The sequence below is a fragment of the Gordonia jinghuaiqii genome, from assembly GCF_014041935.1.
Lineage (GTDB): Bacteria > Actinomycetota > Actinomycetes > Mycobacteriales > Mycobacteriaceae > Gordonia > Gordonia jinghuaiqii.
The window spans coordinates 749,730-806,254 of record NZ_CP059491.1 but is presented as its reverse complement, the minus strand read 5'-3'; the positions used below and the strand labels follow the sequence as shown (position 1 = coordinate 806,254).

The following is a 56,525-nucleotide window of genomic DNA, read 5'->3' as shown; positions in this document are numbered from 1 at the left end:
AGCATCTCGGTGATGACCATGGTGCTGTTCATGATCGCCTTCTTCGGCGCGGCACTGCTGTTCCCGCAGTACTTCATCGGCGTGCGGGGCGAGTCGACCCTGATGGCAGGCCTGCTGCTGGCACCGCAGGGCCTCGGCGCCATGCTGACCATGCCGATCGCCGGGCGTCTCACCGACAAGATGGGACCGGGCAAGTTCGTACTGGCCGGCATCGTCCTGATCGTGCTCGGGCTGGGCACGTTCATGTTCCTCGGCGCCGACACCTCCTACTGGCTCATCTGCGGCTCGCTGTTCGTCCAGGGCCTCGGCATGGGCATGACGATGATGCCGATCATGTCGTCGGCGCTGGCCACCCTGAACAACAAACAGGTGCCCGACGGTTCGACGCTGCTCAACGTGATCCAGCAGTCGGCCACCTCGATCGGCACCGCCGTGATCTCGGTGATCCTGGCCAGCAGCCTGGCCAGCCACCCGCAGGCCGGCCTCGCGATCATGGCCAACACCTCCGACGGCCCGCTGCCCGAGGGTGTCCCGGATCCCCTGCCGGAGTCGTTCTTCGAGACCGCCGCGGACGTGTTCTCCAGCACCTTCACCATCTCGGTGGTCCTGATCGTGCTCACGCTCATTCCGGCGTTCTTCCTGCCGCGCAAGAGGATCGCCCCGGCGCTCACCGAAGAGGACGCGGACCGCGGTCCGATCATGATGCACTGACCGGTTCGACGAACAAGCCCCACCGACCCTCGAGTCGGTGGGGCTTTTTCGGTGTACTCAGCTCTCGAGCGCGCCCGACTGCTGCAGGATCCACGCGATCTCGAAGGCGACCTCTTCCCACTGCTTGTACCGGCCGCTGACTCCGCCGTGGCCTGCCGTCATCTCCGTCTTCAGCAGGATCGGATTGTCCGACGTCGACTTCTCCTGCAGCCGGGCAACCCATTTGGCGGCCTCGGTGTACAGCACGCGGGTGTCGTTGAGCGAGGTGAGCGCCAGGATCGGCGGGTACGGTTTCGCCTCGACGTTCTCATAGGGCGTGTAGGTCTTCATGTACTCGTAGACCTTCGGGTCGTGGAGCGGATCGCCCCACTCGTCCCACTCGATCACCGTGAGCGGCAGCGACGGATCGAGGATCGAGTTCAGCGCATCCACGAACGGCACCGACGCCAGGATGCCGTTGAACAGCTCCGGCGCGAGGTTGGCGACCGCACCCACCAGGAGGCCGCCCGCCGAACCACCTTCGGCGACCATCTGCTGCGGTGTGGTCCACCCTGATTCGACGAGATACCGGCCGGCGGCGACGAAGTCGGTGAAGGTGTTCTTCTTGCTGAGTTCTTTACCGTTCTCGTACCAGTACCGGCCCATCTCGCCACCGCCACGGATGTGGGCGAGGACGAAGACCATGCCGCGGTCGAGCATCGACAGCCGCGCCACCGAGAAGTACGGGTCGATGCTGGCCTCGTAGGAGCCGTACCCGTACAGCAGGAGCGGAGCAGGCTTGGCGGCGTCGGTCTCCTTGCGCCGCACCACCGACAGCGGGATCCGGGTGCCGTCGTCGGCGGTCGCCCATTCGCGGGACTGGACGTAATCGGCCGGGTCGTAGCCGCCGAGCACGGGCTGACGCTTGAGCAGCGTGCGTTCACCGGTGGCGACGTCGAGTTCGAACAACTCGGCCGGTTCGATGAAGCTGCCGTAACCGATCCGCAGCTTCGGCGCACTCCACTCCGGGTTGGCCGCGAGGCCCGCCGAGCTGAGCTCCTGGGTGAAGGCAACCTCGCGGAAGTCCGACTCGACCGGGAGGCCGTCGATCTGACGGAGGTCGGCGATGGCCAGGCGCGGCAAGGCATCTCGCCGATATGACAGCACCAGGTAGTCGGCGAAGGCATCGAGGTCCTCGACACGACGTTGCGGGTCGTGCGCGATGAGCTCCGTGCGGGCGGTCGGGTCGTCGACCGGGGCGAGATCGATGGCGAAGTTCTCCGCCTTCACCCCGTCGCGGACCTCGTTGTGCACGATGACGAGGTAGTCCTCGCCACCGATGACCGCATGTTCGACGCTGTACTCCACACCGTCGACCCGTGGTGCGACACTCCGGAATTCACCGGTCGGATCGTCGGCGGCGAGCAGGTAGCTCTCCGAGGTGATCTTCGATCCGACACCGATCACGAGGTACTTGTCGCTGCGGGTGGTCCCCATGCCGACCCAGAACCGTTCGTCGGGCTCGTGGAAGACCTTGACGTCGTCGGTCCCGGCGCCGATGTCGTGGCGCCACACGGTGTCCGGACGCCACGCGGCGTCGACCGTCGAGTAGAAGACATGTCGGGCGTCGGACGACCACACCGCGCTGCCCGAGGTGTCGGCGACCTCCTCGGCGAGGACGTCGCCCGTGCGAAGGTCCTTGATGCGCAACGTGTATCGCTCGTCGCCGACGAGGTCGGTGCTGTAGGCGAGCCAGTTTCCGTCGTCGCTGACGGTCAGTGCGCCCAGGCTGAAGAAGTCGTGCCCCTCCGCCTCCACATTGGCGTCGAGCAGGATCTCCTCCCCCGGTAACGCATCGTCGCCGACCTCCGGTGGGGTCCAGTCGTCGTCGGAGCGGATGGGGCACCGGCAGGACGTCGCGTACTGCTTGCCCTCGTGGGTGCGCCCGTAGTACCAGTACTTGCCGCGCCGGTTGGGCACCGACATGTCGGTTTCCTTGGTGCGGCTCTTGATCTCGTCGAAGATCTGCTTGCGCAGGTCGGCCAGCTGTTCGGTGTGCGACTCGGTGAAGGCGTTCTGCGCCTCGAGGTAGGCGATCACGTCGGGATCGTTCTTGTCGCGCAACCATTCATAGTCGTCGACGAAGGTGTCGCCGTGATGGGTGCGTTCGGTGGGCACCTTTTTGGCCACCGGCGGGGTCACGGTCTGGGGGGTCACGGGCATCTGCTCGTCGTTCACGGTCGAACCTCCGCATCGGGCCAGTCGGCAAAGGACTTCTGCGAAATCCATTCGTACGCGTCGATGTAGCGCTGTCGGGTACGCGTGACGACGTCGTCGGGCAGTGACGGCGGGGCGACATCCGACGCCCGGTCCCACCCGGATTCGGGACCGGTGAGCCAGTTCCGGACGATCTGCTTGTCGAAACTGGGCTGTACCTTGCCAGGTTCGTAGGCGGCGGCGTCCCAGTACCGCGACGAGTCCGGGGTCAGCACCTCGTCGGCGAGCACCAGCTCTCCATCGACTCCGCGGCCGAACTCGAACTTGGTGTCGGCGAGGATGATCCCGCGTTCTGCCGCCACCGCCGCGCCGCGTGCGTAGATGTCGAGAGTCGCCGAACGCAACGCCTCGGCGAGCTCGGCGCCCTCGGTCTCCACCACCCGCTCGAAGCTGATGTTCTCGTCGTGCTCACCCTGCTCGGCCTTGGTGGCCGGGGTGAAGATGGGCTCGGGCAGCTTGCTCGCCTCGGACAGTCCCGCCGGGAGTTCGACGCCGCACACCGCGCCGGTCGCCTGATAGTCCAGCAGCCCCGACCCGGTCAGATAACCGCGGGCGACGCATTCGACCTGAACCATCGGCAGGCGCCGCACGACCATCGACCGGCCGACCACCTCGGCCGGGATACGTGCGTCGGTGGGGCCGCCGGCGAGGTGGTTGGGAACGCCGAGCTCGTCGAACCAGAAGAAGCTCATCGCCGTCAGGATGCGTCCCTTGTCGGGGATCGCGGGGGTCAGGATGTGGTCGTAGGCGGAGATCCGATCCGTCGCCACCAACAGGAGGGTGTCGGCGTCGATCTCGTAGATCTCGCGGACCTTCCCCGACGCCAGATGTCGGTAGGACTGCAGTTCAGGACGCATGGACTCGACCCTAGAGGTTCGGCGGGCGACGGGGGACGGCAGGCTCTGACATTCTTGACCGATGACCGCACCCCACATCACCATCACCTACTGCACGCAGTGCAACTGGTTGCTGCGGGCGTCGTGGATGGCGTCGGAGCTGCTGAACACCTTCGGCACCGAGATCGGCTCGGTGACACTGGTCCCCGGCACCGGCGGGGTCTTCCACATCGACGTCGACGGCACCCAGATCTGGGAACGCAAGCGCGACGGCGGTTTCCCCGGCGCCCCCGAACTCAAGAGGCTGGTCCGCGACGTCGCGCTACCCGACTGGAACCTGGGGCACGCGGACGCCACGACACCTGAGTGACCTCGATACGCGGCGTCCTCGCTACTCGGCCGACGCTACTCGGCCAGCGGAGATGCACCCGCCCCCACGCTGGTTGAGTAGGCGAGGAGCCTGCGACGAGCCGTATCGAAACCAGCCGCTACAGGATCGGTGCCGGCGTGTAGGCCGCTGCCTCCGGATACTGGCCGATGATCTTCTCCGCGGCCGCGATCACATCGGCGACCTGCTGCTCGGCGGCGCCGACGAACACCGACTTGTCGGCGAGGAGCTCGTCGAGCTGTGCCCGGTCGAGCGGGATACGGTCGTCGGCGGCGAGGCGGTCGAGCAGGTCGGGTTCGCGGCCCTCCTCGCGCATGGCCAGGGCCACGGCGACGGCGTTCTCCTTGATCGCCTCGTGGGCGGTCTCGCGACCGACACCCGCACGGACCGCCGCCATCAGCACCTTCGTCGTGGCCAGGAACGGCAGGTAGCGGTCGAGTTCGTTGGCGATGACCGCCGGGTAGGCACCGAATTCGGCGAGGACGGTCAGGAAGGTCTCCATCAGGCCGTCGATCGCGAAGAATGCGTCCGGCAGCGCGACGCGTCGGACGACCGAGCAGAACACGTCGCCCTCGTTCCACTGTGCGCCGGCGAGTTCGGCGACCATGGAACCGTAGCCACGAAGCACCACCGCGAGACCGTTCACACGTTCACAGCTTCGGGTGTTCATCTTGTGCGGCATCGCCGAGCTGCCGACCTGGCCGGGCTGGAAACCCTCGGTCACCAGTTCGTGGCCGGCCATCAGGCGGATGGTGTGCGCCAACGACGACGGCGCGGCGGCGAGCTGGACGAGGGCGGACACGACGTCGTGGTCCAGCGATCGCGGGTAGATCTGGCCGACCGAGGTGAACGAACGGGCGAAACCGAGATGGTCGGCGACACGTGACTCGAGGTCGGCGAGCTTGACCGCATCTCCGCCGAGGAGGTCGAGCATGTCCTGCGAGGTACCCATCGGCCCCTTGATGCCACGGAGCGGGTAGCGGTCGATGAGCTCGCGCAGCCGGGTCAGCGCGATCATCAGCTCGTCGGCGGCCGAGGCGAAACGCTTGCCTAAGGTGGTGGCCTGCGCGGCGACGTTGTGGCTGCGGCCGGCCATGACGATCGACGAATAGTCGGCGGCACGGGAGACGATCCGCGCCAGCACCGCGACGCCGTGGGCGTGCACATGCTCCAGCGAACGCAGGACCTGCAACTGCTCCACGTTCTCGGTCAGGTCGCGGCTGGTCATGCCCTTGTGGATCTGCTCGTGCCCGGCGAGCGCGTTGAACTCCTCGATGCGGGCCTTCACGTCGTGGCGGGTGACGCGCTCACGCTCGGCGATGGAGGCGAGGTCGACCTGGTCGACGACCCGCTCGTAGTCGGCGATCGCATCCTCAGGGACGTCGATTCCGAGATCGCGCTGGGCTTTGAGGACTGCGATCCACAGCCGCCGTTCGAGTTCGATCTTGGTGCTCGCCGACCACAACTCGGCGAGGTCGGCGGAGGCATAGCGGCTGGCCAGGACGTTGGCAATGGCGGGCTTCGACACCCGCTCAGTGTAGGTCGACGCCGATCGGATACCGAAACCTCGTCCGATGCCCGGCGGCGGAGACCCGGCGCGGGTCAGAACGCCAGGCAGGCCCCGTTGGAACCGTATCCCTGCCGGACGCGCACCAGGGTGGGCGCGGAGACCTTCCCGTTCTGCACCGCATACAGGTATTTGTCGCCGATCCGGCGCGGCACCCACGTCGTCGACGCCAAGGCGCCCGACGGCAGGTCACGGCCGACGAAGCGCGGCGGAAGACCTGCCTTCACCTCGTAGAACTCCACCCAGCCGGAGGAGTTCACCGCAACCGTGAGCGGATAGGTGCAGCCGGTGCCGTACACGGCCGAGGACAGCGGCACCGACGCGTCGACCCGACCGGCGGGCGCCGCATGAGCCGACGGCGAGGCGAGGGTCGCAGCGCCCATCAGCACGGCCATGACCATCGCCGCGAGTCCGGAAATCACCATCGACCGACCAGACCTGCGTGGACGTTCCCCGCCGTGCGATTGCCCCACCGACATCCGATCCCCTTCCCCCGAACCCTTGACCTGACGTCCCATCGTGTCATCGACCCGTCATCGGCGCGGGAGGTTCGGCGCAGTCACTCCTTGGGGGCCAGCACGTCGACGACCTCGAGGAGGGCCTCGCGCACGGCGTCCACCGGGTGCACCGCGTTCTTCCCGAGGGCACCGACGATGGCACCGTCTTCGATACAGATCAGCTGAGCGATGTGGACCGGGTCGGCGATCCGGTGGGACCTGTCCAGGACGTCGAGGTGGCGCAGTGCGAGTGACTGCCAGCGCGCTCCCACCACCTCGCGCAGCTGCGGGTAGCGCGCCGAGAGCGCGATCATCTCGTAGCGCGCCGACAGTTGCTGGATCGTCGTGTCGGGTCCGACGAAGACTTCGGCGAGCGCGCTCGCGGTCGCGCTCCGGCCGCGTCGCCGACGCGGGAGCGCGTTGCAGCGCGCGCCGACCTCGGCTTCGTCGTGCCCGCACAGGCTGGCGGCGGCCTCGGCCATCAGGTCGTCGAGCGAGCCGAAATAGTAGGTCGTCGAGGCCAGCGGGAGCTGCGCGCGCTCGGCCACCGCGCGATGACGTACGGCGTCGAAGCCGCCTTCGAGCAGCAGCTCGCCGGCAGCCTCTATCAACAGAGACCGCCGTCGCGCACCCTTCGGTGTCGCCGCCGACGTCATCATTCTGTTCATGCTGCCAAAGTGATCCGTACCACCGGGTTGCTTTTGACCAAAGCAATACACGCCCAGTCGGATTCCCGTATAAGCACGCGTGACCTGGGGCGGGCGTCTCGCGGGGGACGACGTCGGTCGGATCGGACACGAGCTCGGCGCGGCCGCGCCCCCGGTCGACGTGCACCGTCATCACGGCCGGGTCAGCAGGACTGTCGTCTGGACGAACCTCCCGGTGGGATCAAGAGTGAGACAGATCTCTCAGGACGCGGCGCGTCTGCAGATCTGACGTTGCGGCGGGGAGGGGGTCGGCCACTACCCTGTTGAGTCGATGAGCAGTATGCGTTTTCCCTCCGATGCAACCGACCGCGATCTACCGCGGGTCGGCCGTCGCGCTGTGCTCGCGGCAGGCCTGGGTGCAGCCGCGCTGACCGTCGCGGCCTGCTCGGACTCGGTGCCGCCGACGTCGGTGGCACCACGGAACCTCGAAGGTCGCGCCGCCGACGACGAGCTCCCCGTCGAGGCGTCGCCGCCGCCGGTCACCGGCGGTCCGCCACTGGTCACCGGCAGCTTCAAGTCCGCCCGGATGGGTGGGCGGGACACGCGCTGGGCCGTCGCCCGCCCCACCGGGGTGACCGGCAAGTTGCCGGTCGTCGTCGTGCTGCACGCCCTGAACACCAACGAGAAGACGATCTTCGCGCCGAAGCTCGAGATGCAGACGGTGATGCAGGAGTACGTGGACGCCGGGAATGCGCCGTTCGCGCTCGCGGCAGCCGACGTCGGCCGCAACTACTATCACCGCCGCGCCGACGGCACCGACGGCGGCGCGATGATTCTGGACGAGTTCCTGCCGATGCTGGCCGGCAACGCCGATCTGAATCTGTCCACCGACCGCATCGGCCTGTTCGGCTGGTCGATGGGCGGATACGGTGCGCTTCGCCTGGCATCGATGCTCGGCGCCCCGCGCGTGGCCGCGGTCGCGGTGAGCTCACCCGCGATGTGGGCCGATCCGCGGAACTTCCCGCCGCGCGCCTTCGACGACCTCGCCGACTATCAGGCCAACTCGCTGTTCGGGGCGCAGCCCTCGTTCGCGAAGATCCCGCTGCTGATCAACATCGGTTCGAGCGACCAGTTCTACACCTACACCCGCCAGTGGGCCGCGGGCCTTCGCCCGCCCGCCGCCTTCGGGACCGCCGCGGGCGGTCACACCAACCGCTACTGGCGCAGCGTGCTGCCCGAGCAGATCGAGTTCCTGGGCCGCAACCTCGCGGTCTGATACGCCGTCCGAGAGTTCCACTCGCGGATCTTCCCGCTCACCCATTCCGTTCCCGCTCACCGAACTCTGGTGAGCGGGAACGGAATACGTGAGCGCTTCCGGGCCGGCCTCAGATGGTGATCCGGCCCTCGAGGGCGTTGCGGCCGATGTCGGTGCGGAAGTGCGAGCCGGGGAGCTTGATCTTCTCGATGCGCGCGTACGCCTGCGCCCGCGCCTCGGCGAGGTCGGCTCCGGTACCGACGACGGAGAGCACCCGGCCACCCGCGGAAACCACGGCTCCGTCGGCGTTGCGGGCGGTTCCGGCATGCAGCACGCCGTCGGCGTCGGCGCCGGTGATGACGTCGCCGGTGCGCGGCTTGGCCGGGTAGTACTCGGCGGCGACGACGACAACAACTGCCGCACCGTCGCGCCATTCGAGAGGCGGCAGGTCGGCGAGAGTGCCGGTGGCGGTGGCGTAGAGCGCCTGCCCGAGAGGAGATTTGAGCAACGCGAGCACCGCCTGCGTCTCGGGATCACCGAAGCGGCAGTTGAATTCGACGACGGCCGGGCCGTCCGCGCCGATCGCCAGACCTGCGTACAGCAGCCCGGAGAACGGGGTTCCTCGTCGAACCATCTCGGCGGCAACAGGTTTGCAGACCTCGTCGACGATCCTCGCGGTCATCTCGGCGGGCAACCACGGCAGCGGGGTGTAGGCACCCATGCCACCGGTGTTGGGGCCGGCGTCGTTGTCACCCACCCGCTTGTGGTCCTGCGCGGGCAGCAGCGGCACGACCGTCTCACCGTCGACGAGACAGAACAGCGACACCTCGGGGCCCTCGAGGAAGCTCTCCAGCAGCACCGGATGCCCGCTCTCCAGGCATTCGGCGGCGTGGACGCGTGCGGCGTCGCGATCGGTGGTGACGACGACGCCCTTGCCTGCGGCGAGGCCGTCGTCCTTGACCACCCAGGTGGGGCCGAAGCGGTCGAGTGCGGCATCGAGGCGGGCGGGGCTGTCGACCATCTCGGCATGCGCGGTCTTCACACCCGCGGCTGCCATCACATCCTTGGCGAACGCCTTCGACCCCTCGATCTGCGCGGCCGCCGCACTCGGACCGAAGGTCGCGACACCCGCCTCGCGCAGCGCGTCGGCGACACCGAGGACCAGCGGAACCTCGGGGCCGATGACGACGAGATCGGCCTCGAGCCTGCGCGCCAGCGCCACCACGGCCTCGCCGGACACGACGTCGACGGCGTGGTTGGTGGCAATCGTCGAGGTCCCCGCGTTGCCGGGGGCGACATGTAGGTCGGTGACCGTCGGATCGTTCTTGAGGCCGATGAGAAGGGCATGTTCGCGGCCGCCCGAGCCGATCACCAGTACGCGCACGCCCATGACTCTAAACCGTCGGCGCACGCCTTTCCGCAGACGGTCCGGGCCGGACCGGACGCGATCAGCAGCGGGTATGCCCCACCGGCACCCCGGTGAGCAGTGCCCCGGTTCGTCGGCTGGGTCAGGTCGTCCAGGGTCACCCCGGCGGCCGTGTCGGCGGCGGCCACTAGATTGGGGCGCATGGCCTCGACCCTCGCCCCGGACCAGCTGACCGCCGCCAACCGCGTCATCACCAGCCTGGCCGGTGAGGGTGCCGAGCTGCGTGAGGATCAGCTCCGGGCGGTGACCGCCCTGGCCGGCGACGCCGGGGCACGCGTGCTCGTGGTGCAGGCGACGGGGTGGGGCAAGTCGGCGGTCTACTGGTCGGCGACGGCCATCATCCGTGCCGCCGGCGGCGGCCCGACGCTGATCGTGTCGCCGTTGCTGTCGCTGATGAGAGACCAGGTCGCGGCCGCGGCGCGCGGCGGACTCGCCGCGGCCACCCTCAACTCGTCGAACGTCGACGAGTGGTCGACCATCGAGGCGCAGTTGCGGTCCGGCGAGCTCGACGTCCTGCTCGTGTCGCCGGAGCGGCTGGCCAACCCCGGTTTCGGTCGCCGAGTGCTCGACGCCCTCGCGGGCAACCTCGGCCTGCTGGTCATCGACGAGGCACACGCCGTCTCCGACTGGGGTCATGATTTCCGGCCCGACTACCGCCGCGTCGCCGATGTGCTGCGCACGGTCAACCCCACCACGCCGGTCCTGGCCACCACCGCGACCGCCAACGCCCGGGTCACCGACGACGTCGCCGCACAGCTCGATGCCGGCTCGAACGGCGGACCCACCCTCGTCCTCCGCGGGCCACTCGCTCGAAAGTCATTGCACCTCAACGTTCTCGACGGCCTGTCGCCGGTGCAGCGGTACGGCTGGGTGGCCCAGTCACTGCCCCGGCTCCCGGGATCGGGCATCGTCTACGTGCTGACCGTCGCCGACGCCGACCGTCTCGTCGAGGCCATCCGCGCGGTGCACGGCGACACGATCCCGGTCGCGTCCTACACCGGAGCGCTCGACGCCGACCGCCGACACGAGCTCGAGGATGCGTTGCTGCGCAACGAGGTCAAGGCGCTGGTCGCGACGTCGGCGCTGGGCATGGGCTACGACAAACCCGACCTCGGCTTCGTCGTGCATGTGGGGTCGCCGCCGTCACCGGTCTCCTACTACCAGCAGGTCGGTCGTGCCGGCCGCGCGCTCGACGACGCCGTCGTGATGCTGCTGGCCTCGCGGACCGACGACCGCATCTGGGACCACTTCGCCACCGCCACCATCCCCGACCCGGACAAGATGCGAGATCTGCTGGCCGCCCTCGACGCGGCAGGCGAACCCCAATCGGTCATCCAACTCGAAGCCGCAACACGGTTCCGCCGCAGCCGGATCGAGCTGATGCTCAAGCAGCTCGCCGTCGACGGTGTCACCGATCGCACCCCCGACGGCTGGGTCGCCACCGGCACCCCCTGGACCTACGACGCGGAACACTACGACGGCGTCCTGGCCGTCCGTCGCCGCGAGGCCGACATCATGCGTGCCTACATCGCGGGACGCACATGCCTGATGCGGCTGCTCACCGAGTCGCTCGACGACCCCGAAGCCCAGGACTGCGGACGCTGCTCGGTCTGCCGAGGCACGCTGAGCGAAGGGCTCACCGACACCGTCGACGACGAGATCGTGCGCACCGTGACGTCGACACTTCGACGCACGGCGCAGACCCTGGAGCCCCGCAAGATGTGGCCGGGCGGTGACTTCGGCCGTCGCGGCAGGATCCCGGCTGACCTACTCGCCGCACCCGGTCGGGTCCTCGCCCACGCCGACGCCCCCGAATGGGTGGAGGTGCTGGCCTCGGCCCGCAACGGTGACGAGCGCGCGCTGGCCGAGCTCGGCGACGCCGCGGTGGCCACGCTGTCGGCCTGGGTGCGCGAGACGGGTGTACGCGCCGACCTCATCGTGTCGCTGCGCCTGACCGGCACCACCCTGGCCGAAACGCTCGCCGAGCATCTGCGCGCCGTCGGAAAACGCGAGGGCGGGGTCTTCCCGGTCCATCTGGGCGATCCGCCGACCGACGCGCCGGGTGCGGTCGAGGCGGCCTACTGGCGTGACCACCTCGGTGACCCGCCCGAGGTCGCCGGCCGAAACGTCATGCTGGTCGTCGACGCCAACGGTTCCGGCTGGCCGATCACGCTCGCCGCCGCGGCACTACGCGAAGCGGGCGCGAACGCCGTTCTGCCGCTGCTCATCCACCGGACGGTGTGAGGTGACGAGAGGTCAGTCCGCGACGTACTCGCCGTAGCCCAGCGACCGCAGGCTGCCGCGGATCTTCTCGGCCGCGGCGTCGAGCTCCTCGGGACCGGCGTTCTTGTTCGCGTTGGCGAGGTCGAAGGTCTCCATCGACAGTGCCGGGAAGACGTGCAGGTGCACATGAGGCACCTCGAGTCCGGCGATGAGCAGGCCCATGCGCGGCGCGTCGAAGGCGTCCTTGACCGCGCGGCCGATGTTCTGTGCCACCGACGTCAGGTGCCCGAACGCCGCGCTGTCCATCTGCTCCCAGTGGTCGACCTCAGCGCGCGGCACCACCAGCACGTGGCCGGGGGTGACCGGCTCGATGGTCAGGAAGGCGACGGCCGACCCGTCCTTCCAGACGAACCGACCGGGGATGTCGCCGTTGATGATCATGCTGAAGACCGATGCCATGCGCCCGAGTCTAGATGTTGACCCCTTCCACAGAGTGATGCCGCACACCCGCGCGGTGTCGGCGCAGGAGCCGGCCGTGTTGTCCCGAGAGCTGTCGGGGGTCCATGAGACTCTTTTCGGTGTGAGTGGGCCAGAATCATCCCGACCGGGACGCAGCGTTCGACCCGCTGTCGGATCCAGCGACGTCCTCGCCCGCGCACAGCGCTTTCCGCGGCTGCGGTACATGGGGTCCAAGTACCGCCTCCTCCCCCACCTCGAACGCACCTTCGCCGACATCGGCGGGTCCACCGCGGTCGATGCGTTCTCCGGCTCGGGGGTCGTGTCGTACCTGCTGAAGGCCCAGGGCTTCGAGGTCCTCAGCAACGACTTCCTGAACTTCCCGCACATCATCACCCGTGCGTCGGTGGCCAATTCCAGTGTCCGGCTCGAACCCGACCTCATCGAAGAGATCTGCGGCCCGCCCGCCGACGACCGCGACTACATCGCGCGCACCTTCGACGGCCTGTACTTCACCGCCGAGGACCGCGAATTCCTCGATTCGGCGTGGTCGCACATCGACGCGCTGCGCGGCTACCGCCGCGACCTCGCGATCTCGGCGCTGGTGCTGTCCGCGGCGCGCAAACAGCCGCGCGGGGTGTTCACGTTCACCGACTCCACCCGCTACGCCGACGGCCGCCGGGATCTGACCATGTCGTTGCGCGACCACTTCCGGCTACGGGCCGCCGCGGACTACAACTCGACGGTCTTCAGCAATACCCGCAACAGCCGCAGCACGCAGGGCGACATCTTCGATCTCGAGATCCCGTGGGCGGCGCCTCCCGACCTCGTCTACCTCGATCCTCCGTACGCACCACCCACGGACGACAACGACTACATCAAGCGCTACCACTTCCTCGAGGGGCTGTCCGCCTACTGGCGCGGGATGACCATCATGGAGAACACCAAGACCAAGAAACTGCCCAAACGGTTCACCCCGTTCGCCTACAAGCGGACCATCGAGGACGCATTGCTGCGGACGTTCGAGCACTTCGAGGATGCGGGGGCCATCGTGCTGTCGTACTCGTCGAATGCGTTGCCCGGCAAGGACCGCATCGTCGATCTGCTCGGCAAGGTGAAGCCGTCGGTCGAGGTGATCGCGATCGACCACAAGTACAGCTTCGGCACGCACGCCGCCGCCACCCGCCGCGACGTCAGCGAGTTCCTGTTCATCGGCCGGGACTGACACGGGCGGGACACGACAGACACATGAGCACCGCAGTTGACTTCGACGATTACCTGAAGTCGTTGGGACGGTTGTCCTCTCACGTCGACCCGACAGCGTCGACGCCGGAGGCAGAACGCATCGTCGAGGCCACCGCCCGCCTCGGCGGACTCCTCGACACCGACATCACCGGCCTGGCCGCCTGGGTCCGCGACAACCCCGCCGACGTCCCGGTCCTCGGCCTCGCGGTCGGACTGTCCCAGGAGAAGCTGAAGAACGCACTTCGCGACAGATTCGACACCAGCGGCTGGCAGAGCCTGGCGCGCACTCAGCCCGTCGAGCTGGTGACCTGGCTCGACACCGAATTCGACCTCGTCCGGATGCTGCGCACCCAGCTGAGCCGAACCTTCACCTTCGCCGACATCCTGGTGGCGCGCGCCGGGACCCGGGCCACCGCGACGCGGGCGGGGGCGTCGGGCCGCCGCATCGAGGACGAGATCGAGGACATCGCGCGCGACATCGGACTCGACTACGTCACGCGCTCACGCTTCGTCGGCCGCAACGGCCGCACCGCACCCGCCGACCTGATCGTCGGCGATCCGGGAACCGCCGACATCGTCGTCGCGGCAAAAGGTTTCGATTCGACCGGGTCCAAGCTCACCGACGCGGTGCGTGAGATCGAGGAAATGGCCGAGGTCCGACTCCCCACCCAGCTCGTACTCGCGGTCATCGACGGGATCGGCTGGAAATCACGCCAGGCCGACCTTCGCCGCATCCACCAACTCTGGGTCACGCGCCAGATCGACGGCATGTACACACTCGTCGGTCTGGACCGTTTCCGCGCGGATGTCACCGAGTTCGCGAAGTTGCGGCGGCTCATCGACTGACACCTGGTGGCGGGTGCGCCAGGTCACCGGTGGTGTCGACGGCTCGATGAGCGGAGATAGCGCTCAACCCGCGCCGGGGTCCGCCAGCGGCAGACGGACCCAGAAGGTGGCGCCCGCACCGGGACTCGTGTCGACGCCGACGCGCCCGCCGTGGGCAGCCACCAGTGCCGCCACGATCGACAAGCCGAGTCCGTTGCCGCCACCGGCGCCCCGATGACGTGACTTCTCACCGCGGTAGAACCGTTCGAAGACGTGCTCGGCATCCTCGGGAGTCAGCCCGGGACCGGTGTCGGCGACGGTCAGCACCACCTCGCCCCGGTCGCCGGGGCCGTCCTCGACGGCCACGCCGACGGTGATCGACGCGTCGTCGGGCGTATGGTTCACCGCATTCCCGATGAGGTTGCGCAGGACCTGCACCAGACGTGGCGCGTCACCGGAGACGACCGGCGGACGCTCACCGGCGACCACCTCGAGCCGGATGTCGCGGCCGGGTGCGGTCACGCGTGCATCGCTGACGGCGTCGGCGGCAAGACCGAGCATGTCGACCGGTGCGGTGCCGAGGGGACGCTGGGCGTCGAGACGCGCGAGCATCAACAGGTCCTCGACCAGCAGATTCATCCGGTTGGCCTCCTCGTTGATGCGGCGCATGGCATCGGCGACGTCGGAAACCCCTCCCTGCGAATACAATTCGGCGAAACCCTTGATCGAGGTCAACGGAGTGCGCAGTTCGTGGCCGGCGTCGGCGACCAAGCGTCGCATCCTCTCCTCGGAGGCCCGCGCCTGTTGTTCGGAGGCAGCGGTGGAGGCGAATGCCTGCTGGATCTGGCCGAGCATCCGGTTCAGCGAGTTCGACAGACTCCCCACCTCGGTGTTCGGCGGGGCAGGCGGAACGCGTCTCGTGAGATTGCCGTCGGCGATGGCGTGCGCCGTCTCCTCGACCCTGCGCAGCGGGCGCAGGCTGTTGCGCACCAGCAGATAACTGAGCACACCGATGAGCAGCACCACGATCGCGCCGATCGCGAGCTGCAGCCGGATCAGCCGGCTGACCGTGTCGTCGATGTCGGACATCGGCGTGGCCACCACCGTTTGGCCGGAACTGTTGCTGCGCTTGATGACCCGCCATGACGGCCCGCCGGACTCGACGGATGACACCGTCACCGGGCCGACGTCGTCCCCGGTGAGTCCGTCGAGGTCGGGCGTATCGTCGAACTGGTTGTAGACGTAGTACGTGGACACCCCGCCGGGCCCGTCGAGCACCGACTCCACGTAGTAGGGCGACGGCGGGCGGCGTGGTCCGGGCGGCCCCGGACGCGACTCGTCGGCGAGCCCGCGCGGCTCGGCCCAGGTGCGTGCCGCGTCGATCAGGCCCTCGTCGGTACGGGAGATCAGGTCCTGCCGCATCGACGAGGTGACGGCCACCCCGGAGGCGAGCAAACCGAGGACCACCAGCAACACTGTCAGCAGGACCAGCGAGATCCGTAGCGGGACACCACGTGTACGAGCGTTCGGCCGGGGACGGTCCACCGCGGTGTCGTCGTGGTCAGTCACGCGGCTCACGCATCACGTAGCCGACCCCCCGCAGAGTGTGGATCAGGCGTTTTTCGCCGGTGTCGATCTTTCGCCGCAGGTAGGACACATACGATTCGACGACGTTCACGTCGCCGCCGAAGTCGTAGTTCCAGACATGGTCGAGGATGCGGGGTTTGGACAGGACCGTGCCGGCGTTGACCATGAAGTAGCGCAGGAGGGTGAACTCGGTGGGCGAAAGAGGCACCAGCTTGCCGGCCTTGAACACCTCATGGGTCTCGTCGTCGAGTTCGATGTCGGCGAAGGTGATCCGTGACGACGTCCGTTCCTTCTCACCGAAACCACTGCGCCGCAACAATGCCTGTATTCGGGCGACCACCTCTTCGAGACTGAACGGTTTGGTGACGTAGTCGTCACCGCCGATGGTGAGGCCGTTGACCTTGTCCTCCACCGAGTCGCGCGCGGTGAGGAACAGCGCGGGCGCCTCGACCCCGTCGGCACGCAACCGGCGGAGCAATCCGAAACCGTCCATGCCCGGCATCATCACGTCGAGGACCAGGACATCGGGTTTGAAGCTGCGACACCGGTCGATGGCCGCGGGGCCGTCGGCGGCGGTCTCGACCTCGTAGCCCTGGAACTTCAACGACACCGACAGCAGCTGACGGATGTTCTCCTCGTCGTCGACCACCAGGACCTTCGCCCCGCGTGTGCCGTTCTGATTCGCCGGTTCACTCACCCCACCATGTTCCCAGGGCGACCTGGTATGTGTCTGGCATCTGGCTGGGGGATTCCTGTGAAGTCTGACCTGCGGGGATTCCAGCTGCGGTCACCATGCCGGATCTCCGTAGGCAGCGGCGATCGTCTCCGAGTCGCGCCAGCCGGAGTAGGTCGGGCGTTGTGGCCAGCCCTCGGGCGAGTCCTGCCACTCCTCCTGACGCCCGTAGGGCAGTGCGTCGAGCAACCCGAAGGTGAACCCGAGCTGTTCGACGCCGCGGCCGGTCGTGTGCCAGGTCCGGTAGGCCGTATCGCCGTCGCGAAGGAAGACGTTGACCGCGAAGCCCTCGCCCGGTGCGGCGTCGACGTCCGCGGAGAACGTCGTCCCCGCCGAGGAGTACCAGTCCATGCGGTTGCCGACGCGGCGCCGGTAGGCCAGCGCCTCCTCGATGGGGCCGGGCGTGACGACGACGAAGCGGGCGTCGTAGTCGCCGAGGTAGTCCAGCCGGCTGAACTGGGTGGTGAATCCGGTGCAGCCGGGACATTGGAACTGCGCACCGTCGGTCCACATGTGGTTGTAGACGATCAGCTGCCGGTGGCCGTCGAAGATGTCGACGAAGCGGATGGGGCCGTCGGGTCCGGTGAGTACATGGCCCTCCAGCTCGACCATCGGCAACCGACGGCGCTGCGCGGCGACGGCGTCGAGCTCCCGGGTCGCCGCCTTCTCTCTGGTGCGCAGTTCGGCCAGGGCGGCCGCCCAGGTCTGCGAATCGACGACGGGTGGTTTCGGTTGGCTCATGACGGGCCCTCTCCTGGCGGTGACATGGCTGGCGCGGGCATGGCAGTTCCCTGAAGAGTCAGACCGCGCCCGGGCCCCGAAGTCATCGCCCGTGGAGAGTCCCCCGCGCATACGGAGCCGGGTACCCGGTCTTCAGCGGCTCGTCGCCGAGCCAGCCGGCGAGCTCCTCGGCCCGGGCGTCGAGCGCCCGGCGGGCGTCGCGGGGCAGGCTTTCGAGCGGGTGCACGGTGACCGACCCGTCGGCACGGCGGTACCACCCGCCGACGATCCGGCCGTCCCACCACGCGGTCTGACCTCCGTTTCCCGTGGTGTCGAACACCTGCGGGCCGTGACCGCCCAGATAGAAGTCGCGTTGTTTGTAGCCCATCGTGACCGGGTCGAGTTCGGGCAGCAGCGCCGCCTGCGCCTCGCGCGGCGCGGTGTCGTCGGCGTCGCCGGGAAGGTCGTCGGGCAGCACATAGCCGACGCCACCGCCGTCGAGGTCCACCGCGACCGCCTCGAGGCCGGCAAGGGCTGCTCGTACCGCGGTCTTGGTGGAGCCGAGCCACCACACCAGGTCGGTCTCGGTTCCCGGGCCGTAGGTGCGCAGCCAACGCCCGATCAGGGCCCGGTGCCCGTCGGCGACGGTCATCGGGGGCAACGACTCACCGAGCCATCGCGGCATCGACGTCCACGCGGGCCGGGACAGGTGCCAGGCGAGCCGGTTGGGTCCGCGGACGATCTCACCCGCGGCGTCGAGCATGTTCAGCACGCGCGGTCCGATCGGGGCGCGACCGGCCCACGCCGTGCCTTCGCCGTGGGTGAAGTATCCGTCGAGTGCCGGCAGCCGCTGCCGCAGTTCGGTGGACGTCAGGGAGTCGCCGTTGGCGAGTTCGGCGAGGACGGCGGCGCGGGCGGTCTCGATCCAGCCCTCCGGGTCGTCGAAGTCGGGGCTGCGCCGCAGATCGCGGAGCATGTTGGTGCGTTCCGACGCCGAGATCCGGGGGCCCAGCGCCCCGACCGCCTCGGCGAGGATGTCCCGGGGGAACGCGAACAGCGTCCGACGCATCGCGAGGTGTTTGACGAGGGACCGATCGTCGTAGAGAGCGGCGTCGAGATCCGTGCGCTCGAACCCCGTCCCCGAACCGACGCGTGCCCATGCGGACAGGTAGACGGTCGAGGGGGTGGTGGAGTGCAATCCGACCAGTGTCGAGGCGACCTCGACGGCCGAGGCCGCACGGAAGCCTGCGTCGAGGTGTGTGCGGCGCATGAGCCGGGACCGGCGCTCGGCGTCGGTGATGGCGGGTCGTGGGGTCACCGCGCCAATTGTGGATGACGTCATGCGTTTCGCCGGTCGCGTCACCGGAAACCCAGAACCTCCTCGCCCCACGCCTCCCACAGATCACCGTCGAGGTTCTCCACCACGCGATCCTCGGCATCGATGAGGAGCACCGGGCGGTTGCCGGTGTCATACGTGGGCCACCGGTCACCGAGCGAACCGGCGTCGGGCCCCTGGCCGTGCGCGAAGGCGGTCCACCGACGCATCATCCGCTCCGACACCACTTCTCCGTGTTTGCGTCCGCCGAGCAGGAACGTGATGTCGCGGGACCCCGACCCGAGATTGCCCCACACGTAGGGCACCTCGGTGGCGTGCGCGGCGCCGAGTCCCAGAAGACGGAACATCCGCGTGGTCCAGTCGTATCGGTAGACGTAGACCGGCGCATGCCGTGCCTGCGCCTGCGCGAGCCACAGGGTCGGCATCCGGAAGGCGACATCGCGCGCCACCCCGAGTCCGGTGACCTTGGGACGCAGACCCGAGTACGCCGAGAGCACCTGCGCGCGTTCCGGAATCTTCACCTCGGGATACTCCTTGGCCATACCGGCGAACATGCGCTCGATGTCGGAGGTGGTGATCGGCATCAGCGGGGACTTCATGTACTTGAAGAGGTTCGCCTCGTCGCGGTTGGTCCCGATGATCAACGGCACCGGCAGCGCACGGCCTTCGCGGTAGACGTCGAGGGGGTACTCGGGTAGCAGATCTCCGTCGACGACCGGCGCGAAAGCTATGGTTCCCGGTGTCTCGGTGGGGATTTCGGCGAACAGAGTCGACGTCAACGTGGCACATGTTGCGGCATCGAGGGATTCGAGACCACGCACGGCATCGGCCCGGTGGATGCCCGCGGCCGCGAGGAGTCGCTCGGCCACCCGGGCGGCGCGGTCGGCGCCGTACATCGAGGTCACCGGCGAGCTCTGCGCGATCGCGCGGCCGAAGAGCCCCTCCGCGACCGGCATCGTCAGCAGCGCGGTCACCAGCCCGGCACCCGCCGACTCCCCGAACACCGTGACCCGCTCGGGCGCGCCGCCGAATGCGGCGATGTGATCGCGCACCCAGCGCAGGGCGGCGAGCACATCGCTGAGTCCCACGTTCGACTCGAAGCGGGGATCGATCGAGGAGAGATCGGCGAAACCGAGCACACCGAGCCGGTAGTTGAGCGTCACGACGACCACATCGCCGGTCGCGGCGAGGTTCTCGCCGTCGTAGAACGGCTGGCACCCGGACCCGAGCACGTACGCGCCGCCGTGCAACCACACCATGACCGGCAGACCGACGGCGTCTCTGGCGTGTTCGGATGCCCCGGGCGGTGTCCACACGTTGAGGAACAGGCAGTCCTCGTCCATCACGGCATCGGGACCGAGCTTGATCGCGGGGTTGAGTTCCTGCGGGCACACCGGACCGAACGTCAGGGCGTCGACGATCCCGTCGCCGCCCCGGACATCGTCGGCCGCGGGCACGGGGACCGCCCGGCGCCAGCGCAGATCACCGACCGGAGCCTGCGCGTACCGGATGCCGCGCCAGACATCGGCACGTTCGCCCGCGGTGCCGCGAAAGGTGCCGACGGCCGTACGGGCGAGGGGGCCCCCGACTTCGACGGTCGGGGTACCGGGTTCGAGGATCGGGGCGTCGGGTTCGTTCTGGTCCACCCGCCCATCCTCCCACCGCCGGCGCGGTGTCGGTCGGCTCCTTCGGGCGCGTCACATGGGTAAGCTCTGCGCCATGGAAGTACTACGCAACGTCGTAATCCTGCTGCACATCGTCGGCTTCGCCGTGACCTTCGGCGCCTGGGTGACCCAACTGGTCGCACGCGAGTTCCGCTTCACCCGCGTGATGGACTACGGCATCCTGCTGTCGTTCCTGACCGGACTCGCCCTCGCCGCGCCGTGGCCGGCCGGGATCGACCTCAACTACCCGAAGATCGGGATCAAGCTGGTCATCCTCGTGGCCATCGGCGCGATGCTGGGAATCGGCAGTGCGCGTCAGAAGCGCACCGGCGAACCCGTCCCCCGCCCCCTGTTCTGGGCGGTGGGTGCGTTGTCGCTGCTGGCCGCGGGTCTCGCGGTCATCTGGTGACGCCGACGGCCGGGTCGCGAGCGACCCGGCCGTCGAGGTGGAGCCCCCTGTCAGGATTGAACTGACGACCGCTCGCTTACAAGGCGAGTGCTCTACCACTGAGCTAAGGAGGCGTGCGTGCGCGAGTATATCGACCGCGCACTCGGCTACCGGCCGCCGGGTCAGGCGGGAACCGCCGCCACCGCCTCGATCTCCACGAGCTGGTCGTCGTAGGCCAGCACCGAGACCCCCAGCAGACTCCCGGCGGGCCGGTGGTCGCCGAAGAACTCGGTCACCACATCCCAGGCGACCACCAGATCGGCCTGCAGATGTTCGGCGACGAACACCGTGACCTTGGCGACGTCGGCCAGCGAAGCGCCGGCCTCCGACAGTGCGGTTTCGAGGTTCACCATGCACTGCCGCGCCTGCTCGCTGACGTTGCCGGGCGCAACCGTGGCGCCGAACTCGTCCACGGGGGCGGCGCCGGCAGTGAAGATCAGGCTTCCCGGAGCCACCGTCGCGCTACGGGTGTGACCGTCGCGGGGGCCGTTGATCTGCACCGGCGATCCGGTCGGCCGGGCGGGGGAACTGACGTGTTCATCGGGGTTCATCGGTCCATCGTGCCCCAACCGCGGCGTCCACTCGTCATCGCCGGACGACCGGACGGCACCCTCGTACGAGGTGTCACGACCCCCTGTCAGGATTGATTCGTCCTCCCGCCTCCATCCCGAGGGGACACCTCACCACTGACAGAGGAGGTCTGCGTGCGCGAACGCCTCGGCCCTGTTCTTCGTCGACTCACCGGCACCCGGCAGGCGACGATCGACACGATCGAACCCGGCAGCATCATGGTGTCGCCGCGCAAACCGATCGAGCGGTTCGACGTCGCGGCGATCACCGAGGTCCTCGACCTCGCCACCAAGATCGGTGCGGTGCTTCTGGACTCGGGTACCGGCGCGATCGACACCCAGACGCAGATCAAGTTCGTCGCCGGGGTGTACGGCCTCGAGGACGTCGATGTGGACGTCACCTACAACACCATCGTGGTGAGCGCACGGCGCGGCGCGACGCTGCCGCCGATCACCACGATGGAGCAGGTGTACTACCGCTCGATGGACTTCACCCGGCTCGCCGAGGTCGACCGGGTGATCCGGAGTATCCGCGACTCGTTCATCAGCCCGTCCACCGCGCATCAGATGGTCGACGAGATCATCACCGCGCCGCACCCCTATCCCCACTGGGTGGCGACCGTTGCCTGGGGGATCATGGCGTCGGGCATCTCGGTGCTGCTCGGCGGCCAGTACCTCGTCGCCGCTCTCGCCTTCCTCACCACCGCCGTCATCGTCACGGTCAACCGCGGCCTCAACCGGATCGGCACCCCGGTCTTCTTCCAGCAGGTCGCCGGCGGGTTCATCGCCGTCGTCCCGGCCGCCCTGGTGTTCGGCGCAGCCGAGCAGCTCGGTGTGTCGATCGCGCCGTCGCAGGTCATCGCCGCAGGCATCGTCGTCCTGTTGTCGGGGTTGTCGCTGGTCGGCTCGGTGCAGGACGCCATCACCGGCGCACCGATCACCGGCGTCGCCCGATTCTTCGAGCTCCTGCTCATGACCGGCGGGATCATCGCCGGCGTCGGCATGGCCATCCGCATCCTCGAGGCCGGCGGCATCTTCTTGCCGACGATCACCACGACGACCAGCTTCGAGGTGGTCGAGCTTCCCATCCGGGTGATCGCCGGCGCGGTCGCGGCCTGCGCATACGCCCTGGCCAGCTATGCCGAGACCCGCGCCCTGTGGGTCGCGTTCCTCGGCGGCCTCATCGGTACGGCGGTCGCGGCGTCGGCCACCTTCACCGACGTCGGCGACGTCATCGCCAACGGTCTCGCCGCCGCCTTCGTGGGACTCGTCGGTGGTCTGCTCGCACGACGCGCACTCACCCCGCCGCTGGTCGTCGCGGTCGCGGGCATCACGCCGCTGCTGCCCGGCCTCGCGGTCTACCGCGGTCTGTACGGCATCCTCGGCGACCAGACGCTCGACGGCTTCACCTGGATAGCCAGCGCACTGGCCATCGGGTGCGCACTCGCAGCCGGTGTCACGCTCGGTGAGTTCATCGCGCGCTCGCTGCGCCGCCCGCAACTACCGCCGAAACCCGATTGGCGCCTGCGGCGACTCCTCATCCAGCGTGAGGGGCGCGAGGGCAGGCGTTGGCAGCCGCCGCGTCGCTGAGTGCCCGGGCCCAGGCAAGTCGATGTCCGGGTAGAATACGAAGTCGGGTGCGCCGTGGACACGGCCGCCCGCACCGCATGACCACCCGATCCGCACAGCCGAGTCAGCGCACCGCGGATCGGATCGCACCACATCGCAGCCGTACGACGAGGGGACAACCCATGCCCGCGAAGACCACCGACATCCCCGACGAAGAACTCGAACCGGTAGCCGACGAGACAGCCGCTTCGGCCCGCCGCGTCGTCGCCGCCTACGCGACCGACGCCGACGAGTGCCGGATGCTGTTCGCCATGCTGGGGATCGCACCGGGCGAGAACGCCTGACCCGGTGACCCGGCGACCGGTAGAGACCGTGGCCGACGCAACCCCCTCAGACTCCGCGGGCGAGGTACACCGGCCCGCTCATGACGGCGCCGAGTTCGTCGTCGTCGCGAACCGTCTGCCCGTCGACAAGGAAGTCCTTCCCGACGGCACGGTCAACTGGAAGCGCAGCCCGGGTGGGCTCGTGACCGCGCTCGAACCGATCCTGCGTGCCAACACCGGCGCGTGGGTCGGCTGGTCCGGCATCCCCGACTCCGACGACAACCCGGACGTCGAGGACATCGACATCCACCCGGTGCCCTTGTCGACGCAGGAGATCGCCGAGTACTACGAAGGCTTCTCCAACGCCACGCTGTGGCCGCTGTACCACGACGTCATCGTCAAGCCCGAGTACCACCGCGAGTGGTGGAACACCTACGTCGAGGTGAACCGTCGCTTCGCCGAGGCCGCGTCCAAGGCGGCCGGCGAGGGTGCGGTCGTGTGGGTGCAGGACTACCAGCTCCAACTCGTCCCCAAGATGCTGCGGATGCTGCGGCCCGATCTGAAGATCGGCTTCTTCCTGCACATCCCGTTCCCGCCGGTCGAGCTGTTCATGCAGCTGCCGTGGCGCACCGAGATCGTCGAGGGCCTGCTCGGCGCCGATCTCATCGGTTTCCACCTGCCCGGCGGTGCGCAGAACTTCCTCTTCCTCGCACGCCGGCTCGCGGGTCAGGCGACGAGCAAGGGCTCGGTGGGCGTGCGCTCCCGATTCGGCGTGGTGCAGGCCGGTTTCCGCACGGTGCGGGTGGGCGCGTTCCCCATCTCCATCGACTCCGGTGAACTCGCCGCCCTGGCCAAGACACGCAAGATCCGCGAGCGCGCCGCCGAGATCCGCAAGGAGCTGGGCAATCCGAAGACGATCCTGCTCGGCATCGACCGCCTCGACTACACCAAGGGCATCGACGTCCGGCTCCAGGCCATCTCGGAGATGCTCGCCGAGGAACGACTCGATCCCGCGAACACCGTGATGATCCAGCTCGCGACCCCGAGCCGCGAACGGGTCGAGAGTTACATCCAGATGCGGGCCGGCATCGAGCAACTGGTCGGCAACATCAACGGCACCTACTCCGCCACGGTGAGCCGGCCGGTGGTGCAGTATCTGCACCGGCCGGTCCCGCGCGATGAGCTGGTCGCGTTCTTCGTCGCCGCCGACGTCATGCTGGTGACCCCCCTGCGCGACGGCATGAACCTTGTCGCCAAGGAGTACGTGGCCTGCCGCAGCGACCTCGGCGGAGCACTGGTTCTCAGCGAATTCACCGGCGCCGCAGCCGAATTGCGCTCGGCGTACCAGGCAAATCCGTATGATCTCGAAGGCGTGAAGGATGCCATCGAGGCGGCCGTGACCCAGAGTGAGCACGAGGGCAGACGACGCATGCGTGCCTTGCGCCGGCAGGTCCTCACCCACGACGTCACCAAGTGGGCGCAGAGCTTCCTCGGCACACTCAGCGCCGACTCCGAGACCGAGCAATGGGCCAATCGCGGAGTGCACCTGGTGAATTCGGAAACGGGAGCGGACGCAGATCCTGGTTCGACGGACGTCGACGCCGAACTCGCCGACGAGAACGGATGAGCGACACCGGGATTCCCGACGGCCTGCGAGCTGCGCTCACCTCGGTGGCGCGTGTCCCCCGCCTGCTGGTCGCGTCGGACTACGACGGGTGTGTCTCGCCGATCGTGTCGCGCCCCGAGGACGCCGTCCCCAACCCGGCCTCCGTCGCCGCTCTCGTCGCGGCGGCGGAGTTACCCGACACCGCCGTGGCCGTCGTCTCCGGCCGCGAGCGCGCGGTCCTGGCCGGCCTGTCCGGGCTCGTCGCACCGGTGACCCTGGTCGGGAGTCACGGCAGCGAGTTCGAGTCGGGCTTCGCCGTCGAGGTCACCGACTCCGCACGCGCACTGCTGACGCAACTGATCGATGAATTGGACTCCATCGCAGCCGATTTCCCAGGGACGACGGTCGAGGTCAAGCCGGCGAGCACGGTGCTGCACGTACGCAACGCCTCCCCCGCCGATGGCGACACCGCACTCGAACGCGTGCGCACCGGCCCGGCGTCGAAGCCGGGTGTGCACATCACCGAGGGCAAGTCCGTCATCGAACTCGCCGTGATCGAGACCAGCAAGGGACATGCGCTCGACACCCTGCGCGAGCGTCTCGACTGCGACGCCGTGATCTACCTCGGCGACGACGTCACCGACGAGAAGGCCTTCGCACATCTGCACCCGGAGACCGGCGACGTCGGCATCAAGGTCGGAGCCGGTACCAGCGCCGCACAGTTCCGCATCGAGGACACCGACGACGTCGCGTCGGTTCTCGAGTTCGTGGTCGCCGAGCGGGCCGCTAGCCGAGCTTGACGCGCATACTGCCGTCGTCGTAGGGCAGGTTGCCGCGCACCGTGGCGGTGACCTCGTAGGAGTTCAGCGAGATCGAGCCGCGATGGTTGTCGAGGAACGCGGTGTCGGCGGCGTCGCGGCCGGTCGAGATCCGCACGAGGCTCTGTCGCGGAGCCAGCCCGGTCGCGTCCACGGCCACCCACTCACCGTCGACGATCGCCTCGGCGACGGCATGGAAGTCCATCGGCGAACAGCCCGGCGCGTACACCGCGACGAGACGGGCCGGGATGTTGAGTGCACGCAGCAGCGCGACGACGAGGTGCGCGTAGTCCCGGCACACACCGGCGCCGGCCAGCAGCGTGTCGGCCGCACCGTCGATGGGGTCGCTGGTGCCGGGGATGTAGCTGAGCCGATTCGAGACGAACTCCGCCACCTGATTGAGGATCTCGCCGTCGGACAGCGAGAAGTCGAACTGCCCGGCGGCGAAGCCGAAGAACTTGTCACATTCGGCGTATCGACTGGGCCGCAGATATATCGAACGGTCGGTGACGTCCACCGGCAACGGATCGGCAGGCGTCAGGACCGACGCCCAGTAGTCGATCGTCAGCAGACCGCGGTCGAGTCGGAGTCGATGAATCCGGGAACCGTGGGGCGCGATGATCTCCTCCGGGGTCAACGACCGCCCGTCGAACTCGATCTTGAGTTCTTCCTCCACCCGCAGGCCGGGCAGCTTTGCCACCGCGATCTGCATTTCCAGTTCGGTCGGGTCGTCGACCCTGACCTCGAGTCGCGCGGACACATCGCGTGGCGTCATGGGTATCACCGTAGGGGATACTTGCGCCGGTGGCAGCCTCAGGTGTGCGCCGACGCCGCTACAGGGTCGCGACCGCCGCGACCGGGTCCGCATAGATGACGCTGAGCGCCACCACGATCGCCGCACTCTCCTGCACGCGCACACCGAATCTCGACGGCGCGATCTCCAACGGCCAGGTCAGGGTGGTCGCCTCGTCGAAGGCGGCCTGTACCGGCGCGAGACCCCGCGGATGCGCGGCGAAGGCATCGCCGGCCACGACGATGGTGTCGGGGTTGATCACGTCGCGGATCAGCGCGACGGCCTCGCCCAGCACACGGGCACGCTCGTCGACGATGCGCGAGTCCGCCGGGTCGATGCCCAGGCGCCGGGCGGCCGCCTCCGCGGCATCGTCGCCGATCACGTTCTGCAAGCGGACCCGCGCGAGGCCGGGAGCGAGGACCGGCGCGGATACCGGCAGGTGCGCGATGGTGCCCGCTCCGCGTTCGGGGACATGCACCCGGCCCTCGAGAGTCATTGCCATACCGGCGGTTTCGCGAGCGTAGAAGAACAGCCCCGATCCGGTGTCGTCCCGGGGGTGGGTGAGCAGCAACTCGGCGGCGGCCATCGCCTCGACGTGCTCACAGACCGATACCGGAGTGCCGAGGCGGGCCGCAAGCGTTGCGCCCACCGGGAGTTGATGCCAGCCCAGGACACGGTGATTCACCACACCGGTCTCGGCATCGACGGCCCCGCCCGTGGCGACGCCGCCCCACAGCAGGCGGCGTCCGCCGAAGCGCGCGACGAGCTCGGCGAGGAGCCCGCAGAGGTGTGCGAGCGCCTCCTGCTGGTCGCCGGTCGGGGTGAGGACCGCATGGCTGTGCAGGGTCCGCCCGCCGAGGTCGGCGATGGCCAGAACAGTTCGCCGGGCACCGATGTGCATCCCGGCCACACACAGCGAGTCATGATCGATCGTGAGCGGGTTCTTCGGCCTGCCAATCGATTTGGGGCCGACCAGATCGGGCCTCTCGGCGACCAGCCCCTGCGCGGCGAGTGCGTGGACCTGACGGTTGATGGTGGCCGGGGACAGCCCCGTCGCCGAAGCGAGTTGATCCCGTGTCACCGGCCCGCCGACCCGGATCGCGTGCAACACCGCGGCCGCCGGAGTGGACGTCAGTTGCAGCGCCGCCGGGATCACTCCCCCTCGCATGGGACGAATGTAGCAGTGCAGGTGCGGCCACCGAGGCGACGTGGAGTCGCCGATGACGAGTCGTAGAGTGAGCCCATGAGCCCAGACACCGCTTCGCAGCCGACCGAATCCCGACCCATCGCCGTGGTGACCGGCGCCAGCTCCGGCATCGGTGCGGCAACCGCGCGTCAGCTCGCCCGGCAGGGCTATCACGTGGTGGTCGGCGCACGCCGCGTCGATCGGGTGGAGGCGCTGGCCGCCGAGATCGGCGGTACGGGCAGGCAACTCGACGTCACCGACGAGGCGTCGGTCGCCGCTTTCGTCGAGGGCCTCGACACCGTCGCAGTGCTGGTGAACAACGCCGGCGGCGCCAAGGGTCTCGACCCGGTCGCCACCGCCGACCTCGACGACTGGCGCTGGATGTGGGAGACGAACGTGCTGGGCAGTCTCCGGCTCACCAAAGCGCTCATCCCGGCGCTCATCGCCTCGGGTGACGGGCTGATCGTCGCGATCACCTCAGTCGCCGCGCTCGAGGTCTACGACAACGGCGCCGGCTACACCTCAGCCAAGCACGCGCAGGCGATCACCCACCGCACCTTGCGCTACGAGCTGCTCGGCAAGCCGGTCCGGCTCACCGAGATCGCACCCGGCATGGTCGAGACGGACTTCTCGCTCGTGCGCTTCGAGGGCGACCGGGAACGCGCCGACGCCGTGTATGAGGGGCTCACCCCGCTGACCGCCGACGACGTCGCCGAGGTCATCGGATTCGTGGCGTCACGCCCCCCGCACGTCAACCTCGACCAGATCGTCCTCAAGCCGCGCGACCAGGCATCGGCCCGCCGCAACATCAAGACCGGCTGACCCCGGGAGCCGGCGAGAGTCTCGAAGGGTCAGCGTGGCGCGGGTGCGTTGGACGTCGGTGCGTTGGACGTCGGGGCGCCGCGGGGTGTCGCCGGCACCGACGACTCGCGTACCTCACCCTTGATCGCCGACATCCCCTGCCAGGTCTCCCAGTCGAAGATCCAGTCGTAGATGTCGCCGTCGGCCTCCGACAACGGGATTCGTGTCCCGGTGACCTCGACGGGGTCGCCGTAGATCGCCTCCCGGAAGTAGCGTTCGGCGTCGGCCTCGGACAGGTTGATGCAGCCGTTGGTGACGTTCGCGGCGCCCTGGACGTTCACGGTCGCGGGGTTGGCGTGGATGAACTCACCGTTGTTGGAGATGCGCACGGCCCAGCGCTCCCGGATGTTGAAGTAGCCCGCCGCCGGGTTGCTCATGAAGAACTCTTCGTACTTCTCGGTCACCACGTGGATTCCGGAGCGGGTGACGTTGCGGTCGAGGTCACCGCCGCCGTAGCTGCACGGCAACGACATGAGCTCCGCACCGTCGCGGAGCACCACGATGCGGTGCGAGGACTCCACGGCCTTCACCACCTGTGCGCGGCCGATGGAGAAATCACTGGTCACGTCGGCGGCGCCGTAGGCTCCCCCGCCGTGATCGAGCCCATAGAGCTTGGCCACCATGTTGACCTTGGTGCCGGGCGCGAAGTACTCGCGCGGACGCCAGTGGACCCGCGATCCGTTGTCCTCCCCCAGCCACGCCCAGGAACCCTCGGTCGGCGGGGTCGTGGTGACGGTCAGCGCGCGTTCGACCGCCGCTTTGTCCTCGACGGTCCCGTTGAACTTCAGGATGAGCGGCGCCGCGATGCCGACCTCCTGGCCGTCGCCGATGTTGACCACGACGTTGAGCTGGCTCGACGGTTCCAGGGTGGTGAAGGTCCCGGCCACGGGGACGACCTTGCCGTCGGTGCCCACCGCGGTGCCGCTCCAGGTGTAGTCGGTGCCGTAGCCCAGGGGTTCGCCGATGGTGTAGGTGGTGCGGTCCGGTGAGAGTGCGCCCTCGACCACCACACCGCGCGGGTTCGTCAGCTTCACGTCGGGATTGAGGAATCCGTCGTCGGCCCGGACCGAGATCTCGGCGATCGGGCTCGGCGCCTCGGCGTCGAGAGCGGGAGTGAAGGTGAGGCGGACGGTCGGGTCGGCGGGCTTGTCCTCGCCCGGTCCGGTGCCGGATCCCGCACAGGCCGCGACCGCGACCCCGAGCACGCCGACTCCGGCCGCGGCGAGCACGGAGCGTCGGTTCACCGAGGTCTGAGGGTTCATCACCGCATCAACCCTACCGACCGGCGGGGCACCTCTTCCCGGTGTGCGCATCAGACGTCGTCGTGTGCGGAAGGACCATCCGCGCTGCCCGGTCTCGCGGCCCCGGTGGGCACGTGCGCGCGCTCACCGGCGTGATCCATGATCGACAGCACCTCCGCCGGTCCCTCGTACGCGCAGATCGCATGCGGGATCATCGTGGAGAACTCCGCGGCATCACCTTCGGGCACGACGATCGTACGGTCGCCCAGCCAGAGTCTCACCGTCCCCGACAGCACGGTGAACCACTCCCAGCCCGGGTGGACACGCAGCTCCCCGACCGGCTCCTCCCGCTCGAAACGCATCTTCGCGACGGTCACCCCCTGCGGGGTGTTCTCCCTGGACAGCAACCACATGGTCATGCCCTCGACGGTGTGCGGCTGCGGCCGGATGACCACATCGGTGTCGTCGGCCGGTTCCACCAGCTGGTCCAGGGTGGTCCCCAGGGCGCGTGCGATCGGCACGAGCTGATCCAGCGCGACGCGCCGGTGACCGGTCTCGATCCGGCTCAGAGTCGACGGTGACAGGTAGCACCGGGCGGCGAGAGCGTCGAGCGTCCAGCCCTTAGCCACCCGGAGTCCACGAATGCGCTGGCGTACAACCACATCCAGTTCTTGCGTCATAGGCAAGAGGGTATGCCAATACCGCATCATCGCACTACTGTCGGGTCCATGACCCAGGCTCACCGGCACACAACCCATCAGCACGGCACCCACGCGCACGGGGATCATGCACACCTCGCGTCCGTGCTCGACCTCGACGCCGAACTCCTCGGCAGTCATATCGACGACGCGGCCACACTCATCGAGTCCGCACTCGGGCGCACCCCGGCCCACATCGTCGATCTCGGCGCGGGGACCGGCACCGGCACCGAGGTGCTCGCCCGAAGGTTCCCGCACGCCCGGCTCACCGCCGTCGACAGCTCGCCCGAGATGACCGCACTCATCGAGCAGCGGGCCCGCACCGCGGGTTTCTCCTCGCGCCTGGCCACCGTCGTCGCCGACCTCGACGACGGGTTGCCCCAGGTCGCCTCACCCGATGTGGCGTGGGCGGCCATGTCGCTGCATCACGTCGCGGATCCGATGAGTCTGCTGCGGGAGATCGCGGCGGCGGTCGGTCCGGACGGCGTCGTCGCGATCGTCGAGATGGCGGGCGTACCGCAATTCCTGAGCGGCGTGGAGGACGACGCTCTCCGCGCCCTCGAGGACCGTTGTCATTCCGCCTCGGCGACGGCCGGCTGGGAGGCCCTCGTAGACTGGACGGACGCGCTCGACGATGCCGGTTATGACGTGCTCCGCCACGAGACCATCCACGTCGAGCGCGACGGCCCGAGCCAGGCGGTCGCGCAGTACGCACGGCATTGGTTCGGCCAGTATCGGCACCGCTTGGCCGATGACCTCGAACCTGCCGACCTGACCCTCATCGACGAACTGGTCGACCCCGCCAGACCCGCGGCGTTGCACCGGCGCGACGACCTGACCCTGCGCGCCGGGCGTCTGATCTGGATTGCCCGACCTCGGCCCGCCGAGACGCGCCCCGCCACCACCGATTCCCGGAACGAGGCATCATGACCGCACTTGACTCACGCGAAACCTCCACCACCACAACCGATTACGACGTAGCGATCGTCGGCGGCGGGGCCGCCGGCCTCAGCGCCGCAACCGTGCTCGCCCGATCACTGCGCAAGGTCGTCGTCATCGACGCGGGGCAACCGCGCAACGGCCCGGCCGCGGGTGCGCACAACGTGTTGGGCCAGGAGGGCATCGCACCGGCCGAGCTGCTGGCCCGAGGCCGCGCGGAGGCAACCGGTTACGGTGCCGAGATCCGCTCCGGCACCGTCGTCGACGCGCGCCGTGACCCCGACGAGGAGGCCGATCGTTTCACGCTGGGTCTCGCCGGAGGCGAGACGGTGAGTGCGCGGCGGCTGATTCTCGCGACGGGTCTCGTCGACGAGCTCCCCGAGATCCCCGGCGTCGCCGAACTGTGGGGTGGCGACGTGCTGCACTGCCCCTACTGCCACGGCTACGAGGTTCGCGGCACACGGATCGCGGTGATCGCGACCAGGCCGATGTCGGCGCATCAGGCACTCATGTTCAGGCAGCTCAGTGACCAGGTCACGGTCATCGCACATGACCCCGACGCCCTGTCGGACGAGGATCGCGCGCATTTCGACGCGGTCGGCATCGACGTCGTCGACCAGCCGGTCGAGCGAGTCCGCACCCGCGGCGAGACCACCCCCTCCCTCGACGGTGTGCTCCTGACCGACGGCACGGTGCACGACGCCGATGCGGTGGTCGTGTCGCCCCGATTCGCCGTGCGCGGCGACCTCTACCTGCAGCTGGGTGGCACGCTCACCGACGGCCCGATGGGCGGATCGATCGAGACCGGACCGATGGGCGAGACCGAACTACCCGGCGTGTGGGCCGTCGGCAACAGCACCACCGTGCACGCGATGGTGACGGTGGCGATGGGCGAGGGAGTGTCCGCGGGCGCGGCGGCCAACGCCAGCCTGGTGTCGGCCGAACTCGAGGCGAAGGTCGCCGCTCTGGCATGAGGCGTGCAGCGTCGGCCCCTCCGGCGAGCTACTCGGGAAACCCGTCGAGGACGGTGGCCGATGCCGAGAGCCCGAGACGGGTGGCGCCGGCGGCGATCAGTTCGGCCGCGAACCCGGCGGTCCGGATGCCCCCGCTCGCCTTGACCCCCACGCGGGCACCGACCGCGGCGCGCATCAGCGCCACGGCCTCCACACTCGCGCCGCCCGCGGGATGAAAGCCGGTCGACGTCTTCACCATCGACGCGCCCGCCTGCTCGGCTCGCCGGCACACCTGCGTGACCGTGTCGGGACCGGCGAGCTGCAGCAGCGCGGCCGATTCGATGATGACCTTCAGCAGCGTCGAGTCCCCGATCGCCTCGCGGACGGTGAGTACGTCGGCGAACACCTCGTCGTAGCGACCGTCCACGGCGGCGCCGACGTCGATGACCATGTCGATCTCGTGCGCCCCGGAGTCCACGGCAAGACGCGCCTCGGCGGCCTTGACCAGCGAATGGTGTTTACCGGAGGGGAAACCCGCGACGACGCATGTCCGCTGTTCTCCGGTGTCGATCGGCAGCATCGACGGCGACAGACAGACCGCGAACACGCCGAGCCGGGCGGCTTCGGCGACGGTGGCCTCGGCGTCGGCCCGGGTGGCCTCGGGCTTGAGGAGGGTGTGGTCGATGAGCGCAGCGACGTCGCTACGCCGTAGGTCCTTGTTCGTCACACCGACGAGCTTGGCACACTGACAGTCGTGGCCACCGGACAGACGACCTCGACAGACCAGACCGAGCACCGCTATGTGTTGACGCTCGGCTGCCCAGACCAGACGGGCATCGTCGCCCGGATATCGACCTTCCTCACCGACATCGGCGGCTGGATCACCGAGGCGGCATATCACTCCGACGAGGAGACCGGGTGGTTCTTCACCCGCCAGGCGATCCGCACGGATTCGGTGTCGCTGAGCGCGACCGAACTCCGGGCGAGATTCGCCGCCGAGGTCGCCGCGGAGCTCGGCGACGAGACCGAGTGGCGGCTGACCGATTCGCGGGAGACCAAATCCGCGGTGTTGCTGGTGAGCAAGGAAACCCACTGCCTCATCGACCTTCTCGGACGCGCACACCGCGGCGAGCTACCCGCGACCATCCGGGCGGTCATCGGCAACCACCGCGAACTCGAAGATCTGTCGACGCGTTTCGGTGTCCCTTTCCACCACGTTCCTTTCGCCTCCGAGCGCAAGGCCGAGGCCTTTGCCGAGCTCGGGCGGATCGTGGAGGGTTATCGACCCGACGCCGTGGTGTTGGCCCGGTTCATGCAGATCCTGCCACCGCAGTTGTGCGACGCCTGGGCCGGCCGCGCGATCAACATCCACCACAGCTTTCTGCCGAGTTTCATCGGCGCCCGGCCGTATCATCAGGCTTTCGCGCGGGGCGTGAAGCTGATCGGCGCCACCTGCCATTACGTCACCGCCGACCTCGACGCCGGGCCGATCATCGAGCAGGACGTGATTCGCGTCGACCACAGCGATTCCGTCGCCGACATGGTCCGACAGGGCCGCGACATCGAGACTCTCGTCCTCTCCCGCGGCCTGCGCTGGCATCTCGAAGACCGCGTCCTCGTGCACGGACGAAAGACCGTGATCTTCAACTGAGGCAAAGCAAGCCGCCCCGCAACAGAGGTTGCGGGGCGGCTCGAGGAATCCGTTGACTACGTGGTCGGGGGGGTCTCCTCGGACCCTCCGCCGAGCGAGCCGGTGACCAGGTCGCCGAGGATCTCTTCGATGGCTCCGGTGATGCCGCCTTCGATGATGTCTGCCATGGGTTTGTCCCTTCGTCAGTGGTGAGATTGTTCGTGTAACACCGTCCGCTCTCACCCGGGGCGTCGGCTCGTATCCGACGTTACCCATTCTTTTCGAAAATGTCCGCCCGAATGCGACGTTATTTTCCAAACAATCATTAATTGAACACTAATGATTGTCGTGAATGCGCAGATAACGGCTACATATTCGATTGAACCGCACCCGGAAAATAGAACTCCAAACAAGCGCTATTGCATCGAGAATGCAACGTTGCGCATCGCCAAGGGTATTCGACGGTGCCCGGAAAACGCTTCAGCGGTGGGTATCGCCGCGCGATACCCACCGCTGAATCGGAGAACGTGGACCGGCTACCCGACCACATGGGCCCAGTCGGCTGGTCAGATGGAGCAGCCGCCCTCGTTCGACGACGAGCCGGTCATCTCGTTGGTCAGCTGGACGTCCGAACCGCTGATCGCGAACTCGAGGCCGGTGTCGGTGACCTTGAGTCCGTCGACCTGCACCTCGTCGAAGAACGGTCCGAGCGCCGACGTCGTCACCTGGTCGACGATCTGCTGTGCGAAGTCCGGCGGGATACCGAAGACCAGCGCACTGGCCTTCTCGACCTTGAACTCCACCCGGCCGTCGGGAGTGTTTATCGGTTTGACGGTCGCCGAGACAGGCACCGAGAAGAACATCACCGGGAACGAGGCCTGCACCTCGAAGGTGCCGTCGGCGGCATTGCCGGTGATCTGATCGACTGCGACACTGCCGCCGCCCCCGACGCCACCGCCCTCGCTGCCGCCGGAGGACTGTCCCGATGCGGCCGCCTGTTCCTTGCTCAGCTCGATGATCCGCTCGAACGGGATGAAGCCGTTGCCTGTCAGCGTGCGGATGTCGGTGGTGTTGTCGGTGCTCGAGATCCCGTCGGCACGCATGTGCAGGCGCACGCCCGCGGCACTGTCGTCGGTGTCGACCTGGACGAAGGGGATGTCCCCGGTCCCCTGCAGCAGGATCGGCTTGCGGCTCACCTCGACCGAGGTGGGGACTCCCGTCAGACCGCTGAACGACTCCTCGAGACAGCCCGTCACCTTGTTCCGCAGGTACAGCTCGCTGCCCACCGCGCCGATGACCACGAGCAACAGCACGCCGACGAGACTGAAGGCCACGATCTTCGCCGTACTCCGCTTCTTGCGCGGCGAGGTGATGACCGGACCGCCCGCCGGGGCGTCGATCGGCCCGGACTCGATGGGCCCGGATGCGAACGGCTCCTCGCCGGGTCGGAACTGAGACGTGCCGGGCGCCCCCAGTCCGTGGCCGCCCAGGTCGGTGGTGTCCGCCTCCGACGGGGGAACCTTCGAATACGCCTGTGCGCCCGGAGCGATCGGCGTCGTCGGGAACTGTTCGGTGGCCGACGGCTCCGCACCCGGGACCGGCCGCCACTCTTCTCCCGGCCTACCGCCTGCGCCGCCCTGCGTGTCTGGAGCGTTCGGGGCGTCTGCAGCATTGGGGGCTGCTGCGGCACTCGGGGTGTCTGCGGCGGCGTCGTCCCTCGGAGTCTCCCCGGCTGGAGGGTCGATGCGCTCGGTGTCGCCCGCGGGTTTTTCCCTGCGCTCGGTCTCGCCAGAAGGCGTGTTCCCGGCAGGTGTGTCCCCGGAAGGAGAATCGGGGCGGGGGGTGTCGTTGTCGCTCATGGATTCCGTCCTCGGTCTTCGGACTCGCGGGGCCGCGCGCCGGTTGGGGGCACGTCGGTGTCCACCGCTGCGCCGGCCGGCAGGTGTCGCTCGTTGGCGAGGACTGCCAGCTGCGTACGGGCCTTTTCGACCAGTTCTAGGTCGAGGTCGTGAACGTCTACCCGGATGCTCTCCGGGTAGACGGCGACCAACGTACCGAATGGGTCTGTGATTTGGCTGTGTCCGATGCCTGTTGGCGCGCCGGATGATGCGACCTCGTCGTCAGTGGGAAGCGCCTGGTCGACAGCCACGACGAACGTCGTCGAATCCAGCGCGCGTGCAGCCGAGAGCAGCTCCCACTGCCGGAGCTTACCGGGGCCCGCCCCCCATGACGTCGGTACGACGACGACGTCGGCGCCCATTCGGGCGAGATTGGTGAACAACGCCGGGAATCGGATGTCGTAGCAGGTGGCGACACCGACGGTGGCGCCGCCGACCTCGAAGGTGACCAGTTCCGAGCCCGCCGCGACGTTCTTGGACTCCGTGAATCCGAAGGCGTCGTAGAGGTGGATCTTGTGGTAGCCCTGCCGTGTCCCGTCCGGATGCGCGATGACGACGGTGTTCCGCACGCGGCCGTCATCCGACGGGGTGAACATCCCGGCCACGACGGTGACCTCCGCCGACGCCGCCACCTCCGAGACACCACGCGCCCACGGCCCGTCGAGGTCCTCGGCGACGGGCTTCAGCGGCACCCCGAATCGGCACATCGTGGCCTCCGGGAACACCACCAGCTCGGCACCTCGCGACGCGGCCTCCTCGGTTGCCGTACGCAGCGTCGCCAGATTGACAGCCGGGTCGTCGGTGGAACTGATCTGGGCCATTGCCACACGCATAGCGCAACAATAATGCCCCGCACGAGAGGCGAACCGGCACCGGGTCGAACCGGCACGGCCGAACAGACACTGGGCCGCAGGCTCCCTACGGCGCGACGACGTCCCACGGGACGGTCAGGACGTTGTCCGCCATCCGCCGGCGCGACACCGCACAGTCGACGCCCCGCTGCCGCAGCAGCCCCTGCGCATGGCGCCACCGGGCACGCGGGCCGTAGGGGGCCAGCGGTGCGGCTGAATCCCAGCACTGGTCGGCCACGCTCAACAGGTCATGAATTCGCTCGCCGGTCACATTGCGGTGGATGAGGGCCTTGGGCAGCCGCTCGGCCAGGTCCGAGGGGCGCCCGGCATGTTCCGGCGACCAGCTCAGTGTCAGGCTGACGGGGCCGTCGGCGTCGAGCAGGACCCACGCGCACCGCCGGCCGATCTCGTCGCAGGTGCCCTCGACGATCACCCCTCCGGGTGCGAGCGCAGCGCGCATCCGCGCCCACGCCGCGTCGACCTCGTGCTCGTCGTACTGTCGCAGCACATTGAACGCCCGGACCACGCGGGGCGCGAGCCCGCCGAGTTCGAATCCACCGAGCGCGAACCGCACACCTGCACGCGGTTCGACGACGCGGTCAGGATCGATTTCCAGACCCACCATCTCCAGGTCGGGGTTCACTCTGCGCAGCCAGCCCGCCATCTCGACGGTCGTGTCGGGACGGGCGCCGTAACCGAGATCGACGACCAGGGGGCGAGGGCCGTCGAGCGCGCGCACCACGGCGGGCTCGTGCGCCATCCACCGGTCCACCCGCCGGAGGCGGTTGATGTTCGTGGTGCCGCGCGTCACCCTGCCGATCGGCCGAGCCGACCGAACCGCGCGACTCACAAGTTCTTGTCGATCCAGTCCTTGGCGTACTCGGCCTCGGCGCGGAACAGATCGACCAGGTTGATCAGGATCATCTGCTCGAGCTTGCCGTTGACGAACGGGACGAAGACCTTGGCCTCGCTGGTCTTGCGGATGGTGCAGCCGCCGTTGTCGGTGGGGAACAGTTCCTGCCACCCGTTGAGGCTGCCCGGACCCGCGGGGATCGACGCGTTGTAGGTGCCCTTGGTGTTGTCCGCGTCGAACGGACCCAAGGTCTCCTCACGCGTGATGACCATGTCTTTCATCATCACCGACTGCGCGAGCGGTGGCAGCTGGTCGCGGCCGATGGTCTGCTTCAGAACCACCCGGACCCCGGTCTCGTCGGAGGTGAAGGAGGCCACCTCGCAATGCGGCGAGATCATCTGGAAACCCGCCATCATGTCGTCCCAGTACTGCTTGATGCTGTGCGCCTGGTAGAGCTTCTCCGCCGGATGCGAGTAGCGAGCGGAGTAGCTGAGCCGTCGTGCCATGCTGACAGGCTACGTCAGCGGATTTTCGGCCTCCCAATCGACGGTGTGTCCGCGCTCGGCGTCGAGCAGACCGGACAGCTCGCTGACCACCGCCTTCTCGATCTTGCCGCCGAACATCGGCAGGTTCACCGACACCTCGGCGTCGTACTGGGTGGTCGCCGGATCACCCGCGGTGATCACCGTGCCGTTCACGTTCACCGGCACCGGGGCGCCGTCGACGGTGGCGTGGATCTCGCCCTCGATCTTGTCGCCGACCAGGCGATATGTGTTCTTCCGCGGAATCCCGAGGTCACCGGGCATGATCTTGGTGACAGCCGAGGGCAGCTTGTCCGAGGGGATGCCCTGCTGCATCTGGACGGTCACCGTGTCGCCGTCGATGGTCACCTTCTCGACGTGCCCGTGACCGGCGTTCATCCGCTCCACCAGGTCATGCCAGTACTGCTCGTTGGTGTAGATCGCCCACAGTCGCGCGGTGGAGAAGGGATAGGACACCGAGTGCTGCAGCTTGCTCGCCATGACGTGCACGCTACCGGCCGCCGGTTAACGTCTACTACGTGACCGACACGCAGGCGCCGCTGAGCGCGCCCCTCGCCGAGCTGACCACCCTGCGCCTGGGCGGGCCCGCCCGCGAGATCGTCCGTTGCGAGGACACCCGCGGCATCGTCGAGACCATCATGGAACTCGACGAGCAGTCCGAGCCGGTCCTGCTCATCGGTGGCGGGTCCAACCTCGTGATCTCCGACGACGGGTTCGACGGCACCGCGGTCGTCCTGGCGAGCGGCCGCGTCGAGTTCGGGTCGGGTCGCGAATCCGGCCGCACCCATGTGGTCGCCGACGCCGGCGTGGGCTGGGACGAGCTCGTCGCCGCGACCGTCGACGCCGGTTACGGCGGACTCGAATGCCTCTCCGGAATTCCGGGCGCCGCCGGTGCGACACCGGTACAGAATGTCGGGGCCTACGGCGTCGAGGTCGCCGACGTCCTCCGGTCGGTTCAGGTCCTCGACCGCCGGTCGGGCAACCTGCGCTGGGTGGCCCCCGGCGAACTCGGACTCGGCTATCGAACCAGTAATCTCAAGCACCGCAACGATTTCGTGGTGGTCGCGGTGTCGTTCTGGCTCAACGACGACCGCACCAGCCAGCCGATCCGCTACCGCGAACTCGCGACCCGGGTGGGCGTGGAACCGGGCGATCGGGTCGACGCCGCCGGCGCGCGGGAGGCCGTTCTGGGGCTGCGGCGCGGCAAGGGCATGGTCCTCGACGCCGACGACTTCGACACCTGGAGTGCCGGTTCGTTTTTCACCAACCCCATCATCGCGGGTGACGACGCGCCGGCCGTTCTCGAGCGCATCGCGGCGCGCGTCGGAGACGACGTGGCCGTTCCGACCTATCCGGTCTCTTCCGATGACACCCCGACGTCGATCAAGCTGTCAGCCGGGTGGCTGATCGAGCGTGCCGGGTTCGGCCGGGGCTATCCCGGACTCGACGCGCCGGTCCGCCTGTCGACCAAACACACTCTGGCATTGACCAATCGGGGATCGGCCACCACCGCACAGCTGCTCGACCTCGCGCGCGAGGTACGCGACGGCGTCGTCGACGCCTTCGGGGTGACCCTGCATCCCGAGCCGGTCCTGGTCAACTGTTCCCTCTGACCCGAGCCGACGGTTCGACACCCGCCTCAGCCGATCGACTGCGTCTCCCGCGAGCTCTCGGCCACGACCTCGTCGAGGAGCGCATTGAAGGATTCCGCCGCCTCGATGCTCGACATGTGGCCGACACCCTCGTAGACGACGAGGTCGCGCAGATTCCCGTTGCGTCGCAGCACATCAGCGATCTGCTCGGCATGGACGCGCGGAGTCAGACGGTCCTCTGTGCCGACGACCACGGTGGTCGGCACCGTCAGCGCCTCGAGGCCTGCGGTGACATCGAGTTTGCCCATTGCCGACCCCCAACCTGCACGCGAACGCGGCGGGCAGGCGCCGATCATGTCGTCGACGAAGTCGACGTGCGCCTTGCGCGCGTTCGGACCGAGCGCGATGTAATGCGAAAACCGCACGCCGTAGGGCGTTTTCGGGATCGGCACCGGTACCGAGGTGATGACCTTCGAGACCGCGGGGGCGAACGGTTTGGCGTACACCGGCAGATCGACCGGGATGAGGGTGTGATTGTCCATGACCGCCTTGGCCGCGGTCGACACCAGGACCACCGCCGACACAAGCGAGCCGACCTTCTCGGGATTCTGCGCCGCCCACGACATGATCGTCATGCCGCCCATGCTGTGCCCCACCAGGATCGCGCGTCGCCCGGCAGGCACGGTGGCCTCCAGGACCGCGTCGAGATCCTCGCCGAGCATCGCGATCGTCGGGCGGCGTCGTCCACGTTCGCTGAGGCCGTGGCCGCGCTGGTCGTAGGCGATCACACGACGGGAGCCACCCTCGGAGGCGGCGAGGTGGTTGATCTGCGGGTACCAGTACGCGGTGTTGCAGGTCCAGCCGTGCACCATGACGATGAGGTCGCCCTCATCGTCGGCGTCCCCGTACACCTCGACATTGAGCCTGGTGCCGTCGGGAGTGCGGACGTCGAGCCGCTCGGGCTCGGCATCGGGCTTCGTCAACAGTTCGTCGGGGCCGTCGTCCACGGCGAGCTCGGCGCGCAGCGCCGCGCGGCCGATCCCCGCAAGGATGGTCCCTACGCCCACTCCGACCGCTCCGGCTCCGACCGCAGCGGCGATCCCGCCCACGCTTGCCAACGACTTCCTGTTCACCGGAACTCCTCACCTCGGATGGGCCGCCCGCTGCGGGGACCCGTCGAGCGCACCGAGATCGAACTCAGTGCCCCGTCTCGGTGTTCAATGTACCAATATCCGTTGTCGCATAACCCGGCTGTGCCTGGTCATCGGTTGCCGAGGTCCCCGATGGTCGGCGCATCGGCATGTCCGTCGTCGGCAGGGCCATCGTCGGCAGGGCCATCGTCGGCAGGGCCGTCATCGGAGGGTCCGTCGGTGTCGGTTGCGGTGGGATCGGACACCACGTGTGCGGGAATCTCGGCGTCGAAATAGGTGGCGGCCTGGCCGATCGCCTTGGAGATCTGCTCGTCGAGTGCCCTGCGGAAGGTCGTCTCGACGATCTCGTGCGCGATCGGGCGGACGGTCTGGATGAGGTCGGCCATCGCACTCACGCCGGCCTCACCCAGGTCGGGCAGGTTCTCGTCGAAGTACTTGTCGGTGATGATCGACACGAAGCTGGTGGCGACGTCCTCGAGATCTTCCTGGACACGCACCCACCGGTCGAGCAGGACGTCGATGTCGACGCCGCTCTTGACCAGGATCTCGGCACCTTCGAGCAACTCGGGGTTGCGGATCGCGTAGTGCGCGCCGTCCTTGGCCAGCAACCCGAGCTTCTGGCTCAGTGCGATCGACCGGTCACTGGCGTTGAGCGTCTTGCGCAGCTCGGTGATGGTGATCGTCGCGGCTCGTTTGAAGTTGCGGAATCGGCCGCCCTTCGGCGTCCCGCGCAGGACCTGTTCGACGCGCATGCCGTGGTGAGCGGCGTGCAGGAGCTCACTGATGGTGGCGAAGGTGTACCCGCGTTCGAGCATGCGGGAGATCAGGTTCAGCCGGACGAGGTGCTGATCGGAGTACCAGCCCGCCCGTCCTCGGATGGTGGGCGGCGGAAGCAGTCCGCGGTCCTGATAGACCCGGATGTTGCGAACGCTGACTCCCGACGCGTCCGCGAGCTCATTGATCCGATACTCCGCCACGACCCGTCAGGCCCTTTTGCTGAACCAGGATTTGCCCTGGATGTCGTCGACCCGCTTGCGCACGTCGACGAGGTACACGAGCATCGCGACCACGCCGACGATGTACAGCAACGACGGCGCCTGGAAGAACCAGATGAACAGCGACGCCGCGGCCAGGATCGCCACCCAGATCACCTTGGACTGCCGGTCGACCGCGGTGAACGCGTCCGGACGCTGTATGGCCGCATGGATCAGTGCGACCACCGCCGCGACGCCGGCGACCACCGTCAGCGCCCACAAGATCAGATTCTGGCCCGCTGCCATCACATCGAAGAATCCCACGCCGAACACTGTAGTCGCGTGTGCCCCGCTTACCGCAGCACCCTACGACGCGCGCACCGCTTGCAGGTGTTCGACGGCAGATCAGCCGGCGTCGGGAGCCGCTTTCTTGGCCGCTGCCTTCTTTGCCGGCGACTGCTTGGCCGGGGCCTTCTCGGCGGCGGTTTTCCTGGCGGTCGAGTTGCCGGCTGTTGCCTTCTTGGCTGCTGTCTTCTTGACAGGCGCCTTCTTGGCTGTTGCCTTCTTGGCGGGGGCCTCGGCAGGGTTAACCTTTTTCGCCGCAGTCTTCTTCGCGGCGGTCTTGGTCGCTGGAGCTTTCTTTGCCGGGGCTTTCTTCGCGGCAGCCTTCTTTGCCGGAGCTTTCTTCGCGGCAGCCTTCTTCGCCGGAGCTTTCTTCGCGGCAGCCTTCTTCGCCGGAGCTTTCTTCGTGGCAGCCTTCTTCGCCGGAGCTTTCTTCGCGGCAGCCTTCTTTGCCGGAGCTCTCTTCGCGGCAGCCTTCTTTGCCGGAGCTTTCTTCGCGGCAGGCTCGGCCGCCGTCGGCTTGGTCGCGGCAGCCTTCTTCGCCGGAGCCTTCTTTGCGGCAGCCTTCTTGGCGGCAGGCTTCTTCGCGGCAGCCTTTTTGGCGGCAGCCTTGCCGGCGTCGGCCCGCCCGCCGGTGACCGGCGATCGAGAAGGCTTGTCCGCCTGCGCCCTGTCCACCACCGCCCTGGCCTCCGCGACCATCGCCGCCGCCTTCGGCGACAGCGACTCGGGGACAACACTTCCCGCAGCCTCGGGTTCGGAGGTGTTCGTCGGCCCCTCGTCGCCACCGTCGGTGAGGTTCGCCAGCTTCAACGCCCGTTCCCCGACGGCGCGCGTCTGCTCGGAGATCGTTCCCAACGCATCCTCGGTGAGCCCCACCGCATCGCTGTACACCTTCTCGAGCTTCGGCAAGCTATGCCCGACCAGCGGCTGCGCCTTGATCTTCTCCACAGCCTCATCGCGCCGCTGAGACAACGCGGTCAGCAAACCGGCGGCAACCGCGAGATACGCCTCGGCAACCCTCCGCAACTCCTCCGGCGAGAACCGGGCCCTGAGTTCCTCGATCTCCGCGGGCAATTCGACCGGCAGAGCCGACAACCGGGTCTTCGCATCCTCGAAGACCGCCGACGCAGTCACCAGCGCCTCATCGATCCGGGCCTGCGCATCGTCACGAGAACCGGCAAGCTTCGCCTGTGTCGACCCAACAGTCTCGGCAAGCCTCGACTGCGTCGACCCAACAGTCTCGGCAAGCCTCGACTGGGCCTGCTCGCTCGCTGCCTCACCACGCTCACGCGCCTCGGCCAGCAAGGCGGCCACCTGACCCACGGCTGTCGTCAACGGGTTCTCGCTCATCAGCTACTCCTTGCCGGTCGACTCGATCGTGTTCTCTTTGCGAAATGACTCATAGATCTCCAGCAACATCTGCTTCTGACGCTCGTTGATGGAGTCATCTGCGATAAGAGCATCACGAACCGGGCTCGCGGGCCGTTCTTCGAGAATCCCCGCTCGCACGTACAGAACTTCCGCGGACACGCGCAGGCCCTTGGCGATCTGCGCGAGAACATCCGCGGACGGCTTTCGTAGTCCACGTTCGATCTGGCTCAGATAAGGATTACTGACACCCGCCCGTTCGGCGAGCTGACGCAACGACACCTTGCCCGCCACCCGCTGCGACCGGATGAAGGCACCGATGTCCTGCGCCGCATTCGCCACCGCTTCGACGGCCTCCACCGCGATCGCAGTCGTACCCTCCGCGCCGCCCTCCGAGTCCTCTGAGGACTCCGAGTCGTCTTTGGACTCGACCGCTTCCGACGCGGCGGGGTCGGGTTCACCGGCCGAGGCGTCACCGTCGTGGGGCACCTCGTCGTTATCGGGCTGCATCAACGTTCCCTTCATCCGGTGTCCGCGCGGAGTACCGCAATCGGGTGTCCGGCGTTGTCCGATTCTCGACCCGTCCCCAGTATCGGCGCCACTGCTAACACGTGCAAGCACACAGCTAATGCCGTGGCTGAGGTCGGTCGAATCGATGTCAGGAGAAGATCAGCACCGACGTCGAGTAGATGACCAGGCCGGCGAGCGCGCCGACGACGGTGCCGTTGATCCGGATGAACTGAAGATCTCGACCCACCTGGAGCTCGATCTTGCGGCTGGTGTCGTCGGCATCCCAGCCGCGCACGGTCTCGGTGATGACGGAGATGATCTCCTGGCTGTAGTTCACGGCGACGTGATGCGCGACGCGCGCCACCCAGCCGTTCATCTTCTCCTGGAGCGGCCGATCGTCGCGGATCCGCTCGGCCAACTGGATGATCGAGTCCGACAGCGTGTTGCGCAGCGTGCTGTTCGGGTCGGAGAGCATCTGCTCGATGACGGCCTTGCCGGTCTTCCAGGCGGTCGACGCCGCGCCGGTCACCTCGTCGCGCCCCACCAGCTCGAGTTTGATGGCCTCGAACTTGGCGATCATCTCGGGATCGTTCTGTAGGTCGTTGGCGAACTTCTCGACGAATTCGTGCATGGCACGGCGCAATTCGTGGTCGGGATCGGCGCGCACCTTGTAGGTGAACTCGACGAGTTCGCGATAGATCTTGTCGCCCACCAGATTGTTGACGAACTTCGGTGTCCACTGCGGTCCGTCACGATCGAGAACCCTCTCGACGAGGTCCTGGCTGCCGACCGCCCATTCGTGGGCGCGGTCGCACAGCATCTGGAAGACCGGCTCCAGACGATCCTCGGCGATCAGCTGTTCGAGGATGCGGCCGGTCGGCGGCGCCCACTGCGGTTCGGCCGCCCACTTCAACGCGGCCTGGATCAGTTGTTCGACGTCCTCGTCGCGCAGCATCTCCGATGCGAGCTGGATCGCACGCGCCGCCTCACCGGACACCCTCGGGGCATTGCGCGGATCGGCCACCCACGTCGACAGTCGCCGCGGCAGATCGAGCTGTTCGGCACGGAAGACCACCACCTCGGGAGTCATGAAGTTCTCTTCGATGAAACCGCCGAGCTGGTCGCCGATGTCGTCCTTCTTCTTGCGGATCAGCGCGGTGTGCGGGATCGGGATACCGAGCGGGTGCCGGAACAGGGCGGTCACCGCGAACCAGTCGGCGAGCGCGCCGACCATGCCCGCCTCCGATGCCGCCCGCACATACCCGACCCAGCCGGCGACGTCGGTGCCGTCGCGGTGCTCGAGGTAACGGGTGAACAGATAGACGATCGCCGCGAAGACCAGGAACCCCGTCGCGACCACCTTCATCTTGCGGAGGTCTTTGCGCCGGCCCGCGTCCCCGGCGCTGTCCGCGCCGAAACCGGGCGAAGAACGCTTCGCCGGGCGGTCGTCGCGCTGACCGGCGACTTGTGAGAAGACTGTCGATGCCATGGAACCAGTGTCACCCATCGAGCGACTACGCTGGCGGCGTGATGGCCAACCGCCCGAATCCCGCAGCCGCCGCGCGCGCAGCAATGGCGGCCGCGGCCAACGTGACGCGTGGCCTCGAACAGGTGCTGACCACGGTCACCGAATCAGTCGCCGAGACCGGAGCCAAGCCCGACGGACGCAAGCAGCGTTGGGAGAAACACAAGCTCGCCCGGCGCACCGAGTTGACCGACGGAGTGATCGCCGCGGTCCGCGAGCTCGGCGCCGACGTCGGAATGGACGAGATCGCCGCCCACATCGGGGTCTCCAAGACGGTCCTCTACCGCTACTTCACCGACAAGAGCGATCTCGGCGTCGCCACCACGGTGCGGTTCTTCGAGACCACGATCTGGCCGCGACTGACCGACGCGATCTCCGACGACGTCGACGAGTACACCCTGACGCACACCATCATCGGGGTGTACGTCCACGCCGTCGACGACGAGCCGAACATCTATCGATTCGCACTTGCCAGTTCGCCCACATCGTCGCCGGCACCGGCGGATTCGGTCCGCCTGGTCTCGCAGCTGGTGATGAGCAGCATCACGATGCGGATGGACGAGCGGGGCGCCGACACCACCGGCGCCGAACTCTGGTCGCACGCCCTCGTCGGCGGGATACAGCATGTCGTCGACTGGTGGATGACCAACAGGACACTCGACGCCGACCAGGTCGTCGACTATCTGACGATGATGGTGTGGAGCGCAGTGGTCGGAGTGTGGAAGGTCAACGGTTCTCGAGAGGCGTTCCTCGCTTCTCCGCCAGCTCTTTTCGACCCGCCGGAAGACGGTTCGCCGGCGGACGTACGGGCGCCGGAATTCCCCGCGGCGGATTTCCCGGCACCGGATCACCCGGCCTCCGAACCCGCACCGCCGAACGCATCATGACTCGCGTCGCGCTGGTCACCGGCGGCAGTCGTGGCGTCGGGTTCGGGATCGCCCGGGCGCTCGTCGACGACGGATGGACCACCTACGTCACCTCACGGAAGGGCACCGGGCCCGACTGCGCCATCGCCTTGCCGTGTGACCACACCGACGACGACGCCGTCGCCGGAATCTTCAGCGAGATCTCCACCAGAAGCGGCCAACTCGACCTTCTCGTCAACAACGCCTGGGCCGCGCCGCGCGGTTTCGGCGGCTTCTCGGATCCGTTCTGGAAACGTCCCGTCGACGACTGGGACACCCTGATCGGCGTCGGGCTGCGCGCACATTATGTGTCCTCGGTGTTCGCGGCGCGTCTCATGACGACGACAGGACGCGGACTCATCGCGAACATCTCGTCCTTCGGTTCGCGCGGCCACCTGCACTCGGTGTTGTACGGGATGAGCAAGACCGCACTGGACAAGATGGCCGCCGACATGGCCGTCGAATTGCAGGGCACCGGCGTCAACGCGGTCTCGTTGTGGCTCGGCCTGATTCGCACCGAACTCCTGATGTCCCTCGGGATCGACGAGTTCGCGGGATTCTCGCTGGCACGAGCGGAGGACCCGGAGTTCGTGGGCCGGGTCATCTCTCGACTCGCCACCGACCCCGCCCTCGCCGACCTCAACGGGCACTCCCTGGTCACCGCCGAACTCGGCGCCTCCTACGGCGTCGTCAACAACGATGGCACGCCTCCGGATTCGCATCGCGCCGCGTTCGGCGGCGGTCCGCTGTTCCCGCCGGCCTCGGCCCCCGCGCCAACGCTGGTGCCCGAGAAAGACACCCGATAGGCAAGGACCGACCCGTGCGCGCGGTCGAGGGTCAGCACATGGACACCGCGGGCAACGGCGGCCACCCGGCACCGCCGCCGGCGATCTCTGGTCACCCCCGCCGCCGCAGAATTTCGTGCGACACCAGGCCGATGACGAGCGCCCAGAAGGCACCACCGATACCGCCGAACGTCACCCCCGCGGCCGCGGTCACGAACGTGAGGGCAGCAGGGATACGGAACTCGATCTGCTCGAAGGCCCCCATCAGCGCGGCGACGAAGGTCGCCAGGAGGGCCAGGCCGGCAACAGCTTCCAGTAGCCCATCGGGCGCAATGGCCGTGATGGTGACCAGCGCGCCGGAGAGCACGGCGAGTAGCAGGCTCGTCGACCCGGTCGCCACTCCCGCGACCCAGCGTCGTGACCTGTCCGCCCCCGCTTCGGGTCCCGCGGCGAGCGCGGCGGACAGTGCGGCGAGGTTGACCGCATGCCCGCCGAACGGCGCACCGATGACGGTCCCGGCGCCGGTCACGAACATCGCAGGCCGCCAGGGCGTTTCATAGCCGAACGACTTGAGCACCGCCACCCCCGGCACGTTCTGCGACGCCATCGTGACGATGTACAGCGGGATCGCCAGACCGACAAGCGCTCCGGCGTCGAAGGTCGGTGTCGTCCAAGCGAGTTGCGGCCACCACGATTGCCCCGCCCAGCCGTCGTAGCCGTCGAGCGCGAGGTGGACGCCGATCACGACGAACGCCGTCACGAGCGCGAGCGGCAGCGCCCACCGGGTGAGCCAGCGCATCGCGATCAGCCATACCGCGAGAATCGGGATCGTCGACCAGGGTTGTGCCGCCAGCGAAGTCATCGGTGCCAGGCAGAGAGTGAGAAGCACACCGGCCAGCATCGCCTGGGCGATGGGCGTCGGTATGCGTCCGATCAGTTCACCGAGCGCCGGTACCAGGCCGGTGGCGAGGATGAGCAGGCCCACGACCAGAAACGCGCCGACCGCCGCCGACCAGCCGGCGTCGTACGACGCGCCCGTCGACGCGAGTAGTGCGGCGCCCGGCGTCGACCACGCCAGAGTGACGGGTCGGCGTGTGCGCAGTGACAGCAGGATCGTCCCGAGCGCGAACATCACCGTCAGCGCGAGCAGACCGGACGCGGCCTGGACCGGCGTCGCCCCGACCGCCCGCAGACCGGCCACCACCACGACGAACGACGAGGTGAACCCCACCAGCGACGTCACGACACCGGCGATGATCGGCTCGCTCACGGAGGTCGGGCTGCTGGTCATGTGGCGAGCATAGCGGTATCGTTCCGTAAACAGAACGAAGTAGTCCAGCGGACACCACTGGCGGAGTTGAGGCGATGACGCACGGCGACGACCGACGACGCACCGTCGGCACCCGGATCGCGACGTTGCGGACCCGCCGCGGCATGAGCCTGTCCGCACTGGCCCGCGAGGCCGGCATCGGCAAGGGATCGTTGTCCGAACTCGAAGCCGGACAACGTAATCCCACCCTGGATACCCTCTACGCCGTGGCCGGCCCGCTCGGGGTTCCGCTGACGGCACTTCTCGGCCAGGAGTCCGGGGCCGAAGGCGCAAGCCCATACCTCGCCGCGCGACTGCTCCACGTCGAGCACGTGCCCGACGCCGGCACCGTCGAGGTGTTCTGGCTGCAGGTCACCCCCGGCGGTGTTCGCGAATCCCCCGCACACGGCCCCGGCGTCGTCGAACACGTGCACGTCGTGAGTGGTCACCTCGTCGCCGGTCGCGTCGGCGAGGAACGGACCGCCGGGCCCGGGCACTCGCTGCAGTGGATCTCCGACGTCCCCCACACCTACCGCAGTGACGACGGCGCCCTCGCGGTCCTGACCATCCGGTCTCCCGAGACCCCCGCGGGCTGACCTCCTTCCCGCCGGGTGGCTTCCCTCCCGCTTATTGGAGCCAATCAGCGGGAGGGAAGCGACCCGGCGGGAACGAAAAGCGAATGGCGCATGGAGCCGATCTGCCCTCCGTTGCGTCGAACAGAGATGACCAGTTATCCCGTGGACCGGTTCGGTCTCATCCGTCGCGGCGTCGCCCTCGCGGCCGCGTTCTCCGACAATCAACTCGCCGCCGCGGTCAAGAACGGCGACCTCATCAGGCTTGTGCCGGGAGTCGCGGTCGAGAACTGCACCGACTTCGGCGGCCACGAGGGAGCGCAGAAACTCCACCGGCTGACGGCGATCGCCGTCGTGACCTCTGAGTACTCGACAGGACGAGCTCTCCCGTTGAGTCACGCCTCCGCGGCAACCGTGCTGGGCGTCCCCTTGCTGAACCCCGAGATCGATCGCGTCCACGTCACCAACGGCAAGCACTCCGGCGGGGCGGTCCTGACATAGCGGCACGTGCACGCCGCGCCGGTCGACGACGATGAGATCGTCGAGGTCGACGGGATCAGCGTGACAAGTCTCGAACGGACGGCCGTCGATGTGGCAACCACCGGAGACTTCGCGCAGGCACTCACCGCGATGGATCAGGCCCTGCGAGCGGGCTCCGATCGGGCCGTCATCGACAGGATCCTGGCGTCGCGTCGCCGGAAGGGCATCCGGGTCGCACGACGCGCACTGGCGCTCGCCGACGGTGCGTCGGAGAGCGTCGGCGAATCGTGGAGCCGTGCACAGATGATCGAAGCCGGCCTGCCGACACCACGACTCCAGCATCATTTCCACTGCCGCACAGGTAGTTATCGAGCGGATTTCGATTGGGACGAGTTGCTCATCGGCGAGTTCGACGGGATGGTCAAGTACGGACGTCTCAGAGCGCCCGGACAGACCGTCGCGGATGCGGTGATCCAGGAGAAGTTGCGCGAGGACGAGCTCCGCGCGCTGGGTGCGGTCGTCGTGCGCTGGACCTGGCCTCTACTCGAGAGCGGTGGGCTCGTCGAACTCCTGCGGCCCTGGCTGGTGAAACTGGAGCTGGCTGCTTGACCCTGCCACCTTTTGACCCCGCCACGTTCCCGCCGGGTCGCTTCCTTCCCGCTAATTGGACCCAATAAGCGGGAAGGAAGCCATCCCGCGCGAAGGAAGACGAAACAACGCCCCCGCGTGATGCGGGGGCGTTGTGTTCGACTGTGCGAGAGACTACTTCGCGGTGGTCGGCTTCTTGGCCGGAGCCTTCTTGGCCGGCGCCTTCTTGGCGGTGGTCTTCTTGACCGGGGGCACCGGGGTGGTCTTGGCCTCGGCGACCTTGTTGGCCGGCGAAGCCTTGGCAGCGCGACCCTTGGCCTCGACAGTGCCTGCGGCGCCGTCGAGTTCCTTGGCCGCGTCGTTGGCCTGCTCCTTCACGACACCGCCGGCCTCTTCGATCGCGACCGCGACGTCCTCGACCTCTTCGCTCACGCGACCGGCCAGCTTGGCGGCACGATCACCGACGAGGCGGGTCTGGGTGGACACGACGCCGAGGGCGTCCTCGGTGAGGTCGACCGCGTCGTTGTAGACCTTCTCGGCGCGGGTCAGGTTCTCCTGGACGACCGGCTTGGTGCGCAGGCGGTCCAGGGTGGCCTCGCCGCGCTCGGCGAGCGAGGTGTAGAAGCCGTAGGCCTTCTCCACGTACGGGTCGGCGAGACGCTTGAGCTCGTCGGCGGTGAGCTTGCCGCGCAGCTCCTCGAGGTCTCCGGGGACCTCCTCGGAGAGCGACTCGATACGGGTCTTGGCCTCGCCGATCCGCGACTGGGCGGTCTCGGGCAGCTCGTTCAGCAGGGTCTTGGTCTCGCTGTAGCGGGCCTCGAGACGCGACTGAGCGGTCTCGGCAGCAGCCTCGGTACGTTCGCGCAGCTCGGTGAGCTTCTCGGTGACCTGGGTGAAGGCGTAGTCACCGGCGCCGACCGCGGCGTAGAGGGGGGCGTAGTTTCGTTCGGTGGTGGTCACAGTGGACTCCTTTTGGTTGGGTCACCAATCGCGCTGCAGCACATGCGGTCTCGCTCATCTCGGCATCATCGCCGGGCGCATGTCGGGGGATTCCGTCGCCTGTCGCTTGATTGTGCGGTATCGCAGACCATCGGTGCTCGGGTCCGCAACCGCGCGAGAGAAGGGGAACCGCGGCGCCATCGGTATTGGTGTTTCCATCCTCAAGTATCCACGCCGTGCTAGCAAATGCAAGCATTCTGCTAACACTGGTGGCGTAAGTCACTTCCATCGACCGGTTCCGAACGGCAATCCAGACATCGCCGCAGGTGAGCGGCGTCAAGGGTCGCTGATCGCGAACTACCGGCCCGAGCCGTTCTGCTCGTACCGGTAGAAGCCGCGGCCGGCCTTCTTGCCCAACCGGCCCGCCTCGACCATGCGCAGCAGCAGTGGCGGGGGCGAGTAGAGCGGCTCCTTGAACTCCTCGTACATCTTGTCGGCGATCGCCTTGACGGTGTCGAGGCCGACGAGGTCGCTCAGTTTCAGCGGCCCCATCGGGTGGGCGCATCCGAAGACCATCGCCTTGTCGATGTCCTCGACGGTGGCGAAACCACTCTCCACCATCCGGATCGACGAGAGCAGGTACGGAACCAGAAGTGCGTTCACGACAAAGCCCGAGCGGTCGGCGGATCGGACGACCTGCTTGCCGAGGATGTCGTGGGCGAAGGCTTCCGCCCGCGCGGTGATCTCCGGTGTGGTCATCAGGGTCGTGACGAGTTCGACCAGCGGGAGCACCGGCACCGGGTTGAAGAAATGCATCCCGATCACGCGTGCGGCATTCTGAGTTGCCATGCCCAGCTTCATGATCGGGATGGAGGAGGTGTTCGACGCCAATACCGCGCCAGGGTCGGTGACGACCTTGTCGAGCGCGGTGAAGATCTCGGTCTTGACGACCTCGTCCTCCACGACGGCCTCACATACGAGTTCGCGGTCGGCGAAGTCGCCCAGATCCGAGGTGAAGCGGAGACGGCACGACGCCTGCTCGCGCTCCCGCTCGGTCAGCTTGCCGCTGGACACCCCGCGGTCGAGCGAGCGCAGGACACGCGTGCGTCCCTCGGCCGCGAGTTCGCGGGTCGATTCATAGACCAGCACGTCCACGTCCGCGCGTGCACACACCTCCGCGATACCGGCGCCCATCTGGCCGGCGCCGACGACGCCGACACGGGAGATCTTCTGGCCTGTCATGTCGACTCCTTGGAGAACTGCTCGGACCGTGGTGACCACCCGGAAGGGCCGAAGCGGTTCGCGAGGTTGGAGATCAAACGATCTCGAGTCGAGATCCGTTGCGGGCGAGCCGGTGTGCTCCACCCAGGTGTTGAGATGATTCGGCCGCGGATAAAACGAGCCCGGGGTGAGCGGGTCTGAAACCTGCTCACCCCGGGTCGTCTGTCAGCCACGAGCACACCTCACACAAGGTGCGACGAGGAGTTCCTAGTGGAACTGGCCTTCCTCGGTCGAGCCCTTCAGAGCTGCGGTCGAGGTGTTCGGGTCGACGGTGGTGGCGATGCTGTCGAAGTAGCCGGCGCCGACCTCACGCTGGTGCTTGACGGCGGTGAAGCCACGCTCCTCGGCGGCCTTGAACTCGCGGTTCTGCAGGTCGACGAAGGCGCTCATCTGCTCGCGGGCGTAACCGTAGGCCAGATCGAACATGCCGTAGTTGAGCGAGTGGAATCCGGCCAGCGTGATGAACTGGAAGGTGAAGCCCATGGCGCCGAGCTCGTTCTGGAACTTGGCGATGGTGCTGTCGTCGAGGTGCTTGCTCCAGTTGAACGACGGGCTGCAGTTGTAGGACAGCAGCTGGTCGGGGAACTCGGACTTGACGGCCTCGGCGAACTTGCGGGCGAGCTCGAGATCGGGGGTACCGGTCTCCATCCAGATCATGTCGGCGTAGGGCGCGTAGGACTTCGCACGCTCGATGCACGGCTCGATGCCGTTCTTCACGTGGTAGTAGCCCTCGGCGGTGCGCTCACCGGTCACGAACTGCTTGTCGCGCTCGTCGACATCCGAGGTGATCAGGGTGGCGGCCTCGGCGTCGGTGCGCGCGATGACCACGGTGGGGACACCGGCGACGTCGGCGGCCAGGCGAGCCGAGTTCAGCGTGCGGATGTGCTGCTGGGTGGGGATGAGCACCTTGCCACCGAGGTGGCCGCACTTCTTCTCCGAGGCGAGCTGATCCTCCCAGTGGGTGCCTGCGGCACCCGCGGCGATCATGGCCTTCTGCAGCTCGTAGACGTTGAGGGCGCCACCGAAGCCGGCTTCGCCGTCGGCGACGATCGGCACGACCCAGTTGTCGACGGAGTCGTCACCCTCGACGCGGGCGATCTCGTCGGCGCGCAGCAGCGCGTTGTTGATACGACGCACGACGTTCGGGACCGAGTTGGCGGGGTAGAGCGACTGGTCGGGGTAGGTGTGACCCGACAGGTTCGCGTCACCGGCGACCTGCCAGCCCGAGAGGTACACGGCCTTCAGGCCGGCGCGGACCTGCTGCACGGCCTGGTTACCGGTGAGGGCGCCCAACGCGTTGATGTAGCTGCCGTCGCCCTTGGTCACGCCGTCCCAGAGGATCTCGGCGCCACGACGGGCGAGGGTGTGCTCCTCGACGACCGAACCCTGGAGCTGGGCGACCTGCTCGGCGGTGTAGTCGCGGGTGATGCCCTTCCAACGGGGGTTGGTGTCCCAGTCCTGCTGGATTTCCGCGGCGGTACGGGGCTTTCCGACGTTGCTCATTGGCTACTTCGCTTTCGTTGTCCTGCTCGTCCCGACCGGGTCGGATCGGGCGACCGGCCCGGCGTGCGCCGGGGCCTGGAGTGCTGACAGACATCCGACCTCGTTGCCCGAAAGGCGGGAGCTGATCCTCGGCGTCAGTCTCGGCCGAAAATTTGCGAACCCTCGTGCGTGAGTCGGTGGTGCCTGAAGCAAGGGTGCCACACAACAAAGTCGCAGGTCCAACCCTCGATAGCTGTAAATCTGGGTTATTTTTTGACCACGGCTTGCAAAGTTTGCAAATCTTGATCTGTGAAAGACCCCGGCTCACGAGCCAAAAAGTACGTCCGTACTGGGATTTCCTACTCGCGAGTAGGCGCCACACAGACGAGGAAACCCCCACGCCCCGGAAGGCGGGCGGGCGCCGATACCGGCCCTTCTGTGACGTCCTTCACACTTCCATTACGCCGCCATGCGGCCGTGCGCGTCGTCGATCAGGGGGTGGTGACGCGTTCGACAGCCGCGTCGAAGAGGTTGGTGAAGGTCTCGGCGTCGACGGGTTCGGCCGGCTCGGTCGGTGGTGTGGTCGCCGGTGTCGCGGTTCCCGACACCGTCAGCTGCACGGTGACCCGGCCCGACGTCGGCCGGTCGAGTGCGGCGTATCCGGCGAAACCGATCTGGCGGCGGACACCCCCGTCGGGCAGCGTCGTGGTCACCTCGGACCGCGTGAGCAACATCTGCTCCCCCGCGATCAGCCCACCCTCGATCTCCGGTGCCGGCAGCTCGGTGTACTCGGTGACCACGCGACTGCCCGCGAGGTTGCCCGAGGTGATCTCGGTGGTGGTTCGCGCGCAGCGGCCGGTTGTCGTGAGGCGGTCGGCGTCGATGTCGCGAGGCGCGGTCGTGACCAGTTCGACGAGCCCGCCAGAAGCGCCGTCACGCGCGGCGAGAACCGCAGAGTTGTCGGCCGACAACTGCCCGTTCAGCGCGGCATCAGCGGTCGGCCGGCAATACTCCGGCGTGACCCTGGTGGATTTCGCGGCCTCGATCCCGGCCCGGTTGCCCGCCGTGAGCTCGCTGACCGACAGCGGGGCGAGGGTGAACCCGGCGGGGAGGACCGACGCCGAGAGAAGCAGATCCGCAGCGGCCCGCGGCGCAGGTGCGGCGGCGGGCTCGGAGGAGCATCCGCCGACCACGGTGAGCGCGCACACCGCGATGACGCTCGGCGCGAACAGTCCCGTGGGGACACGACGTCGGCCGGCGAGGGAGCGCACGCGGTCACCGTACCCTGTAGAAGGCCCTCGACCCGGGGGCGCCTGTCCGGGAGGTGGACGATGAGCAGGACCTATGTCGGCTCACGGTTGCGCCAGCTGCGCTCCGAACGCGGACTCTCACAGGTTGCGCTGGCCCAGACCCTGTCGATCTCGGCGTCGTATCTCAACCAGATCGAGCACGACGCCCGCCCGCTGACCACATCTGTGCTCCGCAAGATCACCGAGGCCTTCGGGGTCGACGCCGGATTCTTCGACTCCCAGGACGACATCCGCCTCGTCGCCGAGCTGCGTGAGGTACTGCTCGACGACGACGTCGAGGCCTCGCCGGGCACCCTCGACGCCCAGGGCATCAGCGCGATGGTCTCCACCCATCCGGAGATGGCGCAGGCGATGGTGAACCTGCACCGGCGATATCGCATCGCCACCGATCAGCTCGCGGCAGCCACCGACGAACGCGGCGATCGCAGCATGCGCGGCACCATCAGTGCCCCGCATGAGGAAGTTCGCGACTATTTCTACCTGCGCCGCAACTACATCCACGAACTCGACGTAGCCGCCGAGGAGATGACCACCCGCATGCGCATGCACTCCGCGGACATCCGGCGCGAGATCATGAACCGCATCGAGAACGTCCACGGTGTCAGCATCGTGCGCCGCGTCGACCTCGGGGATTACACCCTGCACCGGTTCAACCGGGAGGAACGGCGCCTCGAGTTCTCGGCATCTCTGTCGGCGGGACAGCGGACCTTCAAACTCGCCAGCGAGCTCTGCTACCTCGAATACCAGGATCTGCTGGACAAACTCGTCGACGAGGCCAACTTCAGCAACTCCGACGCCCGCGCACTCGGACTGCTCGGTCTCGCCAACTACTTCGCCGCGGCCGTCGTGCTGCCCTACAGCCAATTCCACGGTGCGGCAGAAGATTTCCGCTACGACATCGAACGCCTCTCAGCGTTCTACGCGGTGTCCTACGAGACGATCTGCCACCGGCTCTCGACTCTGCAGCGCCCCAACCTGCGTGGCATCCCATGGTCGTTCGTCCGTGTCGACCGCGCCGGAAACATGTCGAAACGCCAGTCCGCCACGGGTTTCCACTTCTCGTCGAGCGGCGGTACCTGCCCGCTGTGGAACGTCTACGAGACCTTCGCCTATCCGGGCAAGATCATCACCCAGATCGCCGAGATGCCCGACGGCCGGAACTATTTCTGGGTGGCACGCACCGTCGAACGCCGCGCCACACGTTATGGGCAACCCGGGAAGACCTTCGCGATCGGCATGGGATGCGAACTGCGCCATGC

General features: G+C 67.9%; 53 protein-coding genes, 1 tRNA gene and 2 pseudogenes (2 of these 56 cut by a window edge). 21 read left to right on the top strand and 35 right to left on the bottom strand.

The window, feature by feature from the left end:
* Nucleotides 1-711: the end of a DHA2 family efflux MFS transporter permease subunit gene (locus H1R19_RS03550; protein ID WP_219850583.1), read on the top strand. It extends 837 nt beyond the left edge of the window; the window shows 711 of its 1,548 coding nt (coding positions 838-1,548); its start codon lies beyond the left edge, outside the window; its stop codon occupies nucleotides 709-711.
* Between the two features lie 57 nt (nucleotides 712-768).
* Here H1R19_RS03550 and H1R19_RS03545 read toward each other — a convergent pair whose 3' ends face one another.
* Nucleotides 769-2,913, bottom strand: a complete 2,145-nt coding sequence (locus tag H1R19_RS03545; protein ID WP_219851510.1) for a S9 family peptidase — start codon at nucleotides 2,911-2,913, stop codon at nucleotides 769-771.
* A gap of 11 nt (nucleotides 2,914-2,924) precedes the next feature.
* Entirely contained in the window at nucleotides 2,925-3,824 is a 900-nt protein-coding gene (locus H1R19_RS03540) for a phosphoribosylaminoimidazolesuccinocarboxamide synthase (protein ID WP_219850582.1), read from the bottom strand.
* A 61-nt stretch (nucleotides 3,825-3,885) separates the two neighbouring features.
* Between H1R19_RS03540 and H1R19_RS03535 the strand changes: the two genes are divergently transcribed.
* Entirely contained in the window at nucleotides 3,886-4,173 is a 288-nt protein-coding gene (locus H1R19_RS03535) for an Rdx family protein (RefSeq protein ID WP_219850581.1), read from the top strand.
* Between the two features lie 118 nt (nucleotides 4,174-4,291).
* Here the strand turns inward: H1R19_RS03535 and purB are convergent, their stop codons facing one another.
* From purB to H1R19_RS03520, 3 genes are all read right to left on the bottom strand, one after another.
* A complete protein-coding gene (gene purB / locus H1R19_RS03530; RefSeq protein WP_219850580.1) occupies nucleotides 4,292-5,719 on the bottom strand; it encodes an adenylosuccinate lyase in 1,428 nt (475 codons plus the stop codon).
* Nucleotides 5,720-5,793: 74 nt separating this feature from the next.
* Complete coding sequence (locus H1R19_RS03525; protein ID WP_219850579.1) at nucleotides 5,794-6,183, bottom strand: hypothetical protein; 390 nt, start codon at nucleotides 6,181-6,183, stop codon at nucleotides 5,794-5,796.
* 134 nt (nucleotides 6,184-6,317) lie between these two features.
* Nucleotides 6,318-6,911: a TetR/AcrR family transcriptional regulator gene (locus tag H1R19_RS03520; RefSeq protein ID WP_188329724.1), complete on the bottom strand. Its 594-nt coding sequence runs from the start codon at nucleotides 6,909-6,911 to the stop codon at nucleotides 6,318-6,320.
* Nucleotides 6,912-7,233: 322 nt separating this feature from the next.
* Here H1R19_RS03520 and H1R19_RS03515 point away from each other — a divergent pair, with 322 nt between their 5' ends.
* Nucleotides 7,234-8,178 (top strand): alpha/beta hydrolase, encoded by a 945-nt coding sequence (locus H1R19_RS03515; protein WP_188329450.1) that lies wholly within the window; start codon nucleotides 7,234-7,236, stop codon nucleotides 8,176-8,178.
* A 109-nt stretch (nucleotides 8,179-8,287) separates the two neighbouring features.
* Here the strand turns inward: H1R19_RS03515 and purD are convergent, their stop codons facing one another.
* The gene (gene purD, locus H1R19_RS03510; protein ID WP_188329449.1) at nucleotides 8,288-9,541 is read right to left on the bottom strand and encodes a phosphoribosylamine--glycine ligase; all 1,254 of its coding nucleotides are present in this window, start codon (nucleotides 9,539-9,541) and stop codon (nucleotides 8,288-8,290) included.
* 183 nt (nucleotides 9,542-9,724) lie between these two features.
* Between purD and H1R19_RS03505 the strand changes: the two genes are divergently transcribed.
* Nucleotides 9,725-11,827, top strand: a complete 2,103-nt coding sequence (locus H1R19_RS03505) for a RecQ family ATP-dependent DNA helicase (RefSeq protein WP_219850578.1) — start codon at nucleotides 9,725-9,727, stop codon at nucleotides 11,825-11,827.
* A 12-nt stretch (nucleotides 11,828-11,839) separates the two neighbouring features.
* Here the strand turns inward: H1R19_RS03505 and H1R19_RS03500 are convergent, their stop codons facing one another.
* Entirely contained in the window at nucleotides 11,840-12,265 is a 426-nt protein-coding gene (locus H1R19_RS03500; protein ID WP_188329447.1) for an HIT family protein, read from the bottom strand.
* Between the two features lie 223 nt (nucleotides 12,266-12,488).
* Here H1R19_RS03500 and H1R19_RS03495 point away from each other — a divergent pair, with 223 nt between their 5' ends.
* Nucleotides 12,489-13,487, top strand: coding sequence for a DNA adenine methylase (locus H1R19_RS03495; RefSeq protein WP_188329446.1), 999 nt, complete (start codon nucleotides 12,489-12,491; stop codon nucleotides 13,485-13,487).
* A gap of 23 nt (nucleotides 13,488-13,510) precedes the next feature.
* Nucleotides 13,511-14,353, top strand: coding sequence for a hypothetical protein (locus H1R19_RS03490; RefSeq protein WP_219850577.1), 843 nt, complete (start codon nucleotides 13,511-13,513; stop codon nucleotides 14,351-14,353).
* Nucleotides 14,354-14,416: 63 nt separating this feature from the next.
* On the opposite strand, the gene H1R19_RS03485 is transcribed toward H1R19_RS03490, so the two are convergent.
* The 5 genes from H1R19_RS03485 to H1R19_RS03465 all read right to left on the bottom strand — a co-directional run bounded on the left by H1R19_RS03485 (nucleotide 14,417) and on the right by H1R19_RS03465 (nucleotide 20,327).
* Nucleotides 14,417-15,901, bottom strand: a complete 1,485-nt coding sequence (locus H1R19_RS03485) for a sensor histidine kinase (protein WP_244970857.1) — start codon at nucleotides 15,899-15,901, stop codon at nucleotides 14,417-14,419.
* On the bottom strand, nucleotides 15,894-16,616 hold the full coding sequence (locus tag H1R19_RS03480; RefSeq protein WP_188329444.1) for a response regulator transcription factor: 723 nt from the start codon (nucleotides 16,614-16,616) through the stop codon (nucleotides 15,894-15,896). Before H1R19_RS03480 ends, H1R19_RS03485 begins: the two co-directional genes overlap by 8 nt.
* Nucleotides 16,617-16,706: 90 nt before the next feature.
* Nucleotides 16,707-17,393, bottom strand: a complete 687-nt coding sequence (locus H1R19_RS03475) for a DUF899 domain-containing protein (protein WP_188329443.1) — start codon at nucleotides 17,391-17,393, stop codon at nucleotides 16,707-16,709.
* A gap of 82 nt (nucleotides 17,394-17,475) precedes the next feature.
* A complete protein-coding gene (locus H1R19_RS03470; RefSeq protein WP_219850576.1) occupies nucleotides 17,476-18,690 on the bottom strand; it encodes a winged helix DNA-binding domain-containing protein in 1,215 nt (404 codons plus the stop codon).
* Between the two features lie 41 nt (nucleotides 18,691-18,731).
* The gene (locus H1R19_RS03465) at nucleotides 18,732-20,327 is read right to left on the bottom strand and encodes a carboxylesterase/lipase family protein (protein WP_244970952.1); all 1,596 of its coding nucleotides are present in this window, start codon (nucleotides 20,325-20,327) and stop codon (nucleotides 18,732-18,734) included.
* Between the two features lie 100 nt (nucleotides 20,328-20,427).
* On the opposite strand from H1R19_RS03465, the gene H1R19_RS03460 reads away from it, so the two are divergent.
* On the top strand, nucleotides 20,428-20,781 hold the full coding sequence (locus tag H1R19_RS03460; protein ID WP_188329440.1) for a Fe-S protein: 354 nt from the start codon (nucleotides 20,428-20,430) through the stop codon (nucleotides 20,779-20,781).
* Between the two features lie 38 nt (nucleotides 20,782-20,819).
* On the opposite strand, the gene H1R19_RS03455 is transcribed toward H1R19_RS03460, so the two are convergent.
* Nucleotides 20,820-20,894 (bottom strand) — tRNA-Thr (locus H1R19_RS03455).
* 48 nt (nucleotides 20,895-20,942) lie between these two features.
* Nucleotides 20,943-21,371 (bottom strand): RidA family protein, encoded by a 429-nt coding sequence (locus H1R19_RS03450; protein ID WP_188329434.1) that lies wholly within the window; start codon nucleotides 21,369-21,371, stop codon nucleotides 20,943-20,945.
* A 153-nt stretch (nucleotides 21,372-21,524) separates the two neighbouring features.
* On the opposite strand from H1R19_RS03450, the gene H1R19_RS03445 reads away from it, so the two are divergent.
* The 4 genes from H1R19_RS03445 to otsB all read left to right on the top strand — a co-directional run bounded on the left by H1R19_RS03445 (nucleotide 21,525) and on the right by otsB (nucleotide 25,687).
* On the top strand, nucleotides 21,525-22,979 hold the full coding sequence (locus H1R19_RS03445; protein WP_188329433.1) for a threonine/serine exporter family protein: 1,455 nt from the start codon (nucleotides 21,525-21,527) through the stop codon (nucleotides 22,977-22,979).
* 161 nt (nucleotides 22,980-23,140) lie between these two features.
* Nucleotides 23,141-23,302: a hypothetical protein gene (locus tag H1R19_RS03440; RefSeq protein WP_188329432.1), complete on the top strand. Its 162-nt coding sequence runs from the start codon at nucleotides 23,141-23,143 to the stop codon at nucleotides 23,300-23,302.
* Nucleotides 23,303-23,330: 28 nt separating this feature from the next.
* Complete coding sequence (locus H1R19_RS03435; RefSeq protein ID WP_188329431.1) at nucleotides 23,331-24,908, top strand: alpha,alpha-trehalose-phosphate synthase (UDP-forming); 1,578 nt, start codon at nucleotides 23,331-23,333, stop codon at nucleotides 24,906-24,908.
* Nucleotides 24,905-25,687, top strand: a complete 783-nt coding sequence (otsB, locus tag H1R19_RS03430; protein ID WP_188329430.1) for a trehalose-phosphatase — start codon at nucleotides 24,905-24,907, stop codon at nucleotides 25,685-25,687. The genes H1R19_RS03435 and otsB overlap by 4 nt, the downstream gene beginning before the upstream one ends.
* On the opposite strand, the gene H1R19_RS03425 is transcribed toward otsB, so the two are convergent.
* On the bottom strand, nucleotides 25,674-26,480 hold the full coding sequence (locus tag H1R19_RS03425) for a transglutaminase-like domain-containing protein (RefSeq protein WP_188329429.1): 807 nt from the start codon (nucleotides 26,478-26,480) through the stop codon (nucleotides 25,674-25,676). The two genes, otsB and H1R19_RS03425, sit on opposite strands and share 14 nt — an antisense overlap.
* Before the next feature lie 58 nt (nucleotides 26,481-26,538).
* Complete coding sequence (locus H1R19_RS03420; RefSeq protein ID WP_219850574.1) at nucleotides 26,539-27,666, bottom strand: ROK family transcriptional regulator; 1,128 nt, start codon at nucleotides 27,664-27,666, stop codon at nucleotides 26,539-26,541.
* A gap of 75 nt (nucleotides 27,667-27,741) precedes the next feature.
* Between H1R19_RS03420 and H1R19_RS03415 the strand changes: the two genes are divergently transcribed.
* Entirely contained in the window at nucleotides 27,742-28,506 is a 765-nt protein-coding gene (locus tag H1R19_RS03415) for an SDR family NAD(P)-dependent oxidoreductase (protein ID WP_188329427.1), read from the top strand.
* Nucleotides 28,507-28,535: 29 nt separating this feature from the next.
* Here the strand turns inward: H1R19_RS03415 and H1R19_RS03410 are convergent, their stop codons facing one another.
* Both H1R19_RS03410 and H1R19_RS03405 read right to left on the bottom strand, forming a co-directional pair.
* On the bottom strand, nucleotides 28,536-29,807 hold the full coding sequence (locus H1R19_RS03410) for a L,D-transpeptidase (protein WP_188329426.1): 1,272 nt from the start codon (nucleotides 29,805-29,807) through the stop codon (nucleotides 28,536-28,538).
* A gap of 50 nt (nucleotides 29,808-29,857) precedes the next feature.
* Entirely contained in the window at nucleotides 29,858-30,466 is a 609-nt protein-coding gene (locus H1R19_RS03405) for a helix-turn-helix domain-containing protein (RefSeq protein WP_188329425.1), read from the bottom strand.
* A 48-nt stretch (nucleotides 30,467-30,514) separates the two neighbouring features.
* Here H1R19_RS03405 and H1R19_RS03400 point away from each other — a divergent pair, with 48 nt between their 5' ends.
* Both H1R19_RS03400 and H1R19_RS03395 read left to right on the top strand, forming a co-directional pair.
* Entirely contained in the window at nucleotides 30,515-31,414 is a 900-nt protein-coding gene (locus H1R19_RS03400; RefSeq protein ID WP_219850573.1) for a class I SAM-dependent methyltransferase, read from the top strand.
* On the top strand, nucleotides 31,411-32,397 hold the full coding sequence (locus H1R19_RS03395; RefSeq protein WP_188329423.1) for an NAD(P)/FAD-dependent oxidoreductase: 987 nt from the start codon (nucleotides 31,411-31,413) through the stop codon (nucleotides 32,395-32,397). The genes H1R19_RS03400 and H1R19_RS03395 overlap by 4 nt, the downstream gene beginning before the upstream one ends.
* 28 nt (nucleotides 32,398-32,425) lie before the next feature.
* On the opposite strand, the gene deoC is transcribed toward H1R19_RS03395, so the two are convergent.
* The gene (gene deoC, locus H1R19_RS03390; protein ID WP_188329422.1) at nucleotides 32,426-33,103 is read right to left on the bottom strand and encodes a deoxyribose-phosphate aldolase; all 678 of its coding nucleotides are present in this window, start codon (nucleotides 33,101-33,103) and stop codon (nucleotides 32,426-32,428) included.
* A 27-nt stretch (nucleotides 33,104-33,130) separates the two neighbouring features.
* Here deoC and purU point away from each other — a divergent pair, with 27 nt between their 5' ends.
* Nucleotides 33,131-34,027: a formyltetrahydrofolate deformylase gene (gene purU, locus H1R19_RS03385; RefSeq protein WP_188329421.1), complete on the top strand. Its 897-nt coding sequence runs from the start codon at nucleotides 33,131-33,133 to the stop codon at nucleotides 34,025-34,027.
* Between the two features lie 545 nt (nucleotides 34,028-34,572).
* On the opposite strand, the gene H1R19_RS03380 is transcribed toward purU, so the two are convergent.
* The 5 genes from H1R19_RS03380 to H1R19_RS03360 form a co-directional block, all read right to left on the bottom strand.
* Nucleotides 34,573-35,865 carry a hypothetical protein gene (locus H1R19_RS03380; RefSeq protein ID WP_188329420.1) on the bottom strand — a complete coding sequence of 431 codons (1,293 nt, stop codon included), beginning with the start codon at nucleotides 35,863-35,865 and terminating at the stop codon, nucleotides 34,573-34,575.
* On the bottom strand, nucleotides 35,862-36,737 hold the full coding sequence (locus tag H1R19_RS03375; RefSeq protein ID WP_188329419.1) for a carbon-nitrogen hydrolase family protein: 876 nt from the start codon (nucleotides 36,735-36,737) through the stop codon (nucleotides 35,862-35,864). Before H1R19_RS03375 ends, H1R19_RS03380 begins: the two co-directional genes overlap by 4 nt.
* Before the next feature lie 85 nt (nucleotides 36,738-36,822).
* Complete coding sequence (locus H1R19_RS03370; RefSeq protein ID WP_244970856.1) at nucleotides 36,823-37,515, bottom strand: class I SAM-dependent methyltransferase; 693 nt, start codon at nucleotides 37,513-37,515, stop codon at nucleotides 36,823-36,825.
* Between the two features lie 86 nt (nucleotides 37,516-37,601).
* Nucleotides 37,602-38,114, bottom strand: coding sequence for a DUF2505 domain-containing protein (locus H1R19_RS03365; RefSeq protein ID WP_219850571.1), 513 nt, complete (start codon nucleotides 38,112-38,114; stop codon nucleotides 37,602-37,604).
* A 9-nt stretch (nucleotides 38,115-38,123) separates the two neighbouring features.
* Nucleotides 38,124-38,630 (bottom strand): DUF2505 domain-containing protein, encoded by a 507-nt coding sequence (locus H1R19_RS03360; RefSeq protein WP_219850570.1) that lies wholly within the window; start codon nucleotides 38,628-38,630, stop codon nucleotides 38,124-38,126.
* A 38-nt stretch (nucleotides 38,631-38,668) separates the two neighbouring features.
* Between H1R19_RS03360 and H1R19_RS03355 the strand changes: the two genes are divergently transcribed.
* On the top strand, nucleotides 38,669-39,763 hold the full coding sequence (locus tag H1R19_RS03355; protein WP_219850569.1) for a UDP-N-acetylmuramate dehydrogenase: 1,095 nt from the start codon (nucleotides 38,669-38,671) through the stop codon (nucleotides 39,761-39,763).
* A 26-nt stretch (nucleotides 39,764-39,789) separates the two neighbouring features.
* On the opposite strand, the gene H1R19_RS03350 is transcribed toward H1R19_RS03355, so the two are convergent.
* The 6 genes and pseudogenes from H1R19_RS03350 to H1R19_RS03325 all read right to left on the bottom strand — a co-directional run bounded on the left by H1R19_RS03350 (nucleotide 39,790) and on the right by H1R19_RS03325 (nucleotide 45,579).
* The gene (locus tag H1R19_RS03350) at nucleotides 39,790-40,875 is read right to left on the bottom strand and encodes an alpha/beta fold hydrolase (protein WP_188329414.1); all 1,086 of its coding nucleotides are present in this window, start codon (nucleotides 40,873-40,875) and stop codon (nucleotides 39,790-39,792) included.
* Nucleotides 40,876-40,939: 64 nt separating this feature from the next.
* Nucleotides 40,940-41,870: pseudogene (locus H1R19_RS03345) on the bottom strand (MerR family transcriptional regulator).
* Nucleotides 41,871-41,876: 6 nt separating this feature from the next.
* On the bottom strand, nucleotides 41,877-42,200 hold the full coding sequence (locus tag H1R19_RS03340; protein ID WP_188329413.1) for a DUF2516 family protein: 324 nt from the start codon (nucleotides 42,198-42,200) through the stop codon (nucleotides 41,877-41,879).
* Nucleotides 42,201-42,272: 72 nt separating this feature from the next.
* Nucleotides 42,273-43,562, bottom strand: coding sequence for a histone H1-like repetitive region-containing protein (locus tag H1R19_RS23340; RefSeq protein ID WP_219850568.1), 1,290 nt, complete (start codon nucleotides 43,560-43,562; stop codon nucleotides 42,273-42,275).
* A 3-nt stretch (nucleotides 43,563-43,565) separates the two neighbouring features.
* Nucleotides 43,566-44,090: a helix-turn-helix domain-containing protein gene (locus H1R19_RS03330; RefSeq protein WP_244970854.1), complete on the bottom strand. Its 525-nt coding sequence runs from the start codon at nucleotides 44,088-44,090 to the stop codon at nucleotides 43,566-43,568.
* Between the two features lie 148 nt (nucleotides 44,091-44,238).
* Complete coding sequence (locus H1R19_RS03325) at nucleotides 44,239-45,579, bottom strand: DUF445 domain-containing protein (RefSeq protein ID WP_188329411.1); 1,341 nt, start codon at nucleotides 45,577-45,579, stop codon at nucleotides 44,239-44,241.
* A 41-nt stretch (nucleotides 45,580-45,620) separates the two neighbouring features.
* On the opposite strand from H1R19_RS03325, the gene H1R19_RS03320 reads away from it, so the two are divergent.
* Both H1R19_RS03320 and H1R19_RS03315 read left to right on the top strand, forming a co-directional pair.
* Nucleotides 45,621-46,502 carry a TetR/AcrR family transcriptional regulator gene (locus H1R19_RS03320; protein ID WP_188329438.1) on the top strand — a complete coding sequence of 294 codons (882 nt, stop codon included), beginning with the start codon at nucleotides 45,621-45,623 and terminating at the stop codon, nucleotides 46,500-46,502.
* Nucleotides 46,499-47,326 carry an SDR family NAD(P)-dependent oxidoreductase gene (locus H1R19_RS03315; RefSeq protein ID WP_219850567.1) on the top strand — a complete coding sequence of 276 codons (828 nt, stop codon included), beginning with the start codon at nucleotides 46,499-46,501 and terminating at the stop codon, nucleotides 47,324-47,326. The genes H1R19_RS03320 and H1R19_RS03315 overlap by 4 nt, the downstream gene beginning before the upstream one ends.
* Nucleotides 47,327-47,417: 91 nt before the next feature.
* Here H1R19_RS03315 and H1R19_RS03310 read toward each other — a convergent pair whose 3' ends face one another.
* Entirely contained in the window at nucleotides 47,418-48,596 is a 1,179-nt protein-coding gene (locus H1R19_RS03310) for a benzoate/H(+) symporter BenE family transporter (protein ID WP_219850566.1), read from the bottom strand.
* 74 nt (nucleotides 48,597-48,670) lie between these two features.
* Here H1R19_RS03310 and H1R19_RS03305 point away from each other — a divergent pair, with 74 nt between their 5' ends.
* Nucleotides 48,671-49,210: a helix-turn-helix domain-containing protein gene (locus H1R19_RS03305; protein WP_219850565.1), complete on the top strand. Its 540-nt coding sequence runs from the start codon at nucleotides 48,671-48,673 to the stop codon at nucleotides 49,208-49,210.
* Nucleotides 49,211-49,336: 126 nt separating this feature from the next.
* Nucleotides 49,337-50,275: pseudogene (locus tag H1R19_RS03300) on the top strand (hypothetical protein).
* 153 nt (nucleotides 50,276-50,428) lie between these two features.
* Here H1R19_RS03300 and H1R19_RS03295 read toward each other — a convergent pair.
* From H1R19_RS03295 to H1R19_RS03280, 4 genes are all read right to left on the bottom strand, one after another.
* Nucleotides 50,429-51,214 carry a heparin-binding hemagglutinin gene (locus H1R19_RS03295; RefSeq protein ID WP_188329406.1) on the bottom strand — a complete coding sequence of 262 codons (786 nt, stop codon included), beginning with the start codon at nucleotides 51,212-51,214 and terminating at the stop codon, nucleotides 50,429-50,431.
* Nucleotides 51,215-51,550: 336 nt separating this feature from the next.
* Nucleotides 51,551-52,435: a 3-hydroxybutyryl-CoA dehydrogenase gene (locus H1R19_RS03290; protein ID WP_188329405.1), complete on the bottom strand. Its 885-nt coding sequence runs from the start codon at nucleotides 52,433-52,435 to the stop codon at nucleotides 51,551-51,553.
* A 246-nt stretch (nucleotides 52,436-52,681) separates the two neighbouring features.
* Nucleotides 52,682-53,977, bottom strand: coding sequence for an isocitrate lyase (aceA, locus tag H1R19_RS03285; RefSeq protein WP_188329404.1), 1,296 nt, complete (start codon nucleotides 53,975-53,977; stop codon nucleotides 52,682-52,684).
* A 470-nt stretch (nucleotides 53,978-54,447) separates the two neighbouring features.
* Entirely contained in the window at nucleotides 54,448-55,227 is a 780-nt protein-coding gene (locus H1R19_RS03280; protein ID WP_244970853.1) for a hypothetical protein, read from the bottom strand.
* A gap of 60 nt (nucleotides 55,228-55,287) precedes the next feature.
* Between H1R19_RS03280 and ramB the strand changes: the two genes are divergently transcribed.
* Nucleotides 55,288-56,525: the 5' portion of an acetate metabolism transcriptional regulator RamB gene (ramB, locus tag H1R19_RS03275; RefSeq protein ID WP_188329403.1), read on the top strand. It continues 193 nt past the right edge of the window; 1,238 of the gene's 1,431 nt are visible here — the first part of the coding sequence; it begins with the start codon at nucleotides 55,288-55,290; its stop codon lies beyond the right edge, outside the window.

Bases quoted from the DNA above. Each gene is read 5' to 3' on its own strand.
- H1R19_RS03545 (WP_219851510.1), bottom strand. From the start codon at position 2,913: ATGCCCGTGACCCCCCAGACCGTGACCCCGCCGGTGGCCAAAAAGGTG.
- H1R19_RS03305 (WP_219850565.1), top strand. From the start codon at position 48,671: ATGACGCACGGCGACGACCGACGACGCACCGTCGGCACCCGGATCGCG.
- H1R19_RS03320 (WP_188329438.1), top strand. From the start codon at position 45,621: ATGGCCAACCGCCCGAATCCCGCAGCCGCCGCGCGCGCAGCAATGGCG.
- H1R19_RS03495 (WP_188329446.1), top strand. From the start codon at position 12,489: ATGGGGTCCAAGTACCGCCTCCTCCCCCACCTCGAACGCACCTTCGCC.
- H1R19_RS03425 (WP_188329429.1), bottom strand. From the start codon at position 26,480: ATGACGCCACGCGATGTGTCCGCGCGACTCGAGGTCAGGGTCGACGAC.
- H1R19_RS03315 (WP_219850567.1), top strand. From the start codon at position 46,499: ATGACTCGCGTCGCGCTGGTCACCGGCGGCAGTCGTGGCGTCGGGTTC.
- H1R19_RS03420 (WP_219850574.1), bottom strand. From the start codon at position 27,666: ATGCGAGGGGGAGTGATCCCGGCGGCGCTGCAACTGACGTCCACTCCG.
- otsB (WP_188329430.1), top strand. From the start codon at position 24,905: ATGAGCGACACCGGGATTCCCGACGGCCTGCGAGCTGCGCTCACCTCG.
- H1R19_RS03290 (WP_188329405.1), bottom strand. From the start codon at position 52,435: ATGACAGGCCAGAAGATCTCCCGTGTCGGCGTCGTCGGCGCCGGCCAG.
- H1R19_RS03475 (WP_188329443.1), bottom strand. From the start codon at position 17,393: ATGAGCCAACCGAAACCACCCGTCGTCGATTCGCAGACCTGGGCGGCC.
- H1R19_RS03375 (WP_188329419.1), bottom strand. From the start codon at position 36,737: ATGCGTGTGGCAATGGCCCAGATCAGTTCCACCGACGACCCGGCTGTC.
- H1R19_RS03520 (WP_188329724.1), bottom strand. From the start codon at position 6,911: ATGACGTCGGCGGCGACACCGAAGGGTGCGCGACGGCGGTCTCTGTTG.
- H1R19_RS03405 (WP_188329425.1), bottom strand. From the start codon at position 30,466: ATGACGCAAGAACTGGATGTGGTTGTACGCCAGCGCATTCGTGGACTC.
- H1R19_RS03410 (WP_188329426.1), bottom strand. From the start codon at position 29,807: ATGAACCCTCAGACCTCGGTGAACCGACGCTCCGTGCTCGCCGCGGCC.
- aceA (WP_188329404.1), bottom strand. From the start codon at position 53,977: ATGAGCAACGTCGGAAAGCCCCGTACCGCCGCGGAAATCCAGCAGGAC.
- H1R19_RS03400 (WP_219850573.1), top strand. From the start codon at position 30,515: ATGACCCAGGCTCACCGGCACACAACCCATCAGCACGGCACCCACGCG.
- H1R19_RS03490 (WP_219850577.1), top strand. From the start codon at position 13,511: ATGAGCACCGCAGTTGACTTCGACGATTACCTGAAGTCGTTGGGACGG.
- H1R19_RS03325 (WP_188329411.1), bottom strand. From the start codon at position 45,579: ATGGCATCGACAGTCTTCTCACAAGTCGCCGGTCAGCGCGACGACCGC.
- H1R19_RS03440 (WP_188329432.1), top strand. From the start codon at position 23,141: ATGCCCGCGAAGACCACCGACATCCCCGACGAAGAACTCGAACCGGTA.
- H1R19_RS03500 (WP_188329447.1), bottom strand. From the start codon at position 12,265: ATGGCATCGGTCTTCAGCATGATCATCAACGGCGACATCCCCGGTCGG.
- H1R19_RS03535 (WP_219850581.1), top strand. From the start codon at position 3,886: ATGACCGCACCCCACATCACCATCACCTACTGCACGCAGTGCAACTGG.
- H1R19_RS03365 (WP_219850571.1), bottom strand. From the start codon at position 38,114: ATGGCACGACGGCTCAGCTACTCCGCTCGCTACTCGCATCCGGCGGAG.
- H1R19_RS03380 (WP_188329420.1), bottom strand. From the start codon at position 35,865: ATGAGCGACAACGACACCCCCCGCCCCGATTCTCCTTCCGGGGACACA.
- H1R19_RS03415 (WP_188329427.1), top strand. From the start codon at position 27,742: ATGAGCCCAGACACCGCTTCGCAGCCGACCGAATCCCGACCCATCGCC.
- H1R19_RS03330 (WP_244970854.1), bottom strand. From the start codon at position 44,090: ATGCAGCCCGATAACGACGAGGTGCCCCACGACGGTGACGCCTCGGCC.
- H1R19_RS03395 (WP_188329423.1), top strand. From the start codon at position 31,411: ATGACCGCACTTGACTCACGCGAAACCTCCACCACCACAACCGATTAC.
- H1R19_RS03540 (WP_219850582.1), bottom strand. From the start codon at position 3,824: ATGCGTCCTGAACTGCAGTCCTACCGACATCTGGCGTCGGGGAAGGTC.
- H1R19_RS03310 (WP_219850566.1), bottom strand. From the start codon at position 48,596: ATGACCAGCAGCCCGACCTCCGTGAGCGAGCCGATCATCGCCGGTGTC.
- H1R19_RS03515 (WP_188329450.1), top strand. From the start codon at position 7,234: ATGAGCAGTATGCGTTTTCCCTCCGATGCAACCGACCGCGATCTACCG.
- H1R19_RS03450 (WP_188329434.1), bottom strand. From the start codon at position 21,371: ATGAACCCCGATGAACACGTCAGTTCCCCCGCCCGGCCGACCGGATCG.
- H1R19_RS03370 (WP_244970856.1), bottom strand. From the start codon at position 37,515: ATGGCGCACGAGCCCGCCGTGGTGCGCGCGCTCGACGGCCCTCGCCCC.
- H1R19_RS03460 (WP_188329440.1), top strand. From the start codon at position 20,428: ATGGAAGTACTACGCAACGTCGTAATCCTGCTGCACATCGTCGGCTTC.
- H1R19_RS03360 (WP_219850570.1), bottom strand. From the start codon at position 38,630: ATGGCGAGCAAGCTGCAGCACTCGGTGTCCTATCCCTTCTCCACCGCG.
- H1R19_RS03505 (WP_219850578.1), top strand. From the start codon at position 9,725: ATGGCCTCGACCCTCGCCCCGGACCAGCTGACCGCCGCCAACCGCGTC.
- H1R19_RS23340 (WP_219850568.1), bottom strand. From the start codon at position 43,562: ATGAGCGAGAACCCGTTGACGACAGCCGTGGGTCAGGTGGCCGCCTTG.
- H1R19_RS03525 (WP_219850579.1), bottom strand. From the start codon at position 6,183: ATGGTGATTTCCGGACTCGCGGCGATGGTCATGGCCGTGCTGATGGGC.